Annotated in this window: 61 protein-coding genes (2 of these 61 only partly in view); 37 read left to right on the plus strand and 24 right to left on the minus strand. The window is 67.5% G+C overall.

Annotated elements, in window-relative coordinates:
• The 5 genes from MC380_RS11245 to MC380_RS11265 form a co-directional block, all read left to right on the plus strand.
• Positions 1-403, plus strand: partial view of a DUF2059 domain-containing protein gene (locus MC380_RS11245; RefSeq protein ID WP_242164776.1) — the 3' portion only. The gene continues 158 nt to the left of window position 1, outside the view; only the last 403 of its 561 coding nucleotides appear in the window; its start codon lies beyond the left edge, outside the window; it ends in the stop codon at positions 401-403.
• Positions 404-482: 79 nt separating this feature from the next.
• Positions 483-710, plus strand: a complete 228-nt coding sequence (locus MC380_RS11250) for a hypothetical protein (RefSeq protein WP_242164778.1) — start codon at positions 483-485, stop codon at positions 708-710.
• A gap of 124 nt (positions 711-834) precedes the next feature.
• Entirely contained in the window at positions 835-1,293 is a 459-nt protein-coding gene (locus MC380_RS11255; RefSeq protein ID WP_242164779.1) for a GNAT family N-acetyltransferase, read from the plus strand.
• 56 nt (positions 1,294-1,349) lie between these two features.
• Positions 1,350-1,730 carry a VOC family protein gene (locus MC380_RS11260; RefSeq protein WP_242103152.1) on the plus strand — a complete coding sequence of 127 codons (381 nt, stop codon included), beginning with the start codon at positions 1,350-1,352 and terminating at the stop codon, positions 1,728-1,730.
• 137 nt (positions 1,731-1,867) lie between these two features.
• Entirely contained in the window at positions 1,868-2,311 is a 444-nt protein-coding gene (locus MC380_RS11265; protein WP_242164781.1) for a cupin domain-containing protein, read from the plus strand.
• Between the two features lie 112 nt (positions 2,312-2,423).
• Here MC380_RS11265 and MC380_RS11270 read toward each other — a convergent pair whose 3' ends face one another.
• Both MC380_RS11270 and MC380_RS11275 read right to left on the minus strand, forming a co-directional pair.
• Complete coding sequence (locus MC380_RS11270) at positions 2,424-3,842, minus strand: pitrilysin family protein (protein ID WP_242164783.1); 1,419 nt, start codon at positions 3,840-3,842, stop codon at positions 2,424-2,426.
• Positions 3,843-3,854: 12 nt separating this feature from the next.
• Positions 3,855-5,288 (minus strand): pitrilysin family protein, encoded by a 1,434-nt coding sequence (locus MC380_RS11275; protein WP_242164785.1) that lies wholly within the window; start codon positions 5,286-5,288, stop codon positions 3,855-3,857.
• Positions 5,289-5,396: 108 nt separating this feature from the next.
• Here MC380_RS11275 and bla (MC380_RS11280) point away from each other — a divergent pair, with 108 nt between their 5' ends.
• Positions 5,397-6,275, plus strand: coding sequence for a subclass B3 metallo-beta-lactamase (gene bla / locus MC380_RS11280; protein ID WP_242164786.1), 879 nt, complete (start codon positions 5,397-5,399; stop codon positions 6,273-6,275).
• The gene (locus tag MC380_RS11285; RefSeq protein ID WP_242103145.1) at positions 6,275-6,763 is read left to right on the plus strand and encodes an 8-oxo-dGTP diphosphatase; all 489 of its coding nucleotides are present in this window, start codon (positions 6,275-6,277) and stop codon (positions 6,761-6,763) included. Before bla (MC380_RS11280) ends, MC380_RS11285 begins: the two co-directional genes overlap by 1 nt.
• Before the next feature lie 154 nt (positions 6,764-6,917).
• Here MC380_RS11285 and MC380_RS11290 read toward each other — a convergent pair whose 3' ends face one another.
• Genes MC380_RS11290 through MC380_RS11300 form a run of 3 tightly spaced genes read right to left on the minus strand, consistent with a single transcriptional unit; the run spans position 6,918 to position 9,123 of the window.
• On the minus strand, positions 6,918-7,367 hold the full coding sequence (locus MC380_RS11290) for a GNAT family N-acetyltransferase (protein ID WP_242164789.1): 450 nt from the start codon (positions 7,365-7,367) through the stop codon (positions 6,918-6,920).
• A gap of 25 nt (positions 7,368-7,392) precedes the next feature.
• Positions 7,393-7,743: a GNAT family N-acetyltransferase gene (locus tag MC380_RS11295; protein ID WP_242164896.1), complete on the minus strand. Its 351-nt coding sequence runs from the start codon at positions 7,741-7,743 to the stop codon at positions 7,393-7,395.
• A gap of 42 nt (positions 7,744-7,785) precedes the next feature.
• Positions 7,786-9,123: a dicarboxylate/amino acid:cation symporter gene (locus MC380_RS11300; protein WP_242164790.1), complete on the minus strand. Its 1,338-nt coding sequence runs from the start codon at positions 9,121-9,123 to the stop codon at positions 7,786-7,788.
• Positions 9,124-9,406: 283 nt separating this feature from the next.
• Here MC380_RS11300 and MC380_RS11305 point away from each other — a divergent pair, with 283 nt between their 5' ends.
• The 3 genes from MC380_RS11305 to MC380_RS11315 all read left to right on the plus strand — a co-directional run bounded on the left by MC380_RS11305 (position 9,407) and on the right by MC380_RS11315 (position 13,405).
• Positions 9,407-11,098, plus strand: coding sequence for an alkaline phosphatase (locus tag MC380_RS11305; protein WP_242164792.1), 1,692 nt, complete (start codon positions 9,407-9,409; stop codon positions 11,096-11,098).
• A gap of 243 nt (positions 11,099-11,341) precedes the next feature.
• Entirely contained in the window at positions 11,342-12,130 is a 789-nt protein-coding gene (locus tag MC380_RS11310; RefSeq protein WP_242103140.1) for a 3-hydroxybutyrate dehydrogenase, read from the plus strand.
• 9 nt (positions 12,131-12,139) lie between these two features.
• Positions 12,140-13,405 (plus strand): patatin-like phospholipase family protein, encoded by a 1,266-nt coding sequence (locus tag MC380_RS11315; protein ID WP_242164794.1) that lies wholly within the window; start codon positions 12,140-12,142, stop codon positions 13,403-13,405.
• Here the strand turns inward: MC380_RS11315 and MC380_RS11320 are convergent.
• Positions 13,402-13,839 carry a CopD family protein gene (locus MC380_RS11320; RefSeq protein ID WP_242164795.1) on the minus strand — a complete coding sequence of 146 codons (438 nt, stop codon included), beginning with the start codon at positions 13,837-13,839 and terminating at the stop codon, positions 13,402-13,404. The genes MC380_RS11315 and MC380_RS11320 overlap by 4 nt on opposite strands.
• Positions 13,840-13,895: 56 nt before the next feature.
• Here MC380_RS11320 and ygiD point away from each other — a divergent pair, with 56 nt between their 5' ends.
• The 3 genes from ygiD to MC380_RS11335 are packed head-to-tail and all read left to right on the plus strand — an operon-like array spanning position 13,896 to position 15,712.
• Positions 13,896-14,669: a 4,5-DOPA dioxygenase extradiol gene (ygiD, locus tag MC380_RS11325; protein ID WP_242164798.1), complete on the plus strand. Its 774-nt coding sequence runs from the start codon at positions 13,896-13,898 to the stop codon at positions 14,667-14,669.
• Positions 14,670-14,675: 6 nt separating this feature from the next.
• A complete protein-coding gene (locus MC380_RS11330) occupies positions 14,676-15,299 on the plus strand; it encodes a class I SAM-dependent methyltransferase (protein ID WP_242164800.1) in 624 nt (207 codons plus the stop codon).
• Positions 15,296-15,712: a GFA family protein gene (locus MC380_RS11335; RefSeq protein ID WP_242164802.1), complete on the plus strand. Its 417-nt coding sequence runs from the start codon at positions 15,296-15,298 to the stop codon at positions 15,710-15,712. Before MC380_RS11330 ends, MC380_RS11335 begins: the two co-directional genes overlap by 4 nt.
• A gap of 143 nt (positions 15,713-15,855) precedes the next feature.
• Here the strand turns inward: MC380_RS11335 and MC380_RS11340 are convergent, their stop codons facing one another.
• Positions 15,856-16,230: a TfoX/Sxy family protein gene (locus MC380_RS11340; protein WP_242103135.1), complete on the minus strand. Its 375-nt coding sequence runs from the start codon at positions 16,228-16,230 to the stop codon at positions 15,856-15,858.
• An 88-nt stretch (positions 16,231-16,318) separates the two neighbouring features.
• On the opposite strand from MC380_RS11340, the gene phaZ reads away from it, so the two are divergent.
• Complete coding sequence (gene phaZ, locus MC380_RS11345) at positions 16,319-17,620, plus strand: polyhydroxyalkanoate depolymerase (protein WP_242103134.1); 1,302 nt, start codon at positions 16,319-16,321, stop codon at positions 17,618-17,620.
• A 39-nt stretch (positions 17,621-17,659) separates the two neighbouring features.
• On the opposite strand, the gene MC380_RS11350 is transcribed toward phaZ, so the two are convergent.
• Both MC380_RS11350 and MC380_RS11355 read right to left on the minus strand, forming a co-directional pair.
• Positions 17,660-18,595 (minus strand): sensor domain-containing protein, encoded by a 936-nt coding sequence (locus tag MC380_RS11350; RefSeq protein WP_242164804.1) that lies wholly within the window; start codon positions 18,593-18,595, stop codon positions 17,660-17,662.
• Positions 18,592-18,972 carry a PadR family transcriptional regulator gene (locus tag MC380_RS11355; protein WP_242103132.1) on the minus strand — a complete coding sequence of 127 codons (381 nt, stop codon included), beginning with the start codon at positions 18,970-18,972 and terminating at the stop codon, positions 18,592-18,594. Before MC380_RS11355 ends, MC380_RS11350 begins: the two co-directional genes overlap by 4 nt.
• Before the next feature lie 135 nt (positions 18,973-19,107).
• Here MC380_RS11355 and MC380_RS11360 point away from each other — a divergent pair, with 135 nt between their 5' ends.
• Together MC380_RS11360 and MC380_RS11365 are read left to right on the plus strand one after the other, a co-directional pair.
• A complete protein-coding gene (locus tag MC380_RS11360) occupies positions 19,108-19,650 on the plus strand; it encodes a HupB (protein ID WP_242164806.1) in 543 nt (180 codons plus the stop codon).
• A gap of 236 nt (positions 19,651-19,886) precedes the next feature.
• A complete protein-coding gene (locus tag MC380_RS11365) occupies positions 19,887-20,822 on the plus strand; it encodes a peptidylprolyl isomerase (protein ID WP_242103129.1) in 936 nt (311 codons plus the stop codon).
• 105 nt (positions 20,823-20,927) lie between these two features.
• Here the strand turns inward: MC380_RS11365 and MC380_RS11370 are convergent, their stop codons facing one another.
• Positions 20,928-22,247, minus strand: coding sequence for an MFS transporter (locus MC380_RS11370; protein WP_242164808.1), 1,320 nt, complete (start codon positions 22,245-22,247; stop codon positions 20,928-20,930).
• 131 nt (positions 22,248-22,378) lie between these two features.
• Here MC380_RS11370 and MC380_RS11375 point away from each other — a divergent pair, with 131 nt between their 5' ends.
• Complete coding sequence (locus MC380_RS11375; RefSeq protein WP_242103127.1) at positions 22,379-22,672, plus strand: hypothetical protein; 294 nt, start codon at positions 22,379-22,381, stop codon at positions 22,670-22,672.
• 55 nt (positions 22,673-22,727) lie between these two features.
• On the opposite strand, the gene MC380_RS11380 is transcribed toward MC380_RS11375, so the two are convergent.
• Both MC380_RS11380 and MC380_RS11385 read right to left on the minus strand, forming a co-directional pair.
• Positions 22,728-23,606 (minus strand): DUF2785 domain-containing protein, encoded by an 879-nt coding sequence (locus tag MC380_RS11380; RefSeq protein WP_242164810.1) that lies wholly within the window; start codon positions 23,604-23,606, stop codon positions 22,728-22,730.
• A 34-nt stretch (positions 23,607-23,640) separates the two neighbouring features.
• Complete coding sequence (locus tag MC380_RS11385; RefSeq protein ID WP_242103125.1) at positions 23,641-23,988, minus strand: GFA family protein; 348 nt, start codon at positions 23,986-23,988, stop codon at positions 23,641-23,643.
• Between the two features lie 105 nt (positions 23,989-24,093).
• On the opposite strand from MC380_RS11385, the gene MC380_RS11390 reads away from it, so the two are divergent.
• The 6 genes from MC380_RS11390 (at position 24,094) to MC380_RS11415 (ending at position 31,300) form a co-directional block, all read left to right on the plus strand.
• A complete protein-coding gene (locus tag MC380_RS11390; protein ID WP_242164811.1) occupies positions 24,094-25,923 on the plus strand; it encodes a DUF885 domain-containing protein in 1,830 nt (609 codons plus the stop codon).
• Between the two features lie 43 nt (positions 25,924-25,966).
• Positions 25,967-26,386 carry a VOC family protein gene (locus tag MC380_RS11395; protein WP_242164813.1) on the plus strand — a complete coding sequence of 140 codons (420 nt, stop codon included), beginning with the start codon at positions 25,967-25,969 and terminating at the stop codon, positions 26,384-26,386.
• The gene (locus tag MC380_RS11400; protein ID WP_242164815.1) at positions 26,383-27,225 is read left to right on the plus strand and encodes a DUF72 domain-containing protein; all 843 of its coding nucleotides are present in this window, start codon (positions 26,383-26,385) and stop codon (positions 27,223-27,225) included. Before MC380_RS11395 ends, MC380_RS11400 begins: the two co-directional genes overlap by 4 nt.
• 116 nt (positions 27,226-27,341) lie before the next feature.
• The gene (locus MC380_RS11405; RefSeq protein WP_242103121.1) at positions 27,342-28,319 is read left to right on the plus strand and encodes an aldo/keto reductase; all 978 of its coding nucleotides are present in this window, start codon (positions 27,342-27,344) and stop codon (positions 28,317-28,319) included.
• Positions 28,320-29,031: 712 nt separating this feature from the next.
• The gene (locus MC380_RS11410) at positions 29,032-30,312 is read left to right on the plus strand and encodes an MFS transporter (protein WP_242103120.1); all 1,281 of its coding nucleotides are present in this window, start codon (positions 29,032-29,034) and stop codon (positions 30,310-30,312) included.
• 43 nt (positions 30,313-30,355) lie between these two features.
• Positions 30,356-31,300 carry a DMT family transporter gene (locus MC380_RS11415; RefSeq protein ID WP_242103119.1) on the plus strand — a complete coding sequence of 315 codons (945 nt, stop codon included), beginning with the start codon at positions 30,356-30,358 and terminating at the stop codon, positions 31,298-31,300.
• A 28-nt stretch (positions 31,301-31,328) separates the two neighbouring features.
• On the opposite strand, the gene MC380_RS11420 is transcribed toward MC380_RS11415, so the two are convergent.
• The gene (locus tag MC380_RS11420) at positions 31,329-31,673 is read right to left on the minus strand and encodes a cupin domain-containing protein (protein WP_242103118.1); all 345 of its coding nucleotides are present in this window, start codon (positions 31,671-31,673) and stop codon (positions 31,329-31,331) included.
• Between the two features lie 91 nt (positions 31,674-31,764).
• Here MC380_RS11420 and MC380_RS11425 point away from each other — a divergent pair, with 91 nt between their 5' ends.
• The 4 genes from MC380_RS11425 to msrA all read left to right on the plus strand — a co-directional run bounded on the left by MC380_RS11425 (position 31,765) and on the right by msrA (position 35,557).
• Positions 31,765-33,360, plus strand: a complete 1,596-nt coding sequence (locus tag MC380_RS11425; RefSeq protein ID WP_242103117.1) for an ExeA family protein — start codon at positions 31,765-31,767, stop codon at positions 33,358-33,360.
• Between the two features lie 18 nt (positions 33,361-33,378).
• Entirely contained in the window at positions 33,379-34,080 is a 702-nt protein-coding gene (locus MC380_RS17935; protein WP_277929420.1) for a general secretion pathway protein GspB, read from the plus strand.
• A 229-nt stretch (positions 34,081-34,309) separates the two neighbouring features.
• Positions 34,310-34,837 (plus strand): peptide-methionine (R)-S-oxide reductase MsrB, encoded by a 528-nt coding sequence (gene msrB / locus MC380_RS11440; protein WP_242164817.1) that lies wholly within the window; start codon positions 34,310-34,312, stop codon positions 34,835-34,837.
• Positions 34,838-34,867: 30 nt separating this feature from the next.
• Positions 34,868-35,557 (plus strand): peptide-methionine (S)-S-oxide reductase MsrA, encoded by a 690-nt coding sequence (msrA, locus tag MC380_RS11445; RefSeq protein WP_242164819.1) that lies wholly within the window; start codon positions 34,868-34,870, stop codon positions 35,555-35,557.
• A gap of 66 nt (positions 35,558-35,623) precedes the next feature.
• Here msrA and MC380_RS11450 read toward each other — a convergent pair whose 3' ends face one another.
• Positions 35,624-36,163 carry a DUF4019 domain-containing protein gene (locus MC380_RS11450; RefSeq protein WP_242164821.1) on the minus strand — a complete coding sequence of 180 codons (540 nt, stop codon included), beginning with the start codon at positions 36,161-36,163 and terminating at the stop codon, positions 35,624-35,626.
• Positions 36,164-36,343: 180 nt separating this feature from the next.
• On the opposite strand from MC380_RS11450, the gene MC380_RS11455 reads away from it, so the two are divergent.
• From MC380_RS11455 to MC380_RS11465, 3 genes are read left to right on the plus strand one after another with little or no spacing between them, the layout of a single operon-like run.
• A complete protein-coding gene (locus MC380_RS11455) occupies positions 36,344-36,853 on the plus strand; it encodes a sigma-70 family RNA polymerase sigma factor (RefSeq protein ID WP_242164823.1) in 510 nt (169 codons plus the stop codon).
• 25 nt (positions 36,854-36,878) lie between these two features.
• Positions 36,879-37,538, plus strand: coding sequence for a serine/threonine protein kinase (locus tag MC380_RS11460; RefSeq protein WP_242164826.1), 660 nt, complete (start codon positions 36,879-36,881; stop codon positions 37,536-37,538).
• Between the two features lie 5 nt (positions 37,539-37,543).
• The gene (locus tag MC380_RS11465; RefSeq protein WP_242103111.1) at positions 37,544-37,762 is read left to right on the plus strand and encodes an RNA-binding S4 domain-containing protein; all 219 of its coding nucleotides are present in this window, start codon (positions 37,544-37,546) and stop codon (positions 37,760-37,762) included.
• A gap of 94 nt (positions 37,763-37,856) precedes the next feature.
• Here the strand turns inward: MC380_RS11465 and MC380_RS11470 are convergent, their stop codons facing one another.
• Positions 37,857-38,894, minus strand: coding sequence for a hypothetical protein (locus tag MC380_RS11470; RefSeq protein ID WP_242103110.1), 1,038 nt, complete (start codon positions 38,892-38,894; stop codon positions 37,857-37,859).
• Positions 38,895-39,054: 160 nt separating this feature from the next.
• On the opposite strand from MC380_RS11470, the gene MC380_RS11475 reads away from it, so the two are divergent.
• Both MC380_RS11475 and MC380_RS11480 read left to right on the plus strand, forming a co-directional pair.
• Complete coding sequence (locus tag MC380_RS11475; RefSeq protein WP_242103109.1) at positions 39,055-39,606, plus strand: LemA family protein; 552 nt, start codon at positions 39,055-39,057, stop codon at positions 39,604-39,606.
• Positions 39,603-41,324: a DUF2207 domain-containing protein gene (locus MC380_RS11480; protein WP_242164827.1), complete on the plus strand. Its 1,722-nt coding sequence runs from the start codon at positions 39,603-39,605 to the stop codon at positions 41,322-41,324. The genes MC380_RS11475 and MC380_RS11480 overlap by 4 nt, the downstream gene beginning before the upstream one ends.
• Before the next feature lie 177 nt (positions 41,325-41,501).
• Here MC380_RS11480 and MC380_RS11485 read toward each other — a convergent pair whose 3' ends face one another.
• Positions 41,502-42,032, minus strand: coding sequence for a hypothetical protein (locus MC380_RS11485; RefSeq protein ID WP_242164829.1), 531 nt, complete (start codon positions 42,030-42,032; stop codon positions 41,502-41,504).
• A gap of 31 nt (positions 42,033-42,063) precedes the next feature.
• Positions 42,064-42,747: a GNAT family N-acetyltransferase gene (locus MC380_RS11490; RefSeq protein ID WP_242164831.1), complete on the minus strand. Its 684-nt coding sequence runs from the start codon at positions 42,745-42,747 to the stop codon at positions 42,064-42,066.
• A 109-nt stretch (positions 42,748-42,856) separates the two neighbouring features.
• Between MC380_RS11490 and MC380_RS11495 the strand changes: the two genes are divergently transcribed.
• Positions 42,857-44,176, plus strand: a complete 1,320-nt coding sequence (locus tag MC380_RS11495) for an aminotransferase class V-fold PLP-dependent enzyme (protein ID WP_242164834.1) — start codon at positions 42,857-42,859, stop codon at positions 44,174-44,176.
• A gap of 103 nt (positions 44,177-44,279) precedes the next feature.
• Positions 44,280-44,984: an NAD-dependent epimerase/dehydratase family protein gene (locus MC380_RS11500; protein WP_242164836.1), complete on the plus strand. Its 705-nt coding sequence runs from the start codon at positions 44,280-44,282 to the stop codon at positions 44,982-44,984.
• Here the strand turns inward: MC380_RS11500 and bla (MC380_RS11505) are convergent.
• A complete protein-coding gene (gene bla / locus MC380_RS11505; RefSeq protein ID WP_242164837.1) occupies positions 44,956-45,870 on the minus strand; it encodes a class A beta-lactamase in 915 nt (304 codons plus the stop codon). The two genes, MC380_RS11500 and bla (MC380_RS11505), sit on opposite strands and share 29 nt — an antisense overlap.
• 172 nt (positions 45,871-46,042) lie before the next feature.
• Here bla (MC380_RS11505) and MC380_RS11510 point away from each other — a divergent pair, with 172 nt between their 5' ends.
• Together MC380_RS11510 and MC380_RS11515 are read left to right on the plus strand one after the other, a co-directional pair.
• On the plus strand, positions 46,043-46,405 hold the full coding sequence (locus MC380_RS11510; RefSeq protein WP_242103102.1) for a DUF1428 domain-containing protein: 363 nt from the start codon (positions 46,043-46,045) through the stop codon (positions 46,403-46,405).
• A gap of 9 nt (positions 46,406-46,414) precedes the next feature.
• Positions 46,415-47,053, plus strand: coding sequence for a dihydrofolate reductase family protein (locus MC380_RS11515; protein ID WP_242164839.1), 639 nt, complete (start codon positions 46,415-46,417; stop codon positions 47,051-47,053).
• Positions 47,054-47,116: 63 nt separating this feature from the next.
• On the opposite strand, the gene MC380_RS11520 is transcribed toward MC380_RS11515, so the two are convergent.
• Complete coding sequence (locus tag MC380_RS11520; RefSeq protein WP_242164841.1) at positions 47,117-47,980, minus strand: glycoside hydrolase family 16 protein; 864 nt, start codon at positions 47,978-47,980, stop codon at positions 47,117-47,119.
• A gap of 49 nt (positions 47,981-48,029) precedes the next feature.
• Positions 48,030-48,932, minus strand: coding sequence for a hypothetical protein (locus tag MC380_RS11525; RefSeq protein ID WP_242164843.1), 903 nt, complete (start codon positions 48,930-48,932; stop codon positions 48,030-48,032).
• Positions 48,933-49,093: 161 nt separating this feature from the next.
• Here MC380_RS11525 and MC380_RS11530 point away from each other — a divergent pair, with 161 nt between their 5' ends.
• Positions 49,094-50,560 carry an amidohydrolase family protein gene (locus tag MC380_RS11530; RefSeq protein ID WP_242164846.1) on the plus strand — a complete coding sequence of 489 codons (1,467 nt, stop codon included), beginning with the start codon at positions 49,094-49,096 and terminating at the stop codon, positions 50,558-50,560.
• A 34-nt stretch (positions 50,561-50,594) separates the two neighbouring features.
• Here MC380_RS11530 and MC380_RS11535 read toward each other — a convergent pair whose 3' ends face one another.
• The 4 genes from MC380_RS11535 to MC380_RS11550 form a co-directional block, all read right to left on the minus strand.
• Positions 50,595-51,311, minus strand: coding sequence for a hypothetical protein (locus MC380_RS11535; protein ID WP_242164848.1), 717 nt, complete (start codon positions 51,309-51,311; stop codon positions 50,595-50,597).
• A gap of 95 nt (positions 51,312-51,406) precedes the next feature.
• A complete protein-coding gene (locus MC380_RS11540) occupies positions 51,407-52,303 on the minus strand; it encodes a hypothetical protein (RefSeq protein ID WP_242164850.1) in 897 nt (298 codons plus the stop codon).
• Positions 52,304-52,435: 132 nt separating this feature from the next.
• Positions 52,436-52,951, minus strand: coding sequence for a DUF1697 domain-containing protein (locus tag MC380_RS11545; protein WP_242164851.1), 516 nt, complete (start codon positions 52,949-52,951; stop codon positions 52,436-52,438).
• Positions 52,952-52,984: 33 nt separating this feature from the next.
• A protein-coding gene (locus MC380_RS11550; protein ID WP_242164853.1) for an MATE family efflux transporter crosses the window boundary here: on the minus strand, positions 52,985-53,651 show its 3' end. It continues 785 nt past the right edge of the window; only the last 667 of its 1,452 coding nucleotides appear in the window; its start codon lies beyond the right edge, outside the window; it ends in the stop codon at positions 52,985-52,987.

Raw genomic sequence — 53,651 nt, forward strand, 5'->3', positions numbered from 1 at the left:
GGTCACACCCATGGACATGCCACCTGGATTGGCGGACTGCACCGTGAAGGAAGCGACGCCTGTCATGCGTTCGTACTTCGCGTCGCAGTTCGCCGAGAACATGAGTGAGCGCGAGTTGCGGGAGTCCATCGATTTCTTCCAAAGCCCTGCCGGGCAGGCTGTTGTGGCGCTGCGCCTGGAGCACGAGCAGAGTCTGTTGGAAGCGGCAATGAGGAGAGAGCAGATCGCCGACGAGCAGCTGCATTACCCTGCCCCGTTGCAAAAAGAGCTCGATGCCTTTGGCGCCACGGCGGCCGGGAAATTCTTCGTCGGGGATGAGCTGCTGGCGCGCGAAGCGATCAGGACGCACGCGTCGGACCTGCGCTCCGAGGCCATGGCGAAGTGCTTGACTTCGTCGAAGTAGCAGCGGGCCCAGGGGTCCACTCAAGGTGAGTATGCGACCAGTTACGATTCCCACTGCTGTGCTTGTTGTTCCGTTGGCGGTGTCCGTCATCGCCATCGCTGCGCTCAGCGGCTTGCCGCATGACGAGCTGGTCTGGCAGTTTGGTGCCTGGGCCCTGGTCGTCGCGGCACTCGTGTTACTCGTTGGGTTGCCTGTCGCGGCGTACTCGCTGGTCAGGGACGCCAGGACGAGAACGTGGCCGCGAAGCATCGCGTTCGCGGCGGGCACGCTTTACATGACGCTGCTGGTCGTCGGCACCCTGCTCTGAGATTCTGGGGCCTGGGCCGGATGCAAGGTTTGCGGCAGGCTGGCCGTGTCCGCCCGCATCGCCCTCAGTCGTTGATCCAGGCGAACCTGCCGCGGAAGGCTTGCTTCAGAATCGGGAGTGATCCGTGCTGATTCGCCAAGCGACACAAGCCGATGCCGCCGCGCTCGCCCGGCTCGGTCGGGCGCTGGAGCAACCTTGGGACGAGATCGGCGTGTCCACGGACATTGCCGCGTACGGCGCCGGCTTCTACGTGGCGGAGTCGGAGGCCGATCTCGTCGGATGCATCGTCCTGCGCACCGGACATGTTCCCGAGGGCGTCGATGGGCACTCGCCCATCCAGCTCTGGCGCATCTTCGTTGCTCCGGAACACCAGGGCACGGAGATTGCCTCAAGCCTTCTGGCACAGGCTTTCGCGCATGCACGCGTGAATGGTCACGACGCGATCTGGCTCGACACGTCCGAGGACAATGCCCGCGCCATTGCCTTCTACCGCAAGGGCGGGTTTCACCCGGTCGGAACGGCAGAGTTGCATCATGGCCATGAGTCCCATCGGGATCTGATCATGTCGCGCAAGCTACCCTGACGATCGCCATCCGCACCTCGCGAAGCGTTCGCGCGACCGGGCCCAGAGGAACCGCCATGCATCACTCCCGTCTTTGCGCCGTGCTCATCGATTGCAATACGCCCGATGTCGACCAGGCGGCCGGCTTCTGGGCCCAGGCACTGGGGCGCGCGGTCGACCCTGATCATCCGGGCACGCGCGGACCCTACCGGATGCTGGAAACGCCGCCCGACGAACCCATCGTCCAGATCCAGCGCGTCGGGCACGAGAGCCGGGTGCACATCGACATCGAAACCGACGACATCCCGGCGGAAGTCGCGCGCCTGGAGGCCCTTGGCGCCACAGTGGTGGACCGGTTGGAGCGCTGGGTGGTGATGCAGGCGCCCACTGGTCAACGCTTCTGCGTCGTACGGGTGCAGCGTCCGGGGTTTCCCAAGAACGCCAACCGCTGGGACTAGCGCATACGAATGGTGGGTGCACGCCATTTCGATGGCGCCATGCCGGAGCCGGCAGGTCCAACCCGCTTCCCTGCAGGCTTCATCCAGACGTCAGACGCGGGCGAATCCGATTGCACTGCTCGACGAGGAGGTGGCTGATGTACAGATATCCATGCGTTGCCGCGCTTTTCTTCTGCACTGGGCTTGCGCTGGCCCAGACTCCGCCCGCAGAAACCGCGCTGACCAGGACCTTCGAGGACCCGACCCTGGCGTGGGGTCCATGCCCGTCGTTCCTGCCGGAGGGATGCGCGATCGCCGTGCTGCACGGCGATCCGGCGAAGGAGAATGCGGACATCTTCTTCAAGGTGCCGGGGAAATCCACGATCGACCGGCATTGGCACACCTCTGCAGAGCGCATGGTGCTGGTCTCGGGCGAACTGCACGTGACCTACGACGGCCAGGAGCCGGCCATCCTCAAGCCGGGCGCGTACGCCTATGGGCCCGCGAAGGCGCCGCACAAGGCGCTCTGTGCAAGCGCCGAGCCTTGCGTCCTGTTCATCGCGTTCGAGGCGCCGGTGGACGCGTTTCCCAGCGAGGACTAAGACCACGCGGCTTGCGCCCGGGGTGAGGTTGGGCAATGCGAGACACGGCCGGCAAGGTGCCGGCCGTGTCGGCTGCCGCAGGCGAGCGCAGCAAGCTGCATCCGTGCAGTATCTATTTGTCCTGCGTCTGGAAGGTGCCGTAGGGCTTGAGTTGGTCGTCGATGGCCTCGCCATCGCCCACGACCACGATCGAGTGCTGTTTCGGATCGAAGTACTTCCTGCCCATCGCACCCACCTGTTCGGCGGTGACAGCGCGCACCTTGGGCACGTATTCGCCGAGGAATTCGGCCGGCAGGCCGACAAGCCAGTTGTTGGCCAGGGTGGTGGCGACCGCGGCCTGCATCTGGTTGCTCAGCAAATAGCCGCCGGCGACGTAGCGCTTGTTGTCCTCCAGCTCCTGCGCGGGCACCGGCTCGCTGCCGATGCGCGCCAGTTCGCCCTGGAACTCCTTGAGCGCCGCGCCGGTGACTTCGTTGCGCACGTCGGCCGAAGCGCTGACGCGTCCACCCTGGCGGGCCACGGCGATGCCGCCGCGCGCGCCGTAGGTATAGCCCTTGTTCTCGCGCAGGTTCTGCATCAGGCGCGAGCTGAAGCCGCCACCGAGGATGGTGCCGGTGAGCTGGGCCGGGATGTAGTCCGGATGGGTAGCCGCGATGCCGGGTCGGCCCAGACGCAGCGCCGACTGCACGCTGCCGTCGCGCTGGATGCGCACGAAGCTCGGCGCCGCCTCGCCGCGCGCCGGCGGCGCGTCGGGTAACGGATCGCCACTGGCCTTCCAGTCGCCGAAGGCGGCTTCGGCGAACTGCAGTGCCTGCGCTGCGTCGATCTTGCCGGTGATCACCAGCAGCGCACGGTCCGGGCGAAAGCGCTGCGCATGCGCATCGCGCAGCGCCTGCGGCGTGATCGCGGCAATCGAAGCTTCGGTCTGCTGCGAGCGCGCGTAGGGATGATCGCCGTAGATCGCCACTGCCAGCGCGCGTTCGGCCTTGAAGCCGGGCTGCGCCTCGGCGGCCTTGAGTTCCTGCAGCTGGTTGCCCTTGGCCAGTTCCACTTCCTTGTCCGGGAACGAGGTTTCGCGCGTCACCTCGGCCAGCAGCTCCATCATCGGCCCGGCATGCGAGGACAGCGCATTGGCCATCACCATCATGCCGTCGGTGGTGGCATTGCCGCTGACGCTGCCACCCATGCCCTGGGCAAGCTCGGCGATCTGTTTCGAATCGTGCTTCGACGTACCCTCGTTGAGCATGTAGGCCAAGGTGCTGGCGAAGCCGGGGGCGTCCTTGGCGTCGTGCGCATAACCGGCGTTGCGGATCGCGAGCACGTAGTCGACGCGTGGCAGGCCGTCGCGCGGGACGACCCAGACTTCCAGCCCATTCGCCAGGGTCTGCTTCTCGATCTGGGGGACCGGCAGCGGCTTGTCGGCCGCGTACGGCGGCAGGTCCGCTGGCAGCGGTGCTTCGGTGGCGGCCAGGGCCGGGCCGGCGATCAGGGCGCAGATCGCGAGCGCGATCGTCGAAGGATGCAGTTTCATGATCGGCACTCCTTAGTCGTTGCCGCTCGCGGGCTGCGCGGGCTTGGCGGCGGGCGCGCTCTGCAGCATCGCGGCCGGCTTGCGGTCGATCACGGTGCGGTTGGCGCTGGCGAGATAGGTGCGCGCGGCGCGCTGCACGTCCTCGGAAGTCACCGCTTCGATCCATGCAGGGATCTTGTTGACCACCTCGGCATCGCCCCACAGCAGCTGGAGTTTCGCCAGTGTGTCGGCACGGCTGATGAAAGCTTCCAGGCCGTCGTACCAGGACGCCAGCATGCCGGTCTTGACCCGCGCCAGCTCCTCGGCGCTCACGCCTTCGCTTGCGACCTTGGCGATTTCCTCGTCCATGGCCCTGAGCACGGCGTCGGCATCGGTGGTGGGCTTGTACAGCGCGAACACCGTGAACAGCGTGGGGCCGTCGTATTCCCATGGACTGGTCAGGCCGTAGAGCGACTCCACGTTGAGCGCCAGTTCGCGGCCCTTGACCAGCCCCAGGTAGAAACGCGAGGCCGAGCCGCCGGCCAGCACATCGCCCAGCACCGCCATCGGCGCCTGGTCCTTGCTGCCGCGGTCGGGCATCTTCCACGCAGCGGCGATGGCGGGCACCTGCGCCAGCGCGTCGGACTGCTGGATGCGCTTCTCCTGCGTGTTCAGCCCTTCGCTGTAGTCAGGCGCGGGTGGCGTCTTGCGTGCAGGGATGCCGCCGAAGTACTTCTCGGCCAGTGCGAAGCCCTGCTCGGGGGTGACGTCGCCGGCGATGCCCAGCACCGCATTGTTGGGGCCGTAATAATCGCGGTGGAAGCCGCGCACGTCCTCCAGGCTGGCGCCTTCGAGGTCCTCGAAGCTGCCGTAGCCATCGTGGTTGTTCTCCCATTTGGAGAACGCCTGCTGACCGATGTCGATCCACATGAAGCCGCCGTAGGGCTGGTTCTTCACGTTGACCCGGATTTCCTCCTTGACCACATCCTGCTGGTTCTTGAGCGTGGTGGGATTGAAGTCCAGGGTCTTCATGCGGTCGGCTTCCAGCCACAGCATCGGCTCGAGGGCGGACACCGGCGCCATCTCGATGTAGTTGGTGAAGTCCGGGCGCGTGGACCCGTTGTTGCGGCCGCCGCCACCGGTGATGACTCGGTCGAACACGCCTTCCTTCGCATTGGGCGTGCCCTCGAACATCAGGTGCTCGAACAGATGGGCGAAGCCAGTGCGGTTGCGCGGTTCCAGGCGCATGCCGACGTGGTAGACCACGCTGACGCCGACGGTCGGCGAGCTATGGTCCTCGGACACGACCACGGTCAGGCCGTTGTCCAGCTTCCTGACTGCGACCGGCACGTCCCAGCGGTCGCTGCCCGTATCGGATGTGTCGGCGGCGCGTGCCGTGGAACCGGCGAGCGCGAGCCCAAGCAATACCGGGCCGGCCACGAGCGCGGCGATGGCGCACAGGCGCATGCGCATTCCCCTTGCGTTGGAAGACCGGGCCAGTGTAGCGCCCACCTGCGGGGCGACGGATGGCCGGAAGTCATGGAGACTATGCGTCCCCTCAAGACAGAATCCCGGATGGACCGCAATCGCAACTTCGTGCCCTGCGTGCTGGCCTTGCTGCTGGCGCCGGGCGTTGTATCCGCTGCCGAGCCGGTGCTTCCGCAACTCGAAGCTTATGAAGTCAAGGAGAGCTGGCGCCAGCCGGTGACGCCGTTCCGCATCGCCGATCACACCTGGTACGTGGGCACCGCCGGCCTGAGCGCGGTGCTGGTCAAGACCGATGCAGGCGCGGTGTTGATCGATGGCGGCATGCCGCAGGCGGCCGACATGCTGCTGGCGCGGTTGAAGGCGCTGGGCGTGGCGCCGGGCGAACTTCGCTACCTGCTGCACAGCCACGCGCACGCCGATCACGCGGGGCCACTGGCGGCGCTCAAGCGCGCGACCGGCGCGCAGGTGCTCAGCAGCGCCGAATCGGCCTGGCTGCTGGCGCGCGGCGGCAGCGACGATATCCATTTCGGCGACGCCATCGTGTTTCCGCCGGTGCAGGCCGACCGCCTGTTGCACGATGGGGAAACAGTGGCGATCGGCGACATCGCCCTCACCGTGCACTTCACGCCGGGGCACACGCCCGGCAGCATGAGCTGGGCCTGGACCGATACCCGCGATGGCAAACCGGTCCGCATCGCCTATGCCGACAGCCTGAGCGCGCCGGGTTATGTGCTGCTCGGCAATCCGCGCCTACCGCAGCTGGTCGACGATTACCGACGGGCCTTCGACGCCGTGCGCGGCCTGCCGTGCGACGTGCTGCTGACGCCGCATCCGGATGCCACCGGCTGGACGCCCGGCGATGCCGCGGCGCCACACGCCATGCCAACGACATGCAGGTCGTACGCGGACAAGGCCGAACAGGCCTTCGATGCGCAGTTGGACAAGCAGCGCGCGGACGCACGCTGATGCCGTATACGCCCATCGTCGCGACTCTCGGCTATGTGCTTTCTCCGGACGGGCGCCGGGTGCTGCTGGTCCATCGCAATGCGCGACCCGATGATCACCAGCTGGGCAAGTACAACGGTCTGGGCGGCAAGCTCGAGCCCGACGAGGACGTGCTGGCCGGCATGCGTCGCGAAATCCATGAGGAAGCCGGCATCGACTGCACCGCACTGCAGCTGCGCGGCACGATCAGCTGGCCTGGGTTCGGCAAACAGGGCGAGGACTGGCTGGGATTCGTGTTCCTGATCACTGCGTTCTCCGGCACCCCGTTCGAGCGCAATCCCGAAGGCACGCTGGAGTGGGTAGCGCTCGACAGCGTGCACACGCTGCCGATGTGGGAAGGCGACCGCGAGTTCCTGCCGCTGGTGTTCGACGGCGATCCGAGCCCGTTCCATGGCGTGATGCCGTACAGGGATGGGCGCATGGTGTCGTGGAAGTTCTCGCGATTGTAGTCACGTCGCTTCGGCACGATGCGAGGTGAGGCGCAGCCGGGGGATGTATCGAAATCGAAGGATGGGTCAGGCCGGTTCGCACGCCCCTTTCGCTGCAGCTTGGCTCCTGGAGCAAATGGTGAAGGCTCGCGACTGACGTCGCTCCTACGGGCACTTAGGACGTGCGCGGGGCGATGTATTCCATATTGACGGTATGCGGCGTGGTTTCGAGGAACCCGAACTTCTCGTACAGGTACTTCGCGTCGCCATCGGCGGCCAGCGAGACATAGGCCGAAGCAGGCACGTTGGCGCTCAGCCAGGCATCGAGCGCGGCCATGATCCGCTTGCCCAGGCCCCTGCCCTGGTACTCGGGAAGGACGGCGATATCGACCACGACGAAGAAGCAGCCGTTGTCGCCGATGATCCGGCCCATGCCGATTATTTCCGCCCGATCAGCCTGGGCCCGTAGAAGGGCGCCGCGGCGCAGGTGAACGCCGTACAGGGTGTTGGGCAAACCGCGGCGCGCGGCGTCCAGGGTCTTGGGCGACATGCCCGCAGCTGCACGCAGGGCACAGTAGGCTTCCGCATCCGGAAACCGTTCGACCAGCACGATCTCATCGTCCATCCTCTACGCTCCAATCGTTCATGCGCTAAAGCGTGTACGCCATCGCGACGGCGCGCTGCAGTTCCACGAAACCGAACTTCTCGTACAGGTATCTGGCGTCGCCATCTGCGATTAGCGAGACGTGTGCCGTGGCCGGTGCATTGGCCCGGACCCAGGCGTCGAGCGCCTGCATGATGCGGCGCCCGAGGCCGCGGCCCTGCAGCCCCGGCTCGACCGCCACATCCACCACGAAGTAGAAGCAGCCGCCGTCGCCGATCACGCGTCCCATGCCGACGACCCCGCCTTCGTGCAGCAGGCTGACGCCGTACAGCGTGCCGCGCAGGCCGCCTTCGGCTGCTTCGGCGCCCTTGCGCGAAAGTCCGGCGGCGGCGCGCAGGCGCCGGTAGTCGCCGGCATCCGGAAAGCGTTCGACCCGTGTTCATGCCGCCTCGCGGCCGGACTCGGCGACCTCGCCTTCGACCATCCCGACGTTACTCGATGCCGCTTCGTACACCTGCCTGTCGAGCAGGCCGGTTTCCCTGGCCACGAGTACCGGCACCAGCATCTGGCCGGTGACATTGGTCATGGTCCGCATCATGTCCAGCACGCGGTCGATGGCGTAGAGATAGCCGATGGTTTCCAGGGGCAGTCCCGCGGCGCTGAGCACCACCGTGGCCATGATCACCGCCGTGCCGGGCACGCCGGCGGTGCCGAAGCTGCCCAGCACCGAGGCGAGCATGACGATGAAATACTGGTCCGCGCTCAGCGGCATGCCGGTGTACTGCGAGATGAACAGCGCGCACAGGGCCGGATAGATCGCGCCGCAGCCGTCCATCTTGATGCTGGCGCCCAGCGGCACGGCGAAGCTTGCATAGTTCTTCTCGACCCCGAGGTTATGGGTGATCGAGCGCATCGCCGCCGGGATCGAGGCGAAGCTCGACGAGCTCACGAACGCCACCTGCATGCCCGGCGCGGCGCCGCGAAAGAACTTGAGCGGGTTCAGCCCGTGCACCAGCAGCAGCGCGCTGTACACCACCACGATCATGATCGCGCAGGCCACGTACAGCGCGATGACGAACTTGCCCAGCGGTAGCAGTTTGTCGAAGCCGTAGGCGCCGACCAGGGCGGCGATCAGGCCGAACGTGCCGATCGGCGTGACTTCGAGCACGAAGCGCGTCACCTGGATCATGACCTCGCTCATCTCGCTGACCAGTTTGCGTGCGCCGGCCACGCGTTCGCCCAGCTTGACCATGGCGAAGCCGAGCAGCGCGGCGAAGAAGATCACCGGCAGGATCGATCCGCGTCCCGCAGCCAGTACGGTTTCACCCGCGGCATTGGTCCTGGTGCCGATGCCGGCGAGCGCATAGAACGGATTGGACGGCACCACGTCCAGCAGCACCCTGACCGGGCTTGGAACATCGCGCGGCACGTAGGTGGGATCGACCTGCAGCGTGCCGACACCGATGCCCGGCTGCATCACCGTCCCCACCGCCAGGCCTACGCCAACCGCCAGCACCGCGGTCAGCGCGAACCAGGCGAAGGTGCGCCCGCCCAGCGCCGCGATCGACTTCTGCCCATGCAGCGAGGCGATCGCATTGATCACCGCGAAGAACACCAGCGGGATCGCGATCATCTTGATCAGGGTCACGTACAGGTCGCCCAGCGGCCCGAACCAGGTCTCGGCCGCGGGGCCCATGAGCCAGCCCGCGAGCGCGCCCAGGGCGAAGCCGGCCAGCACGCGCTTCCAGAATCGGATACGGAACCACCACTGGAACATCGGACCCGCCTGCGGATACGGAAACGCCGACGATAACGCAGCAGGCGCCCGCTCGCAGGCCGCGATGGGAAAATCAGTGTTCCGTGAGCCGGCACTGCGCGAGCCGATGGCTGGAAGCCCTGGCTAACGCGGCCCTGCGGATCAAGGGGAATCGATCATCGCCTCGAGTGCGACGAGGAGGACGCAGGAAGACACGGCAACGCAAGGCGCCGGCCACGAGCCAATGTCACGCTTCCGCAGTGCCCGTCCGCCATAATCGCCCGGTATCCCCACGGAACGCTCCATGCGCCTGCTGTCGATCGCCTGCCTCGCCACCTTGTGCAGTGCCTGCGCCACCTCCCCCGACTTGCATGATTCCACTTCCACCGCGGGCACCGTGCACGTGGAGGTACCCGCGATCACGCATCCTGAAGGCGAATCCGCCGCCTGGTGGTTCCGCGACGGCGCCGCGCAGGCCGCCGGACGCGGCGCGATGCGCGGGCGGGCGAAGAACCTCATCGTGTTCCTCGGCGACGGCATGAGCCTGACCACGGTCGCCGCGGCACGCATCTTCGAGGGCCAGCGCAAGGGTGGGCCGGGCGAGAACAACCGTCTGGCATGGGAAGTCTTTCCTGAGACCGGCCTGAGCAAGACCTACAACACCGATGCGCAGACGCCCGATTCGGCGGGCACCATGAGCGCCATCGCCACCGGCGTAAAAACGCGCGCGGGCGTGCTGAGCATCGGCCAGGGCGCGGTGCGCAAGGACTGCAAGGGCGCGCTGGCCGCACCGATGCTGACATTGTGGGAACTGGCCTCGACCGGCGGCATGGCGACCGGCGTGGTCACCACCGCGCGGGTGACCCATGCCACCCCGGCCGCCACCTTCACCCACTCGGCCGAACGCAACTGGGAGAAGGACGTGGATCTTCCCCCCGAAGCGCGCGCGGACGGCTGCGTCGACATCGCGCGCCAACTCGTGGAAACACCGTATGCGCGCGGATTCGATGTGCTGATGGGCGGCGGACGCAAGAACTTCATGCCGGTGTCGCAGCGCGATCCGGAATACGACGACAAGGTTGGCGAGCGCCTCGACGGGCGCGACCTGATCGCCGAGTGGCGGCAGCGCCACCCAGGTGCCGTGTATGCATGGAACCGCCAGCAATTCGAAGCCGCAGCGCCCGACAAGCCCCTGCTCGCCCTGTTCGAGCCCGACCACATGCAGTTCGAACACGACCGTGCGCGCGATCAGGCGGGCGAGCCGTCCCTGGCGGAGATGACCCGGGCCGCGATCGCGCGCCTGTCGCGCAATCCCAACGGTTACGTCCTGCTGGTGGAAGGCGGGCGCATCGACCACGCACACCACTACGGCAATGCATACCGTGCGCTGACCGACACAGTGGCGATGAGCGATGCGGTGCGGGCCGCCGACGAGGCGACCTCGACAGAAGACACCCTGATCCTGGTCACTGCCGACCACGCCCACACGCTGACCTTCGCCGGTTATCCCAAACGCGGCAATCCGATCCTGGGCAAGGTGCGCGGGAGCAGCGGCGAGGACGAGGGCGGCGACCTAGTCACCGACGCGATCGGCCTGCCGTACACCACGCTCGGCTACGCCAATGGCCCCGGATATGCTGGCGCCAGCAGTGCGCAGCCTGCGGGGCCGAAACGGTATCTCCACACCGGTACCGGTTTCCAGCCGGCGGACAGCCGGCCGGAACTGCAGCACGTGGATACCGAGGATCCGGACTACATGCAGGAAGCGGCCATCCCGCTGCCCAGCGAAACCCATGGCGGCGACGATGTCGGCATCTGGGCACGCGGTCCGGGCAGCGACGCGGTGCGCGGCAGCGTGGAGCAGAACGCGATCTTCCACATCCTGCTGCAGGCCACGCCGCGGCTGCGCCAGCGTGCATGTGATGCCGGGCTGTGCAATGCCGATGGGGTGCCGGTGGAGTTGCCGGATATCGCGGACTTCGCACCGGAGCGGTGAAATTCCGTTCGGGAGCGCCTCTCTATCTCAGGCGCGACCCGCGGCGCGCGGGATCGTACGCACCATCGCTTGATCGTCGCCAGCCTGGCACGCGGAACGTTGATCGCGGATTGCACGGATCCCGCCTGAGCCGGTGGCGCCTGGGAGGCGCTCCTGCAAGAGCCTGGTCTCATTGGACGAAAGGACATCGCCTTGCCTGCCTTCCTCGCTTATCGTGCTCACGTCACCTGAGGATTCGTACTCATGAACACCCGACTCAACGGTAAAGTCTGCGTCGTCACCGGCGCCGCCAGCGGTATCGGCAAGCGCATCGCCGAGGTCTATGCGCAAGCCGGTGGCAAGGTGGTGATCGCCGATCTCAAGCTCGATGCCGCCGAGGCCGCCGCGCAGGAGCTGCGTGACGCCGGCCACGAGGCGCTGGCGGTGGCGATGGACGTCAGCAACGAGCAGCAGGTCGTGGACGGCATCGCCAGGGCGGTCGCCACCTATGGCCAGGTGGACGTGCTGGTATCGAACGCCGGCATCCAGATCGTCAACAAGGTCACCGACTTCAGCTTCGCCGACTGGAAGAAGATGCTGGCGATCCATCTCGACGGCGCCTTCCTGACCACGCGCGAATGCATGAAGGACATGCTCGCCCGCGGCGAAGGCGGCGCGATCATCTACATGGGCTCGGTGCACTCGCACCTGGCCTCGAAGCTGAAGGCGCCCTATGTCACCGCCAAGCATGGCCTGCTGGGCCTGTGCCGCACCGTGGCCAAGGAAGGCGGCGAGCATGGGATCCGCGCCAACGTGATCTGCCCCGGCTTCGTGCGCACGCCGCTGGTCGAGAAGCAGATCCCCGAGCAGGCCAGGGAATTCGGCATCAGCGAGGAAGAAGTCGTCAGGAACGTGATGCTGAAGGACACCGTGGACGGCGAGTTCACCACCGTCGACGACGTCGCCAACCTCGCCCTTACGCTTGCTGCCTTCGAGACCAATGCGCTGACCGGACAGAGTCTTGTGGTCAGCCACGGCTGGTACATGCAGTAGGCGGGCGCCGTGCCGGCGACCGACATGGTCGAGGAAGCGATGCCTTCGAGCAGCAAGCGGCAGGCCAGGACCCGACCTGAAGGCAGGACGCAGGCTCCGCGTACATCGCTACCGGAGCTGGTCGCGCAGTATCCGGTCGTCGCACTGGTGCTGCAGGGCGGCGGCGCGCTCGGTGCCTACCAGTGCGGCGTGTACGAGGGCCTGCACGAAGCCGGGTTGCGGCCCAACTGGCTGGCCGGCACCTCGATCGGCGCGATCAACGCCGCGCTCATTGCCGGCAATCCGCCCGATGCGCGTATCGCACGCCTGCGCGAATTCTGGGAGACGGTGTGCGAACCGGGCGGCGCCCTGTCGTGGCCAGCCAGCGCCCTGCGCGGCGCCTTCGCCGCACTCCCCCAGACCCCGGAACTGGAAGCCGGCGCAGCTTCGCTCAGCGCGCTCGCCGCGCTATGGCAGGGCCAGCGCGGCTTCTTCCAGCCGCGCGCGGTGTCGCCATTCATCCTGGCCGACGGCAGCGCGCACGCCACGAGCTTCTACGATCCGGCGCCGCTACGCGCAACCCTGGAGCGCCTGGTCGACTTCGACCGCATCAACGGCGACGGCGCAGTCCGCCTGAGCATCGGCACGGTCGAGATCGCCACCGGCAACGTGCGCTACTTCGACAGCCACAGCAGCCGCATCGGACCCGAGCACGTGATGGCCTCGGGCGCGCTGCCGCCGGCATTTCCGCCGGTCGAGATCGAAGGCCGCGCTTACTGGGATGGCGGGCTGGTGTCGAACACCCCGCTCGAATACCTGTTCGAGCAGTGCGCGCGACAGGACACCCTGGCACTGCAGGTCGACCTGTGGAGCGCGCGCGGACCGCGTCCGAAGACGATGATGGACGTGCTCGAACGCATCAAGGACATCCAGTACTCGAGTCGTACCCGCCATGCGACGACCCACGCCACCCGCACCCAGGAGCTGCGCACCGCGCTGACCGACCTGATCGGGCGCCTGCCGGACGGCAGGCTGCCGGACGACCTCGTCGAAGCGTTCGCACCGTGGCTGGACGATCGCGTGCTCAACATCGTGCACCTGATCTACCAGGCCAAGCCGCACGAGGAGCCGTTCAAGGATTACGCCTTCGGCCGGATCGCGATGCAGGCGCACTGGCAGGCCGGACAACACGACACCCGCCTCACCCTGGCGCATCCGCAATTCTTCGCCCTGCCCGACCGCGACAAGGGGTTCGCGGTGCACGACGTGCACCGCATGGCACAGGCGCCCAGCTAGAACGGCTTTGCCAGCACCAGGTACACCACCACCACCAGCAACAGCACCGGCACTTCGTTGAACCAGCGCAACGCCTTCGATGAAGGCAACGGCCTGCCTGCCTGCACCCCCTTCAGCCACCGGCCCGCAAGCGTGTAGTGGGCCAGCAGCAGCGCTACGAAAACCAGCTTGACGTGCAGCCAGCCGCCGGCGATATCGAAGTGCAGCCACAGCGCCAGCCCCGGCACGAAGGCCAGCCCGAACATGATGTGGCCGAACCGGTACAGGCGCCGCCCCATCAGCAAAAGGCGATCGCGCACGGCTGGCACGTCGCCGGCTTCGGCCTGGTTCACTTCGGCCAAGTTCACCAGGATGCGCGGCAGGTAGAACACCGTCGACATCCATGCGATCACGAACACCAGGTGTGCGGTCTTGGTCCAGAGGTAGGCCTGCATGCGGGCATCCTTCGTGGGAATCGCGCTAGCATGACGCCCCGCACGAGGGACCTGCAATGACCGCACGCACGATGCCGGTGCTGTTCGTCGGCCATGGATCGCCGATGAACACGATCGAACACAACGCCTGGTCGGATGCATGGCGGCTGGTCGGCGCCGCGCTGCCGCGGCCGCGCGCGATCCTGTGCGTGTCCGCGCACTGGGAAACCGCAGGTCCGCAGGTCACCGGAAGTGCGTCGCCCGCCACCATCCACGACTTCTACGGTTTCCCGCAGGCGCTGTTCGACGTGCGCTATCCGGCGCCGGGCGATCCCGCGCTGGCCCGTCGTGTCGTGGAACTGCTGGGGGCGGAAGCCGGCATCGACCCGGAACGCGGCCTCGACCACGGCGTCTGGAGCGTGCTGGTGCCGATGTTTCCCGAGGCCGATATTCCGGTCGTGCAGCTGGGCATCGACACCCGTCGCGACGGCGCCTGGCATTACGCCGTGGCGCGGCGCCTGGGTGCGCTGCGCGATGAAGGCGTATTGATCCTGTGCAGCGGCAACATCGTGCACAACCTGCGTTTGTACGATCCGCGCGCAGCGGGGGGCGCGGCGTGGGCAGTGCGGTTCCGCGACCAGGTCAACGCGCTGCTGCGCGATGGCAACCACCGGGCCCTGATGGACTGGCCGAGCCTGACGGACGCGCAACAGGCGATCCCCACGCCCGAGCACTACATCCCGCTGCTGTACGCGCTCGCCAACGGTCGCGCCGGCGACAAGGTCACCGTGTTCAACGACGACGTGGCGAGCACGCTGTCGATGACCTCGCTGCTGATCGATGTGGCGTGAGCGCCAATGCACAAGACCTATGACGCACAGTACTTCCAGCGCTGGTACCGCGACGGCGGGATCGGCGGAAGCCAGCGGCTGGCGCGCAAGGTGGCCCTGGCGGTGGCCACGGCCGAGTACCACCTCGAACGCCCGATCCGCAGCGTGCTGGATATCGGATGCGGCGAAGGTCCCTGGCGTGCGCCGCTGCTGAAGCTGCGTCCGCGGGCGCGCTACCTGGGCTTCGACGGCAGCGAGTATGCGGTTGCGCGTTACGGGCGCAGCCGCAACCTGCACCTGGCCTCATTCGGCGAATTCGCGCTGCTGCGCCCGTGCCCGCCGGTCGACCTGCTGGTGTGCAGCGACGTGTTGCACTACCTGCCGACGCGCGAGCTCGATCGCGGGCTGCCGGGGCTGGCCGAACTATGCGCTGGCGTGGCCTTCCTGGAGACCTTCACCGCGAAGGATGCGGCCGAAGGCGATGAACACGAGTTCCACGCGCGCAGCGCGGCGTTCTACCGGATGCGATTCGAGTCGCTCGGCTTTCGCCAGCTCGGCTCGCATTGCTGGCTTTCGCCTGCGCTGGCCAATACCGCGACCGAGCTGGAAACATCCGCGACGGCCGAGCGCAAGCGGCGGACGCGGCGGTGACCGATCCCGTGGCGCAGGGCGGCTGCCAGTGCGGAGCGATCCGCTACGCGCTGCATGCCCGGCCGCTGGCGATCTTCGTGTGTCACTGCACCGAATGCCGCAGGCAGTCGGCCTCGGCGTTCGGGATTTCCGTGCAGGTACCACAAGCGGCGCTGTTGCTGAAGCGAGGGGAGCCGAGGCTGTGGTCACGTCCCACCGCAAGCGGACATACGCTCGACTGCTGGTTCTGCCCCCACTGCGGTACCCGTCTGTGGCACCAGCGACGCGGTGCGACGGCGACGCTCAACATCAAGGGCGGTTCGCTGGACGAGGCGGTCGATCTGTCTGAGGCCATCCATATCTGGACGCGAAGCAAGCTTCCGGGCGTGGTGATTCCGGATGGCGCGCGTCAGTTTCCGCAAGAGCCCGGCTGACCCGCTCGCCGCAAATCCTCTGGGAACGGGCCTGGCCGCGATTGCAGTTGATCGTTGCCCCCGGCTAATCGTGAGACGGGACGAATCAAGGGCAGTCGCGGCCAAGGCCGCTCCCACAGGCCGCTCCCACAGGCATCTTCGGCTCAGGTTCCGCCGCGCTTCCGCGTCCGACTGCGCGCGGGCTTCGCAGTCGCCGCGCGCACCGCCGCTTCCAGCGCCAGGCGCGCCCACGGCTGCATCGCTTCGGCGGAATCGAGCGCGGCCTCTGGCACCGACCAGTAGCTCATCGGCACTTCGCGCCCCTTGGTGCGATAGACGAACGGCCGGCATCCGGCCTGCTCGAACACGGCGCGCGTTGCCGGATCGGTCTTCAACAGCAGCTCGCCGTCGATCACGATCGCAACCATCGGCCCGTCGGCGTAGACGCCCCAGCCGCCGAACATCCGCCGTGCGGTCAGGGGGCCAAAGGGCTCGAGCAGCTCGAGCAGATGATCGATTTCAGAGGTGTCCGTGGCCATTGACCCACCATACGCGCGGGCCGGGAGCGTTTACACGTCAGACAAGGCGATCCGGTATGCTGCGGTGCAGCATCAGCCCGGACCTCCCATGTTCCTGTATCAGTACCATGAACTCCTGCGCGCCTGGATGGCACCGGCCACCTTCTGGGCAGAGGCCGGCTCGCGCACGTTTTCGGCACCGGGCAGCTGGTTGTCGTCGGTGCCGGGCGCGCAGCGCCTGGCCGCCGGATACGAGCTGTTCTACCGGCTGGGCAAGGACTACGAGAAGCCGAAGTTTGACATCCACCAGGTCGAATCCGGCGGCCGCGAATACCCGGTGGTCGAGCGTCAAGTACTGGCGAAGCCGTTCTGCCGGCTGTTGCGCTTCAAGCGCTTCAGCGACGAAGCCGACGGTGTCCACGACCTGAAGTCCGACCCGAGCGTGCTGGTGGTGGCACCGCTGTCTGGTCACCACGCGACCCTGCTGCGCGACACCGTGCGCACCCTGCTGCGCGACCACAAGGTCTACATCACCGACTGGGTCGATGCGCGCATGGTGGCCAAGGAGCATGGCGCGTTCACCCTCGACGACTACGTCGCGTACATCGAGGAATTCATCCGCCATATCGGCGCAGACAACCTGCATGTGATCAGCGTGTGCCAGCCCACGGTACCGGTGCTGGCCGCGGTGTCGCTGATGGCCGCGCGCGGCGAGACCACGCCGCGTTCGCTGGTGATGATGGGCGGCCCGATCGACACCCGCGAGTCGCCCACGGCGGTGAACAACCTGGCCACGCAGAAGCCGCTGTGGTGGTTCGAGACCAATGTCATCCACACCGTCTCGGCCAACTATCCCGGACGCGGCCGACGCGTCTATCCGGGATTCCTGCAGCATGCTGGCTTCATGGCGATGAATCCCGAGCGCCATTTCCAGTCGCACTGGGATTTCTACCAGGACCTAGTCAAGGGCGACCTGGACGACGCCGATTCGCACCGCCGCTTCTACGACGAATACAACGCGGTGCTCGACATGCCTGCGGAGTACTACCTCGATACCGTCCGCGTGGTCTTCCAGGAACACCTGTTGCCGCGCGGGCTGTGGACAGTGCGCGGCGAGCGCGTCGACCCGGCGAAGATCACGCGCACCGCGCTGATGACCATCGAAGGCGAGCTGGACGACATTTCCGGTGAAGGCCAGACCCGCGCCGCGCACGCCCTGTGCACCGGCGTCGCCGCGAAGGAGCGCGAGCATCTGACCGTGCCCGGCGCCGGGCACTACGGCATCTTCAGCGGCCGACGCTGGCGCACCCAGGTCTATCCGCAGGTGCAGTCCTTCATCGCCCGGCATTCAGCGCCCGCCGCTCCGGCCAGAGGGTCGAAGCGCAAGGCGACAACGCGCAGAAAGCCTTAGGCCGGCGCTACGGCTCTTCCTCACGACCCTTGATCCAGGTCAGGCGGTTTGCGCCGACTTCACCAGCAGACGCTTGGCCAGCGATCCGTGCAGCCTGCCGATGCCGCGGGCCACATGCAGGGTCACGAACAGCAGCACGAATCCACCGACGAACAGCACCGGCAAGCCCCAGTAGGGCACGTTCGTGTACAGCACGTCGTTCTGGAGATTGATCAGGGTCCATCCGTCCACGCTCATGCCCACGTCGGCGAACCCGGTCCACACCAGCACCGGCGCGGCGATCGAGGCCAGCGACGTCACGATCAGCACCGTCGCCAGGGTGAAGTAGAAGATCCCCAGCGGCAGCATCAGCACGAAGTACAGCATCGTGCTCCACATGCGCGGATCGGTGAACAGCTCCTTGATGCGTTCCATCAGCGGCAGGCTGCGATCGGCATACAGCGGCCTGCGCGGCATGCGCTCGCCGAGCATGACTTCCACCAACCGGCCCTCGACCAGCGACAGGATCCGGACCGATCCGAAGAACAGGATCAGCAGCGGGATGCCGATGATCGTGATCGACAGGCCGAGCGAAAGCGACAGGCCGGTCACCACCCACACGAAATAGAAGATGCCGGTGGCCAGCGCCAGCACCATGTAGAACAGCGACGCGTAGGTGCGCGGATCCGCGACCACGCCGAAGAAGCGCCCGAGTGCGGACTTGCGCCGCGGCGGCGCCGGCGGCCGCAGCGCGGTCTGCACCTTCACCTCGGTATCGCGATAGATGTCGGCGACCTCATCCGGCGCGCCGTAGCTCGACGCGACCGCGGCGATGACCTCGGCCTGGGACTTGCCCGGGTTCTCGGCCAGTTCCGAGCGCAGGTATTCCTCGGCGTCGTAGAGCGCGTCCTGGACCAGGGCGGGGTCCGCGCCGGCCAGCGCCTCGCGCAAGCGATCGAGGTAATCGGGAATGGAGCGCGGAAGCGAAGCGTTCATGCGGAAGTCCCCTGCGGGAGGAGGTCGTTCAGGACCGAATCGACGGAGTCACGGGTGGCACGCCAGGCCGCCGCCCACTCACCCAGGGCGATGCGACCGATCGGCGTGATGCGGTAGTAGCGGCGCGGCGGACCGCTTGTGGAGGGCTCGACGAAGCTGTCCAGCAGCGCGGCGCCCTCCAGGTTACGCAGCACGGGATACAGCGCGCTCTGCTTGCCGGCCAGCACGCCTTCGCCCACCTGCTCCAGACGCTTGGCGATCTGGTAGCCGTACATGGGCTCACGCGCCCCCGCCACCACCGCCAGCAGCACCAGGGACACGGTGCCGGCGCTGAGCTCCTTCTGGAATTTCCTGAGGTGGTTGTCGGACTCGGCCATGGCGCAGGCCCAAAGCTAGGTTGGAGGGAATATTACTACTCAGTTCGATATAGTGAATATGCCACTAGTCACCCTGTCTTGCCGTCCTGCCCACAGGGCCCGCGCTAGGTTCGGAATCCCGCACGGAGTCAAGCCATGCCACGCGGCGACAAATCCGCCTATACCGACAAGCAGAAGCGCCAGGCCGAACACATCGAAGAGGGCTACAAGCGCGAAGGGATCTCCGACGACGAGGCCGAAGCACGCGCCTGGGCCACCGTCAACAAGCAGACCGGCGGCGGCAAGAAGTCGGGTTCGGGCCGCGGACGCTCCAAGGCCGCGACCAAGAAAGCGGCCAGCAAAAGCGCCAAGAAGGCCGCGAAGACGCGTACGGCGAAGAAGGCCGGTAAGCCATACGGGCGCAAGAAGACCGCGGCGAAGAAAACGGCAAAGAAGAGCACCGCGCGCAAATCCACCAGGAAGGTCGCGAAGAAGAAAGTCGCAAAGAAGGCCACGCGCAAAGCGCCAGCCAGGAAGGCCGCACGCAAGACCACCAGGAAGGCGACGCGCAAGGCCGCGAAGAAATCCACCCGCAAGTCGCCTGCAAAGAAAACCGCGCGCAGGGCGACCAAGAAAGCGACGCGCAAGGCAACGAAGACAACTGCGCGCAAGTCGCCGGCCAGGAAGCGGACCGGTTAGACCCCGCGATTGTGTTCCGCGCCTTGCCCTGGCAGGCAGGAGAGGACGCAGATGACCAACAGGCAGGTAGCAACCGGCAAGAAGACGGCAACCAACAACGGCTGGAAAACCTGCAGCCGTGGGCACAAGTACCGTGGCCCGGGTCCCTGTCCGAAGTGCTGGCCAGGCGGCAAGGTGCGGCGAGCCTAGGGCGCGGGCTGCACTACACTCGGCGCACACAACCCGCGGGATTTCCCATGCGCCCTGCCCTGCTCGCCCTCGCCCTGTGCTTCGCCCTGCCGCTGACCCTCGCCGCGCAGGAGTCGGAGAAGCCAAAAACCCGCAGCGCGAAGGAGATCATCGACGCAGCCCCCGCGTCCGCATGGCGCACGCCGGATCCGGCCAACACGCTGTACATGGAACTGGAAGGCGGGCGCGTGGTGATCGAACTGGCGCCCGGCTTCGCCCCCGAACACGTGGCCAACATCAAGACCATGGCCAAGGGCGGTTTCTGGGACGGGCTGAACATCTACCGCTCGCAGGACAACTTCGTCGTGCAGTTCGGGGATCCGGACGGTGACGACGAAACCAAGCGCAAGGCGTTCCCGGCTGGAACCAAGGAAAAGCTGCCCGCCGAATTCACCCGCAACGCGGACGGTGTCGCCTTCCACCGCCTGCCCGACGTGGATGGCTGGGCGCCGGAAGTGGGGTTTGCCGACGGCTTCCCGGCGGCGCGCGATCCCAAGAGCGGGAAGCTGTGGATGACCCACTGCTACGGGATGCTGGGTGCCGGCCGCGGCAATCCGCCGGACAGCAGCATCGGCGCCGAGCTCTACGTCGTCATCGGCCAGGCGCCACGCGCTCTCGACCGGCAACTCACCGCAGTCGGACGCGTGATCAAGGGCATGGACCTGCTCAGCGCCGTGCCGCGCGGCCCCGAGCCGATGGGGTTCTTCGAGGACCCCGGCAAGCGCGTGCCGATCAAGGCGATCCGCCTGGCCAGCGACGTGCCCGAGGCCGAACGCACGTCGATCCAGCTGCTGCGCACCGACAGCGCGGCCTTTCAAGAGGCGACCGAGGCGCGCCGCAATCGCGTCGACGATTTCTATTCCATCCCGGCAGGACACATCGACCTGTGCCTGGTGCCGCTGCCCACTCGCGATCCGGGCGCGAAGGCGGCCGCGAAACCCTGAAGATCGCGGCCTGTGGGAGCGGCCTTGGCCGCGATTGCTCTCGAGTTTCCGGCTTCCGGTGCCTAGGTATTCGCGGCCACGGCCGCTCCCACCAGGGACGGCGCGTCATGCCCGATCGGCGTCGATTTTCGAAACGTCGCGCGTGTCCGGCATCCACAGGTACACCGCCAGCGAACAGGCGATGCAGGCGGTCACGTACCAGTAGAAGCCGGTTTCGTGACCTGCATCCTTGAACCATAGCGCCACGTATTCCGCGGTGCCACCGAACACGGCCACGGTCAGCGCATAGGGCAAGGCCACGCCCAGGGCACGCACCTCGACCGGAAATAGTTCCGCCTTCACCACCGCGTTGATCGCGGTGTAGCCCGAGACGATGGCCAACGCCCCCAGGATCAGCCAGAAGGCGTGCAGGCCGGTGTGGACCTGCTGCAGGGCGGACAGGATCGGCACCGTGAACAGCGTTCCGAGCACACCGAACCCGATCAGCACCGGGCGCCGGCCGATACGATCGGACAACGCTCCGACGACCGGCTGCAGCAGCATGTACACGAACAGCGTGCCGGCGTTGACCAGCGACGCCGTCGATTTGTCGATGCCGGCGCTGTTGACCATGAATTTGTGCACATAGGTCGTAAACGTATAAAACGCCAACGTGCCGCCCATGGTCAGGCCGATCACGGTCAGCACCGCGCGCGGATGCTTCAGCAGCTCGCGCAGCGTCCCCTGGCGGCGCTGGTGCAACGCTGACGTGTCTGCCTCGCTGGACGCGAACGACTCGGTTTCGCGCATGTTGCGCCGCAGCCACAGCGCGCTGAGCGCGGCCAGCGCGCCGATCACGAATGGGATCCGCCAGCCCCAGGCTTCCAGCTGTTCCGGCGTGAGCAGCCATTGCTGCAGCACGATCAACACGCCCAGCGCCAGCAGGTGGCCCATGACCAGGGTCACGTATTGGAAGCTGGACCAGAAGCCGCGGTGCTCGCGGGTGGCCATCTCGCTCAGGTAGGTGGCCGATGCGCCGTATTCGCCGCCCACACTCAGGCCCTGCAACAGCCGTGCCAGCACCAGCAGCGCCGGCGCGGCGACGCCGATGCTGGCGTAGCCGGGGGTGAACGCGATCATCAGAGAGCCGCCGCACATCATCATGACCGACAGCACCAGCGCGGCCTTGCGCCCGTGCCGGTCCGCGTAGCGGCCGAGCACCCAGCCGCCCAGCGGGCGCATCAGGAATCCCACCGCGAAGATCGCCGCCGTATTCAGCAGCTGCGCGGTGTCGTCGCCCTTGGGAAAGAACGCCTTGGCGAAATACAGCGAGAACGCGGCATAGGCGTACCAGTCGTACCACTCCACCAGGTTGCCGACCGAACCGCTGAAGATCGAACGCAGCCGATGCGGCACCTCGGGCGCGGAATGATGTGCTCGATCCATGCGCCGGATTCTATCCGGCCCGCGCGCGCAGACACGACGCATCGGCGGGCATCTCGCGCATCATCACGCACGCTTAGCCTGCGCCTGCATAGCCTGAGGTCGCCCTCCCCCGAACCAACACGAGATGTGCCATGCCCATGATGCGGATGCGCGTGACCGCCAGCGAAGACAACACCCGCGCGATCATCAACCTGCTGCAAAGCCTGGAGGGAATCGAGCACGTCGAGGAAATCCAGGACCTGATGCCGCACATGGACGACGACGATTCCAGCTCCGCCGGCCTGACCGACGACCAGGGACCGGGTTTCCACGTGCTGGAGATCGAAGCCCCCAACGACGCCACCGCCCGCAAGGTGCGCGAAGCGGCCGAAGCGCTCGCCTTCGACCTGGACGCGATGGTGGAGTTCGAGGAAGAGGACGAGTAGCGCCGACCGCCGCCGTCGCGTCCAGAAGCCTGTCGATGCCTCGCGGGAAAACCGCCTACGGGATCGCCTTGATCGCAGCGAGCACCGCCGGCTGCAGCGTGCGGATCTTCGGATCCTGACTATTCCCGGCTTGCAGGTAGATGTTCTGCAGCAGGCCGCTCAGGTCGTGCCTGCGCGCCAGCCAGGCGACGTTGCGGTAGGCCTGTTTGGCATCGCCGATCCTGGGCACCAGGGCGGCGAACCAGGCAGCCCATTCTGCGTCCGAATGCAGGCCGCGCTGGGCCACGAACAGAACCGGTCGCGCCAGGCGCTCCGGCTCGCCGAATACGTAGGCGTGTCCGGAAGCGGGCACCGCCTGCGCGATCACCGCTGCGAGGATGCGATCGGCCTGGGCACGGTCGAGCGCGGGATTCAACGCCAGCTGCATCAGCCAGTCGGCACCATGTGCCACGCCGTGGCGCCAGCCCTGCACGTCGTCGTAGCCGCGATAGTCGCGCACGCCCTCGACGTAGGCCGCGGCCTTGTCGACCATCGCGGCGCGCTCGGCCACCGACATCCACGGCTTGATGCGATCGGTCCGCGCCACTTCGGACAGCACCAACGCGGCGAAGGGGCGCGCGTAGCCTTCGCCTTCCGGACCATCGAGCAGGCCATACAGCCGGTCGCGGAGCGCGCCCACCTGGGCGGCATCGAAGGCGTCGGCGCGCATCCACTGGCTCAGCGCTTCGAAGGCGATGCCGTCGCGCAGCTCCGGATCGGGATCGCCGAGGCATCCGACCAGCGCCTGGGCGAGTTCACGCCTGCGCGCAGGGTCGGCCACCGCGAACCCGTTCTTCTTGAGCGCCTGCAGCGCCGGCTTGTCGTATCCCGGTGGCGGGCAGGCCATCGCTGGCGCCGCCGCAAGCATGAGCAGCACAATCAACATCAACCGCATGATGTTCCCCCCGGAGTTGCGACGCGCGGTATTGTCAGACGCTGGCGCCGTCGTAAGGAATCACTTTCAGGCTGGCCAGGTCCACGTCCGGCAGGCAACGCACGTTGACCATGGTCATCGCCTTGCCGTCTCGGCCCTTGCCCTCGCTGAAGGGCGAGATGCCGCAGGTGAGGCAGAAATGGTGGTCGATCAGGTGCCTGTTGAACTTGTAGGTGCCCATGTCCGCCTCGGGCGTCTTCAGGGTCAGGGCCTCGCGCGGGAATGCCGCGAGCAGCGCGCCCTTGCGCCGGCACATGGAGCAGTTGCAGTCGATCACATCGCCAACCTCGCCCTCCAGCGTGAATGCGATGCGTCCGCAGTGACAGCTACCTTCATGCGTCATGATCCTGCTCCGGTTGCGATCCGGGCCGGAGCATAGCGCAGCGCGGCATGCGCGCTGGCGGCAGGCCGACTATCCTTGCCCCTCCCCCTGCTGCCGGATCCCCGAATGCGCGTCCGCCCGTTCGCTGTCGCACTCATGACCGCCGCCCTGACCCCCGCCACCCTGATGTCGTGCAAGCCCTCCTCCCCGCCCGCCGATGGCGCGCAGCCGCCGGCCGCCGACGCGGGCCCCTCCTCCACGCAGACCGACACCGCGTTCGCTGCGCTATCGAAACGCTTCCTCGACGAAGGCCTGGCGCTCAATCCGGTTTCGGCCACCCAGATCGGCGAACACCGCCATGACAGCGAAATCGACGACCTGAGCGAGGCCGGGCGCAACAAGGCGATCGCGTGGAACAAGGCGATGCTGGCCGAGCTCGGCAAACTCGACATCCAGGCGCTCTCGCGCGAGAACCAGGTCGACGCGCTGATCATGCGCAACAACCTGGAAGGCAGCCTCTGGGATTCGGAAACCATGCAGAGCTGGGCCTGGGATCCGCAGGTCTACAGCGGGCTGGCTGGCGGCGCGATCTACAACCTGATGGCGCGCGAGTTCGCCCCCATGCCGGAGCGCCTGAAATCCGCAACCGCGCGCATGGAGAAGCTGCCCGCCCTGCTGGCGCAGGCGCGCGAAAACCTGGACCCCGCGCGCGTGCCGAAAACGCACGCGGAAACGGTGGCCAAACAGAACAAGGGCGTGCTCAGCCTGATCGACACGTTCATCACCCCGAATGCGGGGCAACTCACCGGGGAGGACCGCAAGCGCATGGATGCGGCGATCGAAACCACGCGCAAGGCGGTGGAGGAACACCAGCAGTGGCTGGACGGGACCCTGGTACCGAACGCCAAGGGCGAGTTCCGCATCGGCGCCGAGCGCTACGACCAGAAGCTCAAGTTCTCATTGAATTCGTCTCTCTCGCGCGCGGAAATCAAGCAGCGGGCCGAGGCCGAGCTCAAGCGCGTGCGCGAGGAGATGTACAAGGTTGCGCAGACCGTGTTGAAGGACAAGCCCGGCGCGCCCGAACTGCCCGACGCGCCGACGCCGGACCAGCAGCAGAAGGCGATCGAAGCAGCGCTCGAGCTGGCCTATGCCGACAAGCCCGGCCGCGAGGAAGTGGTCGACTTCGCCAAGCACACCCTCGACGTGGCGACGAAGTTCACCCACGAGAAGGACCTGGTCACCGTTCCCGATGACCCGGTGAAGATCATCCTGATGCCCGAGTTCCAGCGCGGCGTTTCGGTGGCGTACTGCGATTCACCCGGTCCGCTCGACAAGGGCCTGGACACCTACTACGCGATCTCGCCGATTCCCGAGGACTGGACCGACACCCAGGTCTATTCGTTCCTGCGCGAGTACAACAAGCGTCTGATCCACGTGCTCACCATCCACGAGGCGATGCCTGGGCACTACCTGGAGGGCGTACATTCGTCCAAGTTCCCCTCCACCCTGCGTGCGGTGCTGCGTTCGGGCGTGTTCGCCGAAGGCTGGGCGGTCTACACCGAGCGGATGATGGCCGACGCCGGCTACATGGACAACGATCCGCTGTTCCGGCTGATGCAGCTGAAGTTCTACGCACGCGCCGTGGCCAATGCCATCCTCGACCAGGGCCTGCACGTGGACAACTGGACCAAGGAACAGGCCATGGACCTGATGGTCAAGCAGACCTTCCAGCAGGAGCGCGAGGCCGAAGGCAAGTGGGTGCGCGCGCAGCTGTCCTCGGGCCAGCTGGCGACCTACTTCGTCGGCGCGCAGGAGCACTTCGACACGCGCAAGGCGTGGGAGGCGAAGCTGGGCGACAAGTTCGACCTGAAGCAGTACCACGACAAGGTGCTCTCCTATGGCGCGCCGCCGGTACGGTTCGTGCGCCAGCTGATGCTTCAAGAGCCCATTCAATGATGCTGAGTTGGAAACGATTCCTCTTCATCTAGGAGATTCGCGCATGGCTTCGACCATCATTCCCTGCCTGCGTTACCGCGACGCGCTGCACATGGTCGACTGGCTGTGCGAAGCATTCGGCTTCGAGAAGCAGGCCGTCTACGCCGACGGCGATACGGTGCACCACGCGCAGCTGACCTATGGCGACGGCATGATCATGCTCGGCTCGTCCGGCGGCGACAGCGAATGGGGCAAGCTCATTGCGGACCTGGAGGACACCGGTCGCCGCGAGACCCAGAGCCCCTGCGTCATCGTGGCCGATGCCGATGCCCATTACGCGCGGGCCAAGGCCGCAGGCGCGCAGATCGCGATCGAGATCGCCGACCAGGGATACGGTGGCCGCGGCTACGCCTGCCGCGATCCGGAAGGCCATCTGTGGTGGTTCGGCAGCTACGATCCATGGCAGGACACCGCGCAGGCATGAGCCCTCGCACGACAGAACCGGAAGAATGGGTCGATCGCTCGGTGCCGCCGGTCGCGGGCATCCGGGTCGGCATCGGCGGCTGGACCTTCGCGCCGTGGCGCAACAACTTCTATCCGAAGGGGCTGGTGCAGCGCCGCGAGCTGGAATACGCCAGCCGGCACCTGTCTGCGATCGAGATCAACGGCACCTATTACGGCGCGCAGAAGCCGGCGACCTACGGCAAGTGGCGCGACGAAACCCCGCCGGGCTTCGTGTTCTCGGCCAAGGCGCCGATGCGGATCATGCAGTCGCGTGCGCTGGAAAAGACCGGTCCGCAGATCGAGGATTTCGTCGGCGGCATCGTCGAACTGGGTGATCGTCTGGGTCCACTGGTCTGGCAGTTCGACAAGGGTCAGCGCCTGGAACGCGCGGGCTTTGCCGCCTTCGTCGAGCTGCTGCCCAAAACCTGGGACGGCAGGCCGCTGCGGCATGTGGTGGACGTGCGCGACCCGGCCTTCGTCGATGCGTGGTTGATCGGCCTTGCCCGCCAGCACGGCATCGCCACGGTGTTCACCGATTCCGAAGAACATCCTTCGTTCGCCGAAGTCACCGCCGACTTCGTCTACGCGCGCCTGATGCGGGCGCGGGCCGCAACGCCCACCGGATATCCGCAAGCTGAGCTGGCGCAATGGGCAGCCCGCGCGCACCTGTGGGCATCGGGAAGCGAGCCGGACGACCTGCCGAAGACCGTCGCCGGACCGGCACCTGACGCGGCGCAGCGGGATGTCTTCATCTATTTCATCAGTGCCGCCAAGGAGCGCAATCCGGCTGCGGCGATGGCGCTCACCAGGATGCTGTAGATCGTCGGTCCGCCCTGCGCGAGAGGGGCGCACACACGCCTTCCGGCACTGTCCGCTCACGTCCACTTAGCCAATCCTGCGGCAAGGTCGCGATTTCCAGCCACGAGGAGCAAGCCATGGCCACCCGTCGCCGCTTCCTGTCCGATTCCGCCTGGTCCGCCGCTGCGCTGACGCTTGCGCCGCTGGTTGCCTGCAGCCAGGAACCGCCACCCGCCGTCCCTGCGCCGCCGCCGGCCGAGCCAAAAGCAGCGGCTGCGCCAGCGACCGCCGGTGCGCTGATCATGCGCACGATCCCGTCCAGCGGCGAGCAGATCCCGGCGATCGGCGTAGGAACGTCCGGTAGCTACGAAGTCCCGATGGATTCGCCGGAATTCGCGGCGCTGAAGGACGTGCTCAAGGTGTTCTTCGCCGGCGGCGGCCGCGCGATCGATACCTCGCCCAACTACTCCAACGCCGAGGATGTGGTCGGCGCCTTGCTCAAGGAAGGTGGCTGGCGCCAGCAGTGCTTCCTGGCCACGAAACTGGCGGCCGACGACCGCGATGCGCTGGAACGGCAGTGGGCCGATTCCATGCGCCGGCTGCAGACCGACACGGTGGAACTGCTGCAGGTGCACAACCTGCGCAACATCGGACAGGCGTTGCCGTACGCGCGCGAACTCAAGCAAGCCGGCAAGACCAAGTACATCGGCCTGACCCACTACGTCGAAAGCGGCCATGCCGACCTGGCGCGCCTGATGCGCGCGGAGAAGCCCGATTGGGTGCAGATCAACTATTCGGTCGCCGCGCCGCAGGCGGCGAAGACCATCTTTCCGATCGCACAGGAGCTGGGCATCGCGGTGATGGTCAACCGCGCCTTCGACGACGGCAAACTGTTCTCGGTCGCCGGCGACAGGCCGCTGCCGGATTGGGCCGCGGAAATGCAGGTCACTTCGTGGGCGCAGATGTTCCTGCGTTTCGTGCTGAGCCATCCGGCAGTGACGGTGGTGATTCCGGCGACGGGCAAACCCGAACGCCAGGCCGACAATCTGAAGGGCGGGGCCGGTCCGCTGCTCAGCCAGGCGCAGCAGGATGAGCTGGTGAAGATGTTCGCGTGAGACCGGGAACACTGCGTGTGAACCCTGAGTGGCCATCCCCGCGCAGAGCTTGCCTCCCGCGAAAGCGGGTGCGGAAATCCCATGCTGATGTATCGGAAATCAACACCAACCCGTTTAAGGGCGTAGAGCGGTTTCGCCTGCCGGCGAGTTCCTTTTCTTTGCTGGTGCAAAGAAAAGTAACCAAAAGAAAGCACCTTCCTCGACAGATCGCTCAAGGCGTGTGGGTGGCGAAGGAATTTTCGGACTCGGCCTCCTGCCTCGGTCCGAAAACGGCGGCCATCCATGGCCCATCGTTGGCGGCTACTGCGGGACTGCGAAAGTCAAGGCGCGGAATCTGGATCATCAGATTGCGCTCCGTCTCACCGGCTCGATTCTCAGCCTTTGACGTTCTCGATACTGCGTATGCGACCCGCATCCAGACACCCGGAGGGCGGCCGGCATGGATGCCGGCCGTTTTCGGATCGAGCCATGGATGGCGAGTCCGAAAATGGCGATGGGTTCCGGCCGGCTTGAATGAAGTGGATCCACCTGGGTGCTTTCTTTGGTTACTTTCTTTGCACCAGCAAAGAAAGTAACTCGCCGCAAGGCGAAAGCTCTACACCCCCCGTTCCGAAGGACGAACAATCTTGCGCAAGAGCGCTACCACCGTGACGACCAACCGCGACAGCCAGACCGCCACCGTTACCGGCGGCCATCTTCCAGGGGAAGTTCCATGCGCCGCTGGCTGACGCGCCTGTTCAATCTGCACGACGAGGAAGTCGCACCGGTCGCAGCCGGATTCCTGCTGTTCTTCCTGCTATTCGCCGGCTATTTCATGCTGCGACCAGTGCGCGAGACGATGGGCATCACCGGCGGGGTTGACAACCTGCAGTGGCTTTTCACCGGCACGTTCGTGGCCACGCTCGCGGCGATGCCATTGTTCGGCTGGGTGGCGGCGCGGGTCCAGCGCCGGCGCATCCTGTACTGGGTGTTCGGATTCTTCGCCGCGAACCTGCTGCTGTTCGCGTTCGGCTTCCTGGCGCGGCCGGACGAGGTGTGGCTGGCGCGTACGTTCTACGTCTGGCTGTCGGTGTTCAACATGATCGCCATCTCGGTGGCGTGGAGCGTGCTGGTCGACCTGTTCGCGGTGGCGCAGGCCAAGCGGCTGTTTGCGCTGATGGCTGCGGGCGCCAGTGCCGGCGGCCTGGTCGGCCCGCTGCTGGGCGTGGCCCTGGTGCGGCCGATCGGACATGCGGGGCTGCTCTTCCTGTCCGCCGCCCTGCTGCTGGCGGCGGCGTTCTCGGCCCGCATCGTGCAGCGCTGGCGCGACGCGCGGCCGCTGCACCCCGACCAGATCGCGATGCGTCGCCGCGCCCTGGGCGGCAGCCCGCTTGCCGGCGCCGCCGACGTGCTGCGTTCGCCGTTCATGCTCGGCATCGCCCTGTTCGTGGTGCTGCTGGCCAGCGTCACCACCTTCCTGTATTTCGAGCAGGCGCGGCTGGTCGAAGCCGCATTTCCGGACAAGACCCGCCAGACCCAGGTCTTCGGCACGATCGATGCGATCGTGCAGGCGATCGCGATCCTGACGCAGCTGTTCCTGACCGGGCGCATCGCGCAGCGGCTGGGAATCGGCGTGCTGCTGGTTGCGGTGCCGCTGGCGGCCGCGGCCGGCTTCCTGTGGCTGGCGCTGGCGCCCACGTTCGCGGTGTTCGTGGTGGTGATGGTCATCCGCCGCGCGGGCGAATACGCCTTCGTGCGGCCCGGTCGGGAAATGCTGTGGACCGCGGTCTCCGACAGCGCCAAGTACAAGGCCAAGAACTTCGTCGACACGGTGGTGTATCGCGGCGCGGACGCCGTCAGCAGCTGGGTGAAGGCGGGCGTGGACATGCTGGCCTCGCAGCCGGCGATCGCCATGTTGATCGGCGCCGGCATCGCGCTGGTCTGGGCCGCGAACGGCAGGGCGCTGGCGAGGGCGCATCGAACGATCGCGGAGAAACCGGCCTCGCCCGTGTAGGAGTTTGCGACCCCACGGCGCGGGCATCGCCGATAATCCGCGCATGCCCACGCCCGAAGCCCGCCGCGCCCAGCTGCAGATCCACCTGTGCGTCCTGCTGTGGGGATTCACCGCGATCCTGGGCAAGCTGATCACCCTGCCCGCCCTGCCGCTGGTGTGGTGGCGCATGCTGCTGGTGGTGGTTGCGGTCGCCCTGCTGCCGCGGTTCTGGCGCGGCCTGCGCGCCATGCCGCTGCGCATCGGCCTGGCCTATGCGGGCATCGGCATGCTCGTCGCGCTGCATTGGCTCACGTTCTATGGCGCGATCAAACTCGCCAACGCTTCGGTCGCTGCCACCTGCATGGCGCTCGCGACGGTGTTCACGGCGCTGATCGAACCGCTGGTGGTGCGCACCCGGCTGTCGTGGCGCGAACTCGCGCTCGGGATCGGCGTGCTGCCGGGCGTCGCGCTGGTGGTGGGCGGCGTACCCACGGGCTTGCGCGGCGGCATCGCAGTCGGCGTGATGTCGGCGGCTCTGGTTGCGATCTTCGGATCGCTCAACAAGCGTTTCGTGGGGCGCGCCGATCCGCTGACGGTGACCGGCATCGAACTGGGCGCCGGCACCGTGCTCCTGACCCTGCTGGCGCCCGCGATGGCCACGCTGTTTCCCGTGTTCGACGGCCCATTGCTGGAGGTGCCGGGCGCGCGCGACATGGCGTGGCTGCTGGTGCTCGCGCTGGCCTGCACCCTGTTCCCGTTTTCGCTGGCCCTGGTGGCGCTGCGGCACATGAGCGCCTTCGGCGCGCAGATGGCACTGAACCTGGAACCGGTCTACGCAATCGTCCTGGCGATGCTGCTGCTGGGTGAGCAGCGCGACCTGTCGCCACAGTTCTATCTGGGGGTGGCGATCATCCTGCTGGCGGTGTTCGCGCAGCCGCTGCTGGGGCGGCCGCGCAGCCAGGCGCACCTGGAGAACCTGGCGACGGCCGAGGCCAGGCGCGTGGAATAACGCGCTGTGGGCGCGTCAGGCCGTCCGCTCAGCGCCGGCGCCCCGGACCCACCGGATCCCCGTCCGCATCGAATGCCGGCGGATAGTAGAAGTTGAGCGTCTTCAGCACAGTGCGCCCGGTATTGCGCACCTCGTGCCGCTCGCCGCGTTCGATCACCAGCAGGCGTCCCGGCTTCAGCGGCACGCGCACGCCCTCCACCACCGCCACGCCGCTGCCCGACACCACGTACAGCCATTGATCCGCGCCCCGGTGGCGGTTGTTGGCGTCGCCCTCGCTGGCACCGGGTTCGAGCACCATTTCCGCGGCCTGGGCCTTGCGGACATCGAAGGCCACGCGGAAACCGCGGCCGAAGCGCAGTTGCTTGCTTTGCATCGCTCACCTCCGCGCAGGCAGTATCGCGGCATCGCCGTGAAGCCGGCGGCGATTCGTGGCACGCTTGCCGCCCCGCATCTGGCGCCTGCGCATGGTACTCGAGCATTACGGCCTGGCCGAACCGCCGTTCTCGATCACGCCCGACCCGCGCTTCGTATTCCTCAGCGAGCGCCACCGGGACGCACTCGCGCACCTGCTGTTCGGCATCGGCCAGGGCGGCAGCGGCGGTTTTGTGCAGCTCACCGGGGAAGTCGGCACCGGCAAGACCACCCTGAGCCGATTGCTGCTGGAGCAGATTCCCCAGAACACGCGCGTGGCCCTGGTGCTGAACCCGCGCGTATCGGCGATCGAACTGCTGGAAACGATTTGCGAAGAATTGCATATCGACGTCGGCGACAGGCGTGGCAGCGTCAAGGCGTTGATCGACGCGCTCAACGCCTACCTGCTCGACGCCTACGCGCAGGGCCTGCGCGTGGTGGTGGTGATCGACGAGGCGCAGAACCTGTCGGTGGAAGCGCTCGAACAGGTGCGCCTGCTCACCAACCTGGAAACCGACACGCAGAAGCTGCTGCAGATCGTGTTGCTGGGCCAACCGGAGCTGCGCGCGATGCTGGCGCGCGAGGACCTGCGCCAGCTTTCCCAGCGGATCACCGCGCGCTTCCATCTCACGCCGCTGGATGCGGATGAAACCGCGGAGTACCTGCGCCATCGCTATCGCATCGCCGGTGGCCAACGCTTCCCCTTCACCGCGCGCGCGCTCCGGCGTATCCATGCCCGCTCCGGCGGAGTGCCGCGCCTGATCAACGTCATCGCCGAACGCTCGCTGCTGGCCGGCTATGCGCGCGATGCCACCGCCCTGGACGAGCGCATCGTGGACCTGGCCGCGGACGAGGCGTTGCCCGCGCGCACCGGCAGCAGGCGCGTGCCATGGCCCTGGATCGTTGCGGCGGGTGCCGCTGTGCTGGCGCTCGCAGCATGGTGGCGGCCATCGCCACTACCGGCGCCGGCTCCCGCGCCTGCGGCGACGAAAGCGCCCACGCCGTCCGCGGCCGCGGCGATCCGTCCTGCCGCTGTGCCCCGCCTCGAACCGCCAGCACTCGCCGCGCGCCTGCAGGCGGAAGCGCCTTCGCCGCGACCGACGTGGCAACGACTGCTCACGCTGTGGCACCAGCCCGCTGCGGCCATCACCGTCGACGATGCCGGGCGCTGCACGGCCATTGCCGCGGGAGTGCACTGCGCCGCCGGACGCGCACCGCTCGATCGCCTGCTGGCGCTGGATCGCCCGATCCTGCTCGCGTTGCGCGCGCAGGATGGCGCTCCACGCTGGGCCCTGCTGCTGGGTGCGGACGCGCGACGGGCGCGGCTGGGACTGGCGACAGGTACGATCGATATCGACCGGAGCACGCTGCAGACCGTCTGGGATGGCCGCTACTTCGCACTGTGGCTTGGTCCTGCCGAACTGGCGCAACCGCTGCTCCCGGGTGGTACCGGCCCCGGCGTGGCCTGGCTGCGCGAACGACTCAAGCAGCCGGACATCAATCCGCCCCGCTACGACACCGCGCTGGCGTCCGCAGTACGTGGGTTCCAGCAGGCGCGCGGCCTGCCGACCGACGGCGTGGCCGGCTCCGAAACGCTGATCGCGCTGGCCGGCGAAAATTCCGGCCCGCGGTTGCAGCGCGAGCTGTAGGCCTGTGAGCCCCGACCCATGTCCCTGATCCTCGAAGCCCTGCGCAAGTCCGAAGCCGAGCGGCGCCGCGGCCTTCCGCCCGACCTGCACACCGAGCTGCCGCCCACGCCGCTGCGCCGCGGGCGCGCCCTCCCGGGATGGTGGTGGCTGGTGCCGTTGGCTGCAGTGCTCGGGCTGGCTGCGTGGCTGGTGCTGGCGAACCGGAGCCCGGCGCCGATCGCCAGCGTTCCGCCGCCTGCACGAACGGCGACACGGCCGCTCCCTGCCGAGTCACCGACGCCCGAGCCGCTCCCCGCTCGTACGCCCATGCCTGCCAGGCCCGCTGCAGCCGTGGCGACCGCACCCTCCGCAACCGTGGCTGCGCCGCCTGTGCCCGACGTCGGAGACGACGCGCCCACCCGCACCGCGATCCCTGCGCCAGCGCCAGCGTCTCCGCCAACGCCTGCGCCTCCACCCGCCCCCATTGCGCCGGTCGCTCCCGCCGACAGCGGCCGCGTGCTGCTGGTCGGCGAACTGGATGCGGAGACCCGCAATGCATTGCCGCCGCTGAAGCTGAGCATGCACCTGTGGAACGAGGATCCGACACGGAGGTTCGTGATCCTGGACGGACAGCGTCTGGGCGAAGGCGACCGCGTCGGCGAAGCGAGCATTGCCCGGATCGAACCCGATGGCGTTCTTCTTGAGTGGCACGGGCGCCGGGTCCGGGTCCCGGTACGCTGAAGCGGCCGGTCCAGCCGCATTCCAGCGCGGGTGGAGGGGCCGAGCATCCAACGTGAATCACAGCTGATGCTGCGGCGTGGAACGGGTACGGATCGAGGCCGCGAAGTAACCTTTCTGCTGCGGACGTCGTATACCCATATGAAGCCACAGGCAGAGACTCGCCGTGCGACCCGCCCTAGCCCCTCCTCTTCACTCCCCAGGCCGTCGCCGTTTCCTCACCGGCGCTGCCTTGTCGCTCAGTGCGCTGGCATTGGGCTGCAGCCGCGACAGCGTCGCCGCGTCGGGCGCACCCAGGGCGCTGCCCGAATCGGTGGAGATCGTCGAATTTTCCAATGACGGCAAACGCGTGCGCGTCGCCACCGTGCCGACGGTGGTCAAAAGCGATGCCGAATGGCGTCGGCAGCTTTCCCCGCTCGCCTACCAGGTCACGCGCCACGAGGGGACCGAACGCGCCTTCAGCGGGGAGCTGCTCAAGGTGCACGGGAAAGGCGTGTTCCGCTGCATCTGCTGCGACACGGCGTTGTTCGATTCGAAGACCAAGTTCGAATCGGGAACCGGGTGGCCAAGTTTCTGGAAACCGATCGCGCGCCAGAACGTGGTGGAGCGTCGCGACACCAGTTACGGCATGACACGCACGGAAGTGGCCTGCGCACGCTGCGACGCTCACCTGGGCCACGTGTTCGACGATGGTCCCGAACCGACCGGTCTGCGCTACTGCATGAACTCCGTATCGCTTCGCTTCGCCAAGGCCGCCTGAGGCCGCCTCACTATTCCGCTGGAGATCCCCATGCACATCGGCACCCTTCGCGTCGCCCTGCTCGCCTTCGCACTGGTCGCCGCCAGTGCCTGCAGCCCGGGCCAAGCCAACGGCCAGAAGGCCGCGACATTGCCGGATCCGCAGTCCGATGCGGACGTGCCCGACGACACGACTGGCAAGCCGGCGGTCGCGGTATTCGCCGGCGGCTGCTTCTGGGGCGTGGAGGCTGTCTTCGAACAGCTCAAGGGTGTCGGCCAGGTCACCTCGGGATATGCGGGCGGCAGTACCCGGCCGCCGGTGAATTACGACGATGTCAGCAGGGGCCGCACGGGCTATGCCGAAGCCGTGCGGGTCGAATACGACCCCTCGGTCATCAGCTACGGCCAGCTGCTGAAGGTGTTCTTCTCGGTCGCGCACGATCCCACCCAGCGCAACCGCCAGGGCCCCGATGTCGGCACTCAGTACCGCTCCGCGATCTTCTATGGCAACCCGGAGCAGAAACGCGTTGCGCAGGCCTATATCGCGCAGCTCGATGCGGCGAAGGCCTATCCGAAGCCGATCGTCACCCAGGTGGCGCCACTGACGCGCTTCTACCAGGCCGAGGACTACCACCAGGACTACATGCGGCACCACCCGAACGAGCCGTACATCGTCTATCACGACGCCCCGAAGCTGGTGAACCTGAAACGGCAGTTCCCGCAGCTTGTAAAGGGCGAGTAGCGCACAGGTCGGGGCCACAACCCGACGCGCCCCACGAGCCGAGCTTCGTCGGCAACGTAGCGCCGACTACCGCACGCTGTATCCGGCTACGCGCCAGATGCGGTCCTCGTCGAACCGGAACGAGACCAGCTCCCGCACGGGTCCGGGCGACTTCAGGAAGCGGGTCGGCATTGCCACGTTGACGTACATGCCCTGCGGCACCCGCGCTCCGGCCGGGAACTGGGTGCGGCTCACGCCCGGCTCGCCGCGCTCGAGCGGCTTGCCCAGGCGATCGCGATCGCTGCCGACCTGGTTGATGAACTCGTCGCGCGGGACCAGACGCTTCATCACTGCCGACGCGCCATCCCACACCTCACCGGCGCGACCCGCATCGACCAGCGCCACGACCTGCTGCGCCGCATCGGCCATCTCGGCATTCTGCTTCTTCACCGCCGCCTGTTGCTGTGGGCTCAACTGCTGGCCGGAGACCGGCTGGGCGGGCGGCTGCGTGGGGATCTGATGTGCCGGCGCGGGTTGTCCCGCACCTGCGGGTACGGTGGATTCCTGCGCGACGGCAGCGGACGCTGCCAGCCACGTCGCCAGCAGCATGCAATGCAAGACCTTCATCGGGGGTAGGTGTTGCGGGGGCGGACCGAATTCTACCCCTGGGGTGTCCACCATCGCCGCGCGCCGGCGGGCATCATGCGCCTACGCATGTGAGAAACCGTCCATTGGTCCGAATCATGTCTGCGAGCGGCGCGCGGGCGCCGGACCCGCGGACACGGAACAGGCAGGATGGACAGCGTGATGCCCAGGGAAAAAACGGACGCCGGCGCGCGCGAAGCGTTCAGCGACCTGCTCGAACGCCATCGCGCGATCGTGTTCAAGGTGGCCAATACCTACTGTCGGCATCCGGAAGACCGCGCCGACCTGGTACAGGAGATCGCCGCGCAGCTGTGGCGCGCCTGGCCGGGCTACGACCCGGCGCGCAGCTTTACGACCTGGATGTACCGGGTCGCCCTGAACGTGGGGATCGACTTCGTGCGCGGCCATGCCCGGCAACAGCGCCATACGGTGCCACTGGACGAAGACCTGCACAACCTGGCCGACGCCCAGCCGACCGACCACGAAAGTGCGCAGCTGTTGCGCTTGCTGCAGGGTTTCGTGGACCGGCAGCCGCCCCTGGACCGGGCCCTGCTGCTGCTCTATCTCGACGAACGGCCGCAGCGCGAGATCGCGGAGATCCTCGGCATCAGCGAAACCAATGTCTCCACCAAGATCGGACGCCTGAAACAGCGCATCCGCGACGAACTCTGACCTCTTCACTCATAGACACGACACGATGGACACCACCATGGAACTCGACGACTTCAAAAGCGCCTGGCAGACACTGGACGCACGCCTGTCGCGGCAGGACCGGCTGCAGCTGGAACTGCTGCGCGAACGCAAGCTGGACAACGCGCGTAGGGGGCTGCGATCGCTGGTGTTCGGGCAATGGCTGCAGCTGCTGCTCGGCGTGGGGATCATCGTGCTGGGCGTCGCCTGCTGGTCGCGCAACCTCGACGTGCCGGCCCTGTTCGCATCGGGCGTGCTGCTGCACGCCTTCGGCGTGATCACCGCGGCAATGGCCGGATTGACCCTCGGCCTGGTGGCCACCATCGACTACTCGGCGCCGGTGGTCGTGATCCAGAAGCAGATGGCCCGGCTGTTGCGCTTCCACACCGTGAACTCCAATGTCTGCGGGCTGCCGTGGTGGATCATGTGGGTGATCGTGGTGCTCGGCTTCGCCGGCCTTGGCGATGTCGACCGCAGCCTTCCGACGCCCGCGTGGATCTGGCTGAGCCTGGCCGTCGGCATCGCCGGACTGCTGGGGACCTGGGCGTGGACCGCATGGCGGGCGCGTCGCGGGCCCCTTCCGGATCGCGACATGGCCGACGGCTGCGACGGCATCCGCCGTGGCCGGCGTCTGCTCGACGAGATCGCACGTTTCGAACAGGAATGACGGCCGTGCAACGCATCGACTTCGAACTGGAACGCGACTTCATCGAGCTCAACCAGCTGCTCAAACTGGCCGGCGCCTGCGACAGCGGCGGCGCCGGCAAGCAGCTGGTGGCCACCGGTGCGGTGCGGGTGGATGGCGAAGTCGAACTGCGCAAGACCTGCAAGATCCGCGCCGGGCAGGTGGTGACGACCGGCCAGCTCGAGATCCACGTGCGCGCAGGCTGACGGACGAACGTGCGGAAGAACGGGTAGCGGGCGCCCGCCACAGCTGACTGGTGCCCGGCCACCGGCGCGGCAGCGCATGCCGGGGCGAGTGGCGCTACTGCAGCGAAAGATCGGCCTCGGGCATCGGGGTCTCGTCCGGACACGCCTTGTCCGGGAAGCCGAAGCGCTCGCGCAGCTTGCGGCTGCAGTCGTTCATCGCCTCCACGTGCTGGCCCTGGCGCGCGCAGCTCTGGCCGAACTCGCGCATGAAGCCTTCCTTCCTGCGCACGAAGTCCTGGCCGCAACTGCGCAACAGGGCGATACGTTCCAGATCCTCCTGCACCGCATTGGCACCGGACAGACCGTATTCGCGCAGCTCTTCCTGGGTGAGCATGCGCAGATCGCGGCTGGGCACCGTCATCATCAGGTCGGCAATGGCCAGTGCAGCGCCGTTGCGCTCCAGGTAGTCCTGCAGCTGCTTCTGCACTTCGCGCAGTTCCTTGTTGAGCTCGGCGCGGGTGCTGGCGGTGGAGCTCATGCGGATCATGCGATGGATGCCGACGTCGCCGGAGATCAGCCGGTTGTCGCCCGCCGCCAGGATCAGCACGCAGGCGCTGTGGCACACGGCGCCCTCGCGCACCCACAGCGTCCAGTGCCCGGCGCCGATGGCATCGCCGGCACGGATCGCGTCTTCGACCTGGCCACCCGCCGAATCCAGGTCGAGGATCCGGTTGTCGATTTCCATGCGCTCGGACATGGCGGCTACGCGCTCGACCAGGTCGGCGAAGCCGGCATCGATCTTGCCGCGGTAATGCAGGCGCACCAGACCCTCGTCGCGGCATCGATCCATCGCGTCGAGCACGCTGAAGTACTCCAGGTTCGCCAGCGGCATGCCGTCGCCCAGCTCGTAATCGGTGCTGCAGCTGATATTCGCCTCCCCTTCGCCGACCCGCGCCGCAGGCCAGTGGGTGCCGTCCAGCACGTCCTTGGGCGTGGGCAGAACATCGGTCACGGGGCGCGGAGTACTGATGGCCCCGCTGTCGGCCGTGGTCTTGCCGCGCACTGGAGCGGCCGCGGAAGCCGGCTGCTCGCGCTGACAGCCCACGAGCAGGGCCACAACCAACATCAGTCCCGCGAAAACGGGGATTTGCATCGACTTTCTGGCAAGGACCGGGAGACCGGCCACCAGTCTAGGCGCATTGCCGCGCAAGCGGACGAATCGGCGATGAACCCGCGACCACTCGCTGCCGGATGGCCGCCGGCATGAGCGGGCACGTTTAACATCCCATATCCGCACCTGGAGCGATTGGATCATGTCGATTTGGCTGCTGCTGCCCGCCCTGGCGCTGGTGGCGTGGGGCGTACTCGCATTCAACCGCCTGGTCCGCCTGCGCAACCAGACCCGCACGGCCTGGGCCGACATCGACGTGCAACTGCAACGCCGTCACGACCTGGTGCCGCAGCTGGTCGCCGCGGTGCAGGGCTACGCGGGGCACGAAGCCGCGACGCTGCGCGCGGTCACCGAACTGCGCGCACAGGCAGTCGGTCTGCGCGAGCCGTCACGGCTCGGCGAGGTCGAGGAGGCGCTGGAGCAGGGTCTCGTGCGCCTGCTGGCACTGCAGGAAGCCTATCCGGACCTCAAGGCCAACCAGAATTTCGCCCAGTTGCAGCGCGACCTGGTCGATACCGAGGAACAGCTGCAGTACGCGCGCCGCTTCTACAACGGCGCCGTGCGCGACTACACCGATGCCACCCAGCGCGTGCCCGACGTGCTCGTAGCGAAAGCCGCCGGCTTCGGCGCGATCGAGTTCTTCCAGGCGCAAGCCGACAGCCGCGCCGCGGTGAAAGTGGAGATGGCGCGATGAAAACGTTGCTGACCGCTCTGCTGCTCGTGCTGGCCGCCTGCTGGCATCAGGCGCATGCCCAGGAACGCATCCTGGCCTACGACAGCGAGGTCCAGGTCAATGCCGACGGCAGCCTCGAGGTCGCCGAGCGCATCCGGGTGCGTGCCGAGGGCAGCCAGATCCGGCGCGGGATCTATCGCGACTTTCCCACCCGCTATCGGGATCGCCACGGCAACCGCGTCGTGGTCGGGTTCGAGATGATCGAGGTGCTCCGCAACGGCAGGACCGAGCCCTGGTTCACCGAGAAGCTCGGCAACGGCGTGCGCATCAATACCGGCAACGACGATTTCCTGCCGATCCCGGCCGACTACACCTACACCCTGCGCTACCGCACGACCCGGCAACTGGGCTTTTTCGCCGGACATGACGAGCTGTACTGGAACGCGATCGGCACCGGATGGGCATTTCCGATCGAATCCGGCCAGGTCGACGTGCGCCTTCCGCAGGCGGTGCCCGAAGCGCAGCTGCACGCCGAGGGCTATACCGGCCCGCAGGGCGCGCAGGCGCAGGGCTACCAGGCGCGGATCGTGGCGCCGGGCGCGGCGCAGTGGCGCCTCACCCAGCCGCTGGCGCCCGGGGAAGGCATGACCATCGTGCTCACCTTCCCAAAGGGCATCGTCGCCGCGCCGACCCGGGCGCAGCGGGTCTGGTGGCTGCTCAAGGACAACCGCGGCGTACTGATCGCATTGGCGACGCTGGCCGCGCTGCTCGTGTTCTGCCTGCGCCGCTGGCGTGCGTTGGGGCGCGATCCCCGCGCCGGCATCATCATTGCGCGCTACGACCCGCCACAGGGCTATTCGCCGGCGGCCCTGCGCTTCATCCAGCGCATGGGTCACGACCCGCGCTGCCTGTCCTGCGACCTGCTGGATCTGGCGGTGAAGGGTTTCCTGCGCATCGAGCGCAACAAGGGCCTGCTGAGCGACAGCTGGAAGCTCGTCCGCACCTCGACCGAAGGCGAGCCGCTGCCGAAGTCCGAACGCGCGCTGTTGTCGCTATTCGGCGGCGGCAAGGAAATCGAGCTGAAGAAGACCAACGCAACGCGGCTGCAGGCGGCCGGACAGGCGCAGGCGGCGGCGCTGAAGCAGGATTACGACGGGCGCATGTTCCGGCACAACGGCAAGAGTGTGGCGATGGCCGCGCTCATCGCGGTCGCCGGCTTCGCGCTCGCCATGTTGCTCGGCGGGGGCGGCGGGGTCCTGCTCATCTTCCTCGTCGGCGCGCTCATGGTCGCGACCCTGATCGTGTTCGCGATCCTGGTACGCGCACCGACACCCGAAGGGCGCCAGCTGATGGACGAGATCGCCGGGCTCAAGCTCTATCTGAGCGTGGCCGAACAGGACGAGCTTGCGCGCCTGCCCGGGCCCGACGCGCCGCCCGTGCTGAACGCCGAACGCTACCAGCAGCTGTTGCCCTATGCGGTGGCGCTGGAGGTCGAGGAAGCCTGGACCCGTAAGTTCACCCTCGCGGTCGGCGCTGCGAGTGCGGCCGCTGCCACGGCCGGCATGGCCTGGTATCGCGGCGGCGGCGCGGACAGCCTCGACAGCCTGACGCGCTCGATCGGCAGCGCGTTCACCTCGCAGATCGCGTCGTCATCGACGCCGCCGGGCAGTTCCTCGGGCAGCGGTGGCGGCGGGTCTTCCGGCGGCGGCGGCGGTGGCGGCGGTGGTGGTGGTCGCTGAGCGCTTCCGTGCCCGTATCGCATCCTGTGGAAGCAAACCCGGATCGAGTCCGGGGCAGGCTCTGGTCGCGAACGCCTCGTGGTGCCTGATTCCGCGTGCCGGACAGCACGCGGCTCAAGCCGCTCCCACAAGGCGGCAGTGGATCGCGCACAATCGATCATGCTTGATCGAGCATGCTCAATCGATCCGGTAGACGCGGGCCTTGGGCAGGTCTTCGTCGACCTGCAGGAACCAGCGGCCGGCGATCCCCGGCACCACCACGATGTCCGGCGTCTCGAACGGCTTGCGCAGCTTCATGCTGCCCTTGAGCACCTTCCACTGCTGGCCGTTTTCCAGCTCGAAGACGGTACCCGGCGCCCAGCCCGCCACGCTGCCCTTGAGCCGGCTCTTGATCGGCTGGTCGCTGAAGCCCATCAGCGAGGTCGGGTCGCGCCTGGCTTCGCCCTGCGCGGTTTCGTAGCGCGCAGTCTCGACCGGCGGCGCCGCAGCTTCGGCCTGGCGCAGATAGCGATTGAGCAGCTCGAGCTGCTCCGGGCTCAGACCGACTTCGCGCAATTGCTCCGGGGTCAGCTTCTGCTCGATCCCCGTGTAGGCCTGCTGGGCGATGGCAAGGCAGGAGGCCGACAGCAATACCAGCAGCACGATTCCGGTGTTCACCCGCATGATGTTGCAACCCTGTCGACGCCGTGGCGGCGCGATGGCGAGCATGCGACGGTTTCGTGACAGTCCTGCGACAGGATCAGGCGCGCCGCAGCGACCAGAACGGAATGGTGCGGCGCAGCCGGTAGCCCATCCCTTCGTACAGGGCCATCGCGCGCGCATTGGCCTGGCTGACATGCAGGAACGGCAGTCTGCCGCTATGCAGGGTGTCGTTGCTCAGCATGGCGGTCAGACGCCGCGCATAACCGCGGCCGAGGAAATCAGGATGGGTGCAGATGGCGCTCATCTCGCGAAAGCCGGGTGCGCCCAGGCGCTCGCCGGCCATCGCCGCGAACCGGCCTTCGACATAGATGCCGAAATAACGGCCGAGCTCCATCGTGCGCGGACGGAAATAGTGCGGGTAGACCAGCGCGGTCAGCGCCAACACATCGGCGCGGTGTTCAGGGCCCAACTCAATGATCGGTGGTCCCTCCGGCACGGCCACTTCGCCGTCGCAGGCCATCTGCGCCAGGTCGTCGAACGCCTCCAAGGCCCAACCCTGCGGCACGCGCGCAGGCGCCACGCCCATCAGCAACACCGAGTCTCCCGGCGGCACCAGGCTGTCCAGCACGCCGCCGGTGTCCACTCCGGCGTGCGCCACGCCCAGGAACGGCGCGACGTCGGCGGGGAAGCGCCGCACCTCATCCGAGCCCAGCGCGAAATGCGCATGGAGGCTGTGCAGCGCGGACCAGAACGGATTGTCGAGCGGATGGTCGGAAGACATGGGTAAATTCTATCGGCGGCCGGCGCGGCGCCACACCCCGGGCAGGCATCTGGCCGTTGCCCGCGGTCGCGCGCGTTGGCAGTGCTGACCTCTTGCAGGAGCGTTTCCCATGTCCTCGACCATGACCCGCCGCCGGCTGCTCACCGTCCCGGTCGCGCTGGGGGCCTCCGCGCTGGTTCCCGGGTCGTACGCCGCCGCGCTGGCTTCCGAATCGCGCCCCTTGCCGGACCTGTCCGACTGGAATCGCGTACGTGCGCAGTTCGCGCTGGATCCCGGCTACGCGCATTTCGCCAGCTTCTTCATCGCCAGTCATCCGGCGCCGGTCCGCGATGCGATCGAGGCGTGGCGCAAGGCCATGGATCGCGATCCGTTCCAGGTGATCGAGCACGGCATGTTCGGCAGCGATGCCGACAACATCCCGATGCAGGTGACGGGGGCGATTGCGCGTTACCTGGGCGGCAATGCGTCGGACATCGCCCTCACCCGCAGCACCACCGAAAGCCTGGCCATCGTCTACCACGGGCTGCCGCTGAAGGCCGGCGACGAAGTGCTGGCCACCGTGCACGATCATTATTCCCACCACGAGTCGATCCGCCTGGCCACCGCACGCGCTGGCGCCACGCTGCGCAAGATCGCGCTGTTCGACGAGGCCGCGGACGCCGGCACCGCGGCGATCATCGACCGCCTGCTGCAGGCGGTCGCGCCGCGGACCCGGGTGGTCGGCCTGACCTGGGTGCATTCGAGCACCGGCATCCGCCTGCCGATCCGCGAGATTGCCGCCGCGCTGAAGGCAAAGCATCCGGACGTGTGGCTGGTGGTCGATGGCGTGCACGGGATCGGTGCAGCCGACGAAACCATCGCCACCATGGGCGCGGACTACTTCTGCGCCGGTTGCCACAAGTGGATGTTCGCGCCGCGCGGCACCGGACTCATCTGGGCGAACGCGGAGAACTGGGCGCGGCTGCATCCGACCATTCCGAACTTCAGCGAACTCGAGTCCTACACCGCCTGGACCGAGGACCGCGCGCCGTCGACGCCCGCCAACGCGGCGCGCATGACCCCGGGTGGCTTCCACGCCTTCGAACATCAATGGGCGATGGGCGCCGCGTTCGACATGCACCAGGCGATGGGCCGTGCGCGCGTGGCCGCGCGTATCCGCGAACTCAACGACCGGCTCAAGTCCAGCCTGGCGGGCAACCGCAAAGTCAAGCTGCATACGCCGATGTCCGGGGACCTGTCCGCGGGACTGGTCGCGTTCGAGATCGAGGGCATCTCGCCCGCCGATGTGGTCCGCCGGCTGCTTGAACGCCGGATCATCGCCAGCACCAGCCCTTACGCGGTCACCTATGCGCGGCTGGCGCCGAGCCTGGTCAACACGCCCGAGGAAGTCGACCGCGCCGCGCAGGCGGTGCATGCCATTGCGGCGTGAGCCAGAGCAAGTAAACCTGTGCGGCCCGGTTCACGGGTCCGTGCACACGCATCGCGCACATCGCGTGGGCTAGTTTGTCGACACACCGCCTTGGAGAGCCGCCATGCGCATCCTGCTCACCGGCGCCACGGGCCTGGTCGGCCAGGGCGTATTGCGCGTCTGCCTGGACGACCCAGAAGTCGTCCGCGTGAGCGCGCTGGGCCGCCGCGCGAGCGGTCAGGTCGACGCGAAGCTTGAGGAGCTGCTCGTCGCTGATTTCGCCGACCTCGCGCCGGTCGAAGACCGGCTGCAGCCTTTCGATGCCTGCCTGTACTGCGCCGGCGCCCTGCCGATCGGCGCGGAAGCCGAATACCGCCATGTCACCGTCGATCTCACCCTGCACGTCGCGCGCGCGTTCGCGGCACGCAATCCGGCGGCGCGCTTCGTCTACATCTCCGGCGCCCACTCCAACCCCGACAGCGCGATCATGCCGCTCAAGGTGAAGGGCGAAGCCGAAGCGGCGCTGGCCGCGCTGCCGATCCGCACCATCATGTTGCGCACCGGCGGCGTGCAGCCGGTGCACGGGGTGCGCTCGCCGCATCCGGCGATGGCAGCGCTGTATACCGTCGCTGGACCGCTGATGGGGTTGGGTCTGAAGCTGGTGCCTGGCCTGCTCACCAGCACCGAGAACGTGGGCATGGCGATGCTGCAGCTGCTGCGGATGCCCGACCCGCCGGCGATCGTCGAGAACGATGCCATCAATGCGCTTGCCGATGCCTACCGCGCGTCTTCCGGCCCGCCTAGCGCGCAGGATTCGTCCGCACCGTAACCAGCCCCGCGGCGATCCGCCCGACTTCAGCGATCACCGCATCGCGTTGCGGGCCGGCGGCCTCATCGGGCGCGTCGTAATACGCGGCCACAAGCAACGGCCCACGTCCCGGCGGCAGCAGGATGCCCACATCGTTGGTCGCGCCGCGTTCGCCGGTCCCGGTCTTGTCGCCGACCAGCCAGTCCGCGGGCACACCGGCCCGCAGGCGGCGTCCGCCGGTGGAGCTGGCGAGCAGCCAGTCGCGTAGCTGGGTGCGTGAGGTCGCCGACAACGCATCGCCCACCAGCAGCGCGCGCAGGGAAACGAGCATCGCCGCCGGCGTGGTGGTATCGCGCTCGTCGCCCGGCGGTACGTCGTTGAGCTCGGGTTCGATCCGGTCGAGCCGCGTGGCCGCATCGCCGAGCGTACGCGCGAACGCAGTCAGCGCCGGCGGGCCGCCGAAGCTGGCCAGCAGCAGATTGCCGGCGGTGTTGTCGCTGACGGTCACGGCCGCCTGGCACAACTCGGCAAGCGTCATGCCCGCGCCGACGTGCTGTTCGGTCACCGGCGAATAGGTCACCAGTGCGTCCCGGTCGTAGACGATGCGTCGATCGAGCTGTTCCTCGCCGCGATCGACCCGCGCCAGTACCAGCGCCGCCGCCAGCAGCTTGAACGTGCTGCACAGGGCGAAGCGCTGCTCGCCCCGGTGGTTGATCCGCCGGCCGCTGTCGACATCGAGGATCGCGACCCCGAGGCGGCCGCCGTGGGCGCGTTCGAGCGCCATCAGCTTCGCAACCGGACCTTCCGGATCGACCTCCGCAGCGGCGGCGTGGCGCAGGCCACCGGCCCACGTCGCGGCGCCCAGGCCGGCCAGCAGCAGTTTGCGACGCGAGCAATACGGATCCATCGCATCACTCTAACCGGGCGTGGATCAGGCTTGCGCCCACGAAGCTGAATTCGGCGGGGCGCCGGTTGGATCGACATGTCGATTGCCGCCTTGCCGCTTCGTCGTACCAGCAAGGCAGGCCGATGCACCGCGGTCGCGATGCCCTGCCCTTGCAACCCAAAGGAGATGAGACATGCCCTATATCGACGGTTTCGTGCTCGCAGTCCCCACCGCCAACAAGCAGAAGTTCATCGATCATGCCAGGACCGGCGATTCAGTCTTCGTCGAGTACGGCGCCAGCCGCGTGCTCGAATGCTGGGGCGACGAGGTCCCCGACGGCAAGCAGACCGATTTCAAGCGCGCCGTGCAGGCCAAGGACGACGAGAGCGTGGTGTTCTCGTGGATCGAATGGCCGGACAAGGCGACGCGCGATGTCGGCATGGAGAAGGCGATGAAGGATCCACGGCTCACGCCCGAAAACAACCCGATGCCGTTCGACGGCATGCGCCTGATCTACGGCGGCTTCGCGCCGGTAGTCGAGCTGGGCGCGCGATAGGCGGCCCGCATGCGCAGGATCATCGTCGCGGCATTCACCAGCCTGGACGGCGTGATGCAGGCCCCGGGCGGTCCGGACGAGGACCGCAGCGGCGGGTTCGCGTACGGCGGCTGGGTCGCGCCCCACTTCGACGAGACCGTCGGCGAAGCCATGGGCGAACTGTTCTCGCGTCCGTTCGAGCTGCTGCTGGGCCGGCGCACGTACGACATTTTCGCCGCGCACTGGCCGCGCGTACCGGACGACAACCCGGATGCCGACATCGCGGCGCTGTTCAACGGCATCACCAAGCACGTGGCGACGCATCGCCCGGACTCGCTGGACTGGCAGAACAGCCAGGCGCTGGGCGAAGACGTCATCGCCTCGCTGCGCGTGCTCAAGCAGGGCGACGGACCCGACCTGCTGACCCAGGGCAGCAGCGATCTGGTGCAGCAGCTGCTGGCCGCCGACCTCGTGGACGAGCTGCGGGTGCTGGTGTTCCCGGTCGTGCTGGGACGGGGCAAGCGCCTGTTCGGCGAGGATGCGGCACCGGCGGGACTGATGCTGCGCAAGTCCGTGACTTCGCCCAGCGGCGTGGTCATCGCCAACTACGAACGCGCCGGCGAGGTACGGACCGGCTCGTTCGCGCTCGAGGAACCGACAAAGCCCTGAACCGGTACTCGCAGGCAGCAGTCGCAAGGCCCCCGGGACGTCCCCCGGGGCCTGCGTTCTCGCCTATTCCGCCTGTTCCAGCAGCTCGTAGGCGCGCACGTAGTCGACCTGCAGCGTCGCCGGAAACACGCTGTCGTCCACCCCTTCCTTGCCGCCCCAGTTGCCGCCGACCGCGACGTTGAGCAGGAAATGGAAGCGCTGGTCGAACGGCCACGCATCGGGCCCGGTGCCTTCGTTGGCGAACGCGAACATCGGGATATCGTCGATGTAGCCGCGGATGCTCTCCGGAGTCCAGTCCACGCGATACAGGTGGAAGTCCTCCATCACCCCGTCGACGAGGCGGGTGGCGGTGCGCTGGGTGCCGGCCACATGGTTGTAGGCCTGGGTATGCACGCTGATGTGCACGCGCTCTGGGTCGAAGCCCACGTGTTCCATGATGTCGATCTCGCCCGAGCGCGGCCAGTCGCCGTACTTCCAGTCGGTCGGCAGCATCCAGATCGCAGGCCAGGTGCCGCGGCCCGAGGGCAGCTTGGCGCGCACCTCGAAGCGGCCATAGAGAAAATCGCCCTTGCCCTTGGAGATCAGCCTGGTCGACGTATAGGCACGGCCGTCCCTGGATTCCCTGCGCGCAACGATATGCAGCACGCCGTCGCGCACGAATGCGTTGTCCGCGCTGTCGGTATAGAACTGCAGCTCGTTGTTGCCCCAGCCGTGGCCACCCAGGTCGTAGCCCCACTTCGCCGGATCCGGCTTGCCGCTGTAATCGAACTCGTCCTGCCACGCCGGCGTGGATGCGAAGGTCCAGGCCTTGTCTGGCGTGGACGACGCAGCGCGCGTCCCGACGCCCCCTCCGGGAGTAGCACACGACGCCGTCGTCAGCAACACGGCCAGCGTCGCGAATCTCGTGGTCATTGCGAAGGCATGCATGGTCTGCTCCGGGGCTGCGAGTTTGCTGGCGATGGTGCGCCGGGCTGCGTCAGAAGAACGCGATGCCCGGACGCAGCACCAGCTGGAACAGCGCCAGCAGCGCGAGCACCGCCGCCAGCGGCCCTGCGATCGGCCACGACCGCGACCCGGTTCCCACCACGGAGCGCGCCTGACGCCATGCGCCCGCCTGCAGCCAGACAACGCCCACCACGGTGACGACCACCGGAACGATCAGCACTTCGATCCATTCCCGCGGCACCCGGAACGGCACGATCAGGCCGATGGCCAGCAGCGCCGGCAAGGTCGCCGCCAGGAACACATAGCGGTGACGGGCGCCGGAATCGGCGACCTGGGCCGGATTGCCGGCCAGTTCGAGCAGCGGCTTCAACAGCCACAGCGCGAAAAGCGGAATCGCGACCAGCGCGAGCAGCGCCACCAGCGTCCTGGCGCTCTCGCCCATGCCCAGGTATGCCATGGCGCGTCCGGCGTCGCCCTGCGGCAGCAGGGCACCCGTCGCCAGCTGCGGCAGCGCCATGAACACGCCGCTGAATGCCAGCCAGAACAGAAGCAGACGCCACCATGCCGCGCCCGTGTTTTCGCGCCGCAGCCACCATCCGCATGCGATGCCGAACAGCAGCGTGGCCAGCACGCCGGTGCCCTGGAACAGTTCGGCCAGCGGATGCGTGCCGGACCAGCTGTGGTTGTTGTGGAACAGGGTCGGGCGCAGCCCCGGCACCAGCGCCTTGGGCAGCACCAGGAACAGTTCCTGCACGAAGAACACCAGATTGAACGCGAGCACGTAGAGCAGCATCGAGACCAGGCTCATGCGCCAGTTCCAGGCTGGCAGCGGGCGCACGGCAAGCGCGCGCTGGCCGCGCGTGCGCGCCCAGCCCAGGACGGCGTAGGCCATCGGCGCGACGACAAGGACCAGCAGGATGGCGATCGGCAGCATGTGTGTCCGCATGCAGAGCATGCATGGAGGAAACCGACGCGAGGATACGTCAGCGCCCCGTGCTAAGGACACGGGGGCGGAATCGGAATCCAGGCAGCCGGCACATGAACATCCGCGCGCAAGCCATTAGGATGGCCCGGTTCCGCTGCGAGGAGCATTCCATGCGCCGCATCCGGCACGACCCCGACGGCCTGCGCCTGCCGATCAAGCTCGACAGCACGAGCAATGGCGAATTCGTTCCCGTTCCGCTGGAGCCGGTCCACCACCATGCGCGCAGGCTGGCGCTGGAGAACGCGACCGCGCACGCGCGCCGTGTCGGCCAGACCCGGCGCGATTTCCTCGTCTCCTCCTGCGGCGCGGCGACCACGCTGCTGGCGATGAACACCGCATTTCTCGCCGGCTGCAGGCGCGGGGCGTCGTACGAGGTACCGAAGGAGGCGGCGCTGGAACCCGCGGCCGCGGACGCGGCGCTCGGCGGCAACGAATTCATCTTCGACGTGCAGGGTCATTTCGTGAACCCGACCGGCGCATGGACGCGCGCCCTGCCCGAGGGCGCACGCCCGCTCGGCTTCGTCGACATGAGCGGCTGCGCGGCGGCCGACGCGCCGGGGCTCGACTACCTGCGCTGCGTGGGAAGCGAGGAATTCATCAAGGACATCTTCCTCGACTCGGACACCGACCTAACCGTGCTCAGCTTCGTGCCTTCCACCCGCGAGGACGAGCCGCTCACCATCGAGGAAGCCGCGGCGACCGCCGCCGTGGTGGAGAAGATGGAGGGCACGCACCGGCTGTACCTGCATGGCCGGGTCAACCCCAACCAGCCGGGCGATGTCGAGGACATGCAACGCCTTGCGGAGCGGTTCGACATCGCCGCGTGGAAGACCTACACGCAGTGGGGCCCGGACGGGCGCGGCTTCTTCATGGACGACGAGCCCGGCCTGCGCATGATCGAGGAAGCGCGGCGCCTGGGCATCCGCAACATCGCCATCCACAAGGGCCTGCCGTTCGGCCAGAAGTCCTACGAGCACAGCACCTGCGTGGACATCGGGCGCGTCGCCAAGCGCTTCCCGGACGTCAACTTCCTGATCTACCACTCCGGATTCGTCACCGAGAAAGGCGAATGGCCTTACGATCCCGCGCGCAGCGACGGCATCGATGCGCTGCTGACCTCGCTTGAGGAAAATGGCATCGGGCGCGGCGGCAACGTCTACGCCGAGCTCGGTTCGACCTGGCGCTTCCTGATGCGCGATCCCGACCAGGCCGCGCATGCGCTGGGCAAGCTGTTCGCGCGCCTGGGCGAGGACAACGTGCTGTGGGGCACCGATTCGATCTGGTATGGAAGTCCACAGGACCAGATCCAGGCGTTCCGCACGTTCCAGATCTCGCCGGAGTTCCGCGAGCGCTTTGAATACCCGGAGATCACGCCGGCCATGCGCGCCAAGGTGTTCGGGCTGAATGCGCTCAAGCTGTATCCGGTGCCCGAGGATGTGCTCTCGAAGCATCTTGCGAAGGACGCCATCGCCGCGCGGCGCGAGGATTACCGCAATGCCCCCGACCCACGCTTCGCCACCTACGGGCCGAAGACGCGACGCGAATTCCTGAATCTGCGAGGCTGGGGCGCTGCCTGAGCGCCCACGATCGTGTCGGCGCGCGTCGCCCCTGCTACAGCGCGGCGTACCACTGCGCGAAGCGCTGCCAGGTCGGGGTGCCCGGGACCAGCAGGATCGATGCATGCAGGGCGACGAACAGCCCGAGCAGCACGACGAAGGCGCGGCGCCCGCGCGCCGCATGGCGATCCAGCCAGATCAGCAGGCCGAGGATCGCGTAGATCACCGAGAAGCTGATCCACACGTAGAACGGCGGCGGCACCGAGGGCACCCAGAAAATCATCACCCGCGCCAGCGAGGGATCGATCAGGGTCAGCGCGGTGCCGGCCATGTAGCGCGCGTGCAGCGCGGCGTCGCGGCGGTGGCGGATGCCCAGGCCCCAGACCACCATCAGGATGGTTGCGCCGGACATGCCCAGGTACAGGATGGTCTGCTGCATCGGCAGCGCCGCGACCGGCGCCGAGGCGATCCGCTGCTGCGCCAGCACCAGCGCGGTGACCGCGATCATCGGCACGACCAGGTAGGAGGCCTTGCCGATGCGCCTGTGCCAGGCCCGCTGCCGCCCACGGATCAGCATCGGCTGGGCGATGAGCATCGCGATCCACGCGAGCATGGAGACCGCATGCAGATGGGCCAGCTTCTGCGCAGCGCCGAGCGCGCCGAAATACGGCTTCCAGAAGCCGAACACTGCCACCCCAAGCAGCAGCAGGACCCACGGCCATGCGCCGGTGCCCCAGATGCGCGTGCGCTGGAAGTAAGGTGTGGTCGTCATGGCAGCCCCCGATGCGTTCCACACCAGAACGGCATCAGGGCGCATTAACGGTCAGCAGCGGGCATGGCTCCTGGAACCCGCCTGGGGCACCGCACTCAGTGATCTGCCGCGGGGCACGCTGGCGGCCACGACGGATCCGCACCGGGGTGCAGATCGACCAGGAACAGCTCCCCCGAGTCCTCGCCTTCCGCCTGCGCAAACAGCAGGCGCTTGCCATCCGGCGACAGCAGCGGTCCCACCTGGAACACGTCCGCGCGCGCCGGCACCTGACCGCGCTCGCGCCAGTCTTCGCCGACCCGGTCGTAGACGTACAGGTGCGAGCGTTCGCCGCGGTTGGCCACCACCACGATGACCTTGCCGTCGCGCGACAGGTCGGCTTCGTATTCGTCGGCCGGACTGTTGACCGGCGCAGGCAGCGGCTCGACCCGCCACTGCCCGTCCGCCAGCGGCGTGGCCATGAACAGATCGCGCCCGCCCGGACCACCGCGCCGGTCGGATCCGAACAGCAGGCGGCCATCGGGCTGCTCGCGCGGCAGCAATTCGGTGTGCGGTGAGTTCACCGGCTCGGGCAGCCGCTGCGGTGCGCCCCACGCGCCATCCGCGCCGCGCTCCACCTTCCAGATGTCCAGGTCCTCGCCGCTGTGGCGCGCGCTGCCGTAGTACAGGCGCTGGCCGTCGGGGCTGAAGGCCGGATCGGTTTCGAGCACGCCGGGCGCTGCGGCGAATGCGGGTTCTTTCGGCGCCGACCAGCGTCCGTCCTCGCAACGCGAATGCAGCAGGCGGTAGTTGTCGAACTGACGGTCGGCGCGGAAGAAGAACAGCTCGTGGCCGTCGGGCGAGAGCGTCGGCGAGGATTCGTACTGGTCCGTCGCCAGTGCCGGCGGGGTCCAGCGCACCGGGGCCGCCATGGTCGGCGCGTCTTCGGCGGGCGCGGCTTGGCAGGCCAGCAGACCCGCGAGCAGACACGGGCCAATCGCATTGCGTGCAGGCATCGGGCACTCCTCGTCGAACGCCGCAACATCCTAGGCGCGGCCGCTGCGGGTCGGCTGCGAAATTTATGCAAGGCAGCCTTGAATCGCACGATCCAGGCGCTTCGGGATCGGGCGTCGGGCGCCCTTGTGCGCTTACGGACGCGACATCTCGATCAGCCGCCGCACCGTATTGAGATTGCGCGCGGTCCCTGCCTTCGCTGCTGGCACCTTGAGCTTCGAATCGCGCATGCCGTCGCCGTAATCGACGTAGATCTCGCGCCGGCCCAGGGCGATCCGCTCGCCCTGCCGGTGCGTGACCCGCTCCAGCGCGTCCGTCGGTGGCGCGGCGTCGAGGAAGCTGACCATCAGGCGGTTGCCGGCGGCGTCCGCGAACGGGTTCGCCGCCACTACCGCCGCCAGTTCGGCATGGGTGCGCACGAGCACGCTCACCGGCCTGCCGAACCAGCCGGCCAGCGCGGTTTCCAGCGCGGCCTTGACCGAGGCTTCGGTGCCGGTGGCACGAAACACGACGTTGCCGCTGGCGATGTAGGTGCGCACTTCGGCGAAGCCGGCCGCCTCGCACAGCGCCCGCAGCTCGGCCATCGGCAGCTTGCCGGTGCCGCCGACGTTCACCGCGCGCAGCAGCGCGATCCAGGTCGTTGCCTTCATGTCCTCTTTCGTCCACGTGGCGCGGCGGCGCGCCTACACCTTCATTGTCTTCCACCCGCCGCGCGAGAACAGCCACAGCGTGAACAGGCCCACCGAAGTCTCGGAGACGAACACCGCCCAGAACACGCCGGTCGCTTCCCAGCCCATCTGCAGGGCGAGCAGCCAGGCCAGCGGGATCTGGATCAGCCAGAAGAACACCAGATTGATTCGGGTCGGGGTGACCGTGTCGCCGGCGCCGTTGAAGGCCTGCACCGCCACCATCCACCAGCCGTAGACGAAGAACGAATACGACAGGATCCGCAACCATTGGGCACCGACCGCGACCACCGCGGGATCTTCGCTGAACAATCCGACCAGCCGGTCCGGCAGCAGGAAGAACAGCACCGACACGACGACCAGATAGGCCATGTTGTACCAGCCGATGCGCCAAACCGAAGCTTCGGCGCGATCGGGCTGCTCGGCGCCCAGGTTCTGCCCGACCAGTGTCGCCGCCGCGTTGGACATGCCCCAGGCCGGCATCATGGTGAACATCATGATGCGGATGGCGATGGTGGCGCCGGCCACCGCCTCGCTGCCGATGCTGGCCAGGATCCGCATCAGGAAGATCCACGAGGTCATCGCCACGATCATCTGGCCCACGCCGCCCAGCGAGGTGCGCACGATGTGCCAGAGGATCGCGCCGCGCCAGACCAGCTGCGAG

This window comes from Lysobacter sp. M15 (assembly GCF_022662515.1).
Classification (GTDB): domain Bacteria; phylum Pseudomonadota; class Gammaproteobacteria; order Xanthomonadales; family Xanthomonadaceae; genus JAKPBU01.

Excerpts from the sequence above, each read along its gene's own strand:
- MC380_RS11260 (WP_242103152.1), top strand. The coding sequence starts at position 1,350 with ATGCATCACTCCCGTCTTTGCGCCGTGCTCATCGATTGCAATACGCCC.
- MC380_RS11265 (WP_242164781.1), top strand. The coding sequence starts at position 1,868 with ATGTACAGATATCCATGCGTTGCCGCGCTTTTCTTCTGCACTGGGCTT.
- MC380_RS11270 (WP_242164783.1), bottom strand. The coding sequence starts at position 3,842 with ATGAAACTGCATCCTTCGACGATCGCGCTCGCGATCTGCGCCCTGATC.
- MC380_RS11275 (WP_242164785.1), bottom strand. The coding sequence starts at position 5,288 with ATGCGCCTGTGCGCCATCGCCGCGCTCGTGGCCGGCCCGGTATTGCTT.
- bla (WP_242164786.1), top strand. The coding sequence starts at position 5,397 with ATGGACCGCAATCGCAACTTCGTGCCCTGCGTGCTGGCCTTGCTGCTG.
- MC380_RS11285 (WP_242103145.1), top strand. The coding sequence starts at position 6,275 with ATGCCGTATACGCCCATCGTCGCGACTCTCGGCTATGTGCTTTCTCCG.
- MC380_RS11290 (WP_242164789.1), bottom strand. The coding sequence starts at position 7,367 with ATGGACGATGAGATCGTGCTGGTCGAACGGTTTCCGGATGCGGAAGCC.
- MC380_RS11300 (WP_242164790.1), bottom strand. The coding sequence starts at position 9,123 with ATGTTCCAGTGGTGGTTCCGTATCCGATTCTGGAAGCGCGTGCTGGCC.
- MC380_RS11305 (WP_242164792.1), top strand. The coding sequence starts at position 9,407 with ATGCGCCTGCTGTCGATCGCCTGCCTCGCCACCTTGTGCAGTGCCTGC.
- MC380_RS11310 (WP_242103140.1), top strand. The coding sequence starts at position 11,342 with ATGAACACCCGACTCAACGGTAAAGTCTGCGTCGTCACCGGCGCCGCC.
- MC380_RS11320 (WP_242164795.1), bottom strand. The coding sequence starts at position 13,839 with ATGCAGGCCTACCTCTGGACCAAGACCGCACACCTGGTGTTCGTGATC.
- ygiD (WP_242164798.1), top strand. The coding sequence starts at position 13,896 with ATGACCGCACGCACGATGCCGGTGCTGTTCGTCGGCCATGGATCGCCG.
- MC380_RS11330 (WP_242164800.1), top strand. The coding sequence starts at position 14,676 with ATGCACAAGACCTATGACGCACAGTACTTCCAGCGCTGGTACCGCGAC.
- MC380_RS11340 (WP_242103135.1), bottom strand. The coding sequence starts at position 16,230 with ATGGCCACGGACACCTCTGAAATCGATCATCTGCTCGAGCTGCTCGAG.
- phaZ (WP_242103134.1), top strand. The coding sequence starts at position 16,319 with ATGTTCCTGTATCAGTACCATGAACTCCTGCGCGCCTGGATGGCACCG.
- MC380_RS11350 (WP_242164804.1), bottom strand. The coding sequence starts at position 18,595 with ATGAACGCTTCGCTTCCGCGCTCCATTCCCGATTACCTCGATCGCTTG.
- MC380_RS11355 (WP_242103132.1), bottom strand. The coding sequence starts at position 18,972 with ATGGCCGAGTCCGACAACCACCTCAGGAAATTCCAGAAGGAGCTCAGC.
- MC380_RS11360 (WP_242164806.1), top strand. The coding sequence starts at position 19,108 with ATGCCACGCGGCGACAAATCCGCCTATACCGACAAGCAGAAGCGCCAG.
- MC380_RS11365 (WP_242103129.1), top strand. The coding sequence starts at position 19,887 with ATGCGCCCTGCCCTGCTCGCCCTCGCCCTGTGCTTCGCCCTGCCGCTG.
- MC380_RS11370 (WP_242164808.1), bottom strand. The coding sequence starts at position 22,247 with ATGGATCGAGCACATCATTCCGCGCCCGAGGTGCCGCATCGGCTGCGT.
- MC380_RS11375 (WP_242103127.1), top strand. The coding sequence starts at position 22,379 with ATGCCCATGATGCGGATGCGCGTGACCGCCAGCGAAGACAACACCCGC.
- MC380_RS11380 (WP_242164810.1), bottom strand. The coding sequence starts at position 23,606 with ATGCGGTTGATGTTGATTGTGCTGCTCATGCTTGCGGCGGCGCCAGCG.
- MC380_RS11385 (WP_242103125.1), bottom strand. The coding sequence starts at position 23,988 with ATGACGCATGAAGGTAGCTGTCACTGCGGACGCATCGCATTCACGCTG.
- MC380_RS11390 (WP_242164811.1), top strand. The coding sequence starts at position 24,094 with ATGCGCGTCCGCCCGTTCGCTGTCGCACTCATGACCGCCGCCCTGACC.
- MC380_RS11395 (WP_242164813.1), top strand. The coding sequence starts at position 25,967 with ATGGCTTCGACCATCATTCCCTGCCTGCGTTACCGCGACGCGCTGCAC.
- MC380_RS11400 (WP_242164815.1), top strand. The coding sequence starts at position 26,383 with ATGAGCCCTCGCACGACAGAACCGGAAGAATGGGTCGATCGCTCGGTG.
- MC380_RS11405 (WP_242103121.1), top strand. The coding sequence starts at position 27,342 with ATGGCCACCCGTCGCCGCTTCCTGTCCGATTCCGCCTGGTCCGCCGCT.
- MC380_RS11410 (WP_242103120.1), top strand. The coding sequence starts at position 29,032 with ATGCGCCGCTGGCTGACGCGCCTGTTCAATCTGCACGACGAGGAAGTC.
- MC380_RS11415 (WP_242103119.1), top strand. The coding sequence starts at position 30,356 with ATGCCCACGCCCGAAGCCCGCCGCGCCCAGCTGCAGATCCACCTGTGC.
- MC380_RS11420 (WP_242103118.1), bottom strand. The coding sequence starts at position 31,673 with ATGCAAAGCAAGCAACTGCGCTTCGGCCGCGGTTTCCGCGTGGCCTTC.
- MC380_RS11425 (WP_242103117.1), top strand. The coding sequence starts at position 31,765 with ATGGTACTCGAGCATTACGGCCTGGCCGAACCGCCGTTCTCGATCACG.
- MC380_RS17935 (WP_277929420.1), top strand. The coding sequence starts at position 33,379 with ATGTCCCTGATCCTCGAAGCCCTGCGCAAGTCCGAAGCCGAGCGGCGC.
- msrA (WP_242164819.1), top strand. The coding sequence starts at position 34,868 with ATGCACATCGGCACCCTTCGCGTCGCCCTGCTCGCCTTCGCACTGGTC.
- MC380_RS11450 (WP_242164821.1), bottom strand. The coding sequence starts at position 36,163 with ATGAAGGTCTTGCATTGCATGCTGCTGGCGACGTGGCTGGCAGCGTCC.
- MC380_RS11455 (WP_242164823.1), top strand. The coding sequence starts at position 36,344 with ATGCCCAGGGAAAAAACGGACGCCGGCGCGCGCGAAGCGTTCAGCGAC.
- MC380_RS11460 (WP_242164826.1), top strand. The coding sequence starts at position 36,879 with ATGGACACCACCATGGAACTCGACGACTTCAAAAGCGCCTGGCAGACA.
- MC380_RS11470 (WP_242103110.1), bottom strand. The coding sequence starts at position 38,894 with ATGCAAATCCCCGTTTTCGCGGGACTGATGTTGGTTGTGGCCCTGCTC.
- MC380_RS11475 (WP_242103109.1), top strand. The coding sequence starts at position 39,055 with ATGTCGATTTGGCTGCTGCTGCCCGCCCTGGCGCTGGTGGCGTGGGGC.
- MC380_RS11480 (WP_242164827.1), top strand. The coding sequence starts at position 39,603 with ATGAAAACGTTGCTGACCGCTCTGCTGCTCGTGCTGGCCGCCTGCTGG.
- MC380_RS11485 (WP_242164829.1), bottom strand. The coding sequence starts at position 42,032 with ATGCTCGCCATCGCGCCGCCACGGCGTCGACAGGGTTGCAACATCATG.
- MC380_RS11490 (WP_242164831.1), bottom strand. The coding sequence starts at position 42,747 with ATGTCTTCCGACCATCCGCTCGACAATCCGTTCTGGTCCGCGCTGCAC.
- MC380_RS11495 (WP_242164834.1), top strand. The coding sequence starts at position 42,857 with ATGTCCTCGACCATGACCCGCCGCCGGCTGCTCACCGTCCCGGTCGCG.
- MC380_RS11500 (WP_242164836.1), top strand. The coding sequence starts at position 44,280 with ATGCGCATCCTGCTCACCGGCGCCACGGGCCTGGTCGGCCAGGGCGTA.
- bla (WP_242164837.1), bottom strand. The coding sequence starts at position 45,870 with ATGGATCCGTATTGCTCGCGTCGCAAACTGCTGCTGGCCGGCCTGGGC.
- MC380_RS11510 (WP_242103102.1), top strand. The coding sequence starts at position 46,043 with ATGCCCTATATCGACGGTTTCGTGCTCGCAGTCCCCACCGCCAACAAG.
- MC380_RS11515 (WP_242164839.1), top strand. The coding sequence starts at position 46,415 with ATGCGCAGGATCATCGTCGCGGCATTCACCAGCCTGGACGGCGTGATG.
- MC380_RS11520 (WP_242164841.1), bottom strand. The coding sequence starts at position 47,980 with ATGCATGCCTTCGCAATGACCACGAGATTCGCGACGCTGGCCGTGTTG.
- MC380_RS11525 (WP_242164843.1), bottom strand. The coding sequence starts at position 48,932 with ATGCTGCCGATCGCCATCCTGCTGGTCCTTGTCGTCGCGCCGATGGCC.
- MC380_RS11530 (WP_242164846.1), top strand. The coding sequence starts at position 49,094 with ATGCGCCGCATCCGGCACGACCCCGACGGCCTGCGCCTGCCGATCAAG.
- MC380_RS11535 (WP_242164848.1), bottom strand. The coding sequence starts at position 51,311 with ATGACGACCACACCTTACTTCCAGCGCACGCGCATCTGGGGCACCGGC.
- MC380_RS11540 (WP_242164850.1), bottom strand. The coding sequence starts at position 52,303 with ATGCCTGCACGCAATGCGATTGGCCCGTGTCTGCTCGCGGGTCTGCTG.
- MC380_RS11545 (WP_242164851.1), bottom strand. The coding sequence starts at position 52,951 with ATGAAGGCAACGACCTGGATCGCGCTGCTGCGCGCGGTGAACGTCGGC.